This is a genomic window from Roseovarius sp. B-10 (assembly GCF_056859295.1).
This window is the reverse complement of sequence record NZ_JBSXOE010000035.1, coordinates 108,780-164,879: the sequence shown is the minus strand read 5'-3', so window position 1 is coordinate 164,879 and position 56,100 is coordinate 108,780. Positions and strand designations below refer to the sequence as shown.

General features: G+C 64.5%; 59 protein-coding genes and 2 pseudogenes (2 of these 61 running past the window's edge). 41 read left to right on the top strand and 20 right to left on the bottom strand.

Translation table 11 applies throughout. The annotated features are described in order from the left end of the window. The 9 genes and pseudogenes from urtB to AC13D8_RS12915 form a co-directional block, all read left to right on the top strand. On the top strand, positions 1-544 hold the 3' portion of the coding sequence (urtB, locus tag AC13D8_RS12955; RefSeq protein ID WP_482969170.1) for an urea ABC transporter permease subunit UrtB. It extends 326 nt beyond the left edge of the window; the window shows 544 of its 870 coding nt (coding positions 327-870); its start codon lies beyond the left edge, outside the window; its stop codon occupies positions 542-544. Between the two features lie 10 nt (positions 545-554). Continuing rightward, a complete protein-coding gene (gene urtC / locus AC13D8_RS12950; RefSeq protein WP_482969169.1) occupies positions 555-1,667 on the top strand; it encodes an urea ABC transporter permease subunit UrtC in 1,113 nt (370 codons plus the stop codon). After that, on the top strand, positions 1,571-2,398 hold the full coding sequence (locus AC13D8_RS12945) for an ATP-binding cassette domain-containing protein (RefSeq protein WP_482969168.1): 828 nt from the start codon (positions 1,571-1,573) through the stop codon (positions 2,396-2,398). Before urtC ends, AC13D8_RS12945 begins: the two co-directional genes overlap by 97 nt. 2 nt (positions 2,399-2,400) lie before the next feature. After that, the gene (gene urtE, locus AC13D8_RS12940; RefSeq protein ID WP_129433889.1) at positions 2,401-3,102 is read left to right on the top strand and encodes an urea ABC transporter ATP-binding subunit UrtE; all 702 of its coding nucleotides are present in this window, start codon (positions 2,401-2,403) and stop codon (positions 3,100-3,102) included. Positions 3,103-3,147: 45 nt separating this feature from the next. Beyond that, positions 3,148-4,191, top strand: a complete 1,044-nt coding sequence (locus AC13D8_RS12935) for an aliphatic amidase (RefSeq protein WP_482969167.1) — start codon at positions 3,148-3,150, stop codon at positions 4,189-4,191. A gap of 73 nt (positions 4,192-4,264) precedes the next feature. Next, positions 4,265-5,386, top strand: a complete 1,122-nt coding sequence (locus AC13D8_RS12930; RefSeq protein ID WP_482969166.1) for an AAA family ATPase — start codon at positions 4,265-4,267, stop codon at positions 5,384-5,386. 16 nt (positions 5,387-5,402) lie between these two features. Next, entirely contained in the window at positions 5,403-6,584 is a 1,182-nt protein-coding gene (locus AC13D8_RS12925) for a transporter substrate-binding domain-containing protein (RefSeq protein WP_129433885.1), read from the top strand. Beyond that, a complete protein-coding gene (locus AC13D8_RS12920) occupies positions 6,577-7,176 on the top strand; it encodes an ANTAR domain-containing response regulator (RefSeq protein WP_241691159.1) in 600 nt (199 codons plus the stop codon). The genes AC13D8_RS12925 and AC13D8_RS12920 overlap by 8 nt, the downstream gene beginning before the upstream one ends. Positions 7,177-7,233: 57 nt before the next feature. Continuing rightward, positions 7,234-7,329 (top strand): annotated as a pseudogene (locus tag AC13D8_RS12915) (IS481 family transposase); the annotation flags it as partial. Between the two features lie 47 nt (positions 7,330-7,376). Here the strand turns inward: AC13D8_RS12915 and AC13D8_RS12910 are convergent. The 3 genes from AC13D8_RS12910 to AC13D8_RS12900 form a co-directional block, all read right to left on the bottom strand. Further along, positions 7,377-7,874, bottom strand: coding sequence for a hypothetical protein (locus AC13D8_RS12910; protein WP_482969233.1), 498 nt, complete (start codon positions 7,872-7,874; stop codon positions 7,377-7,379). Positions 7,875-8,010: 136 nt separating this feature from the next. Next, positions 8,011-8,712 (bottom strand): response regulator, encoded by a 702-nt coding sequence (locus AC13D8_RS12905; protein WP_482969165.1) that lies wholly within the window; start codon positions 8,710-8,712, stop codon positions 8,011-8,013. Then, positions 8,709-9,206, bottom strand: coding sequence for a MarR family winged helix-turn-helix transcriptional regulator (locus AC13D8_RS12900; RefSeq protein WP_482969164.1), 498 nt, complete (start codon positions 9,204-9,206; stop codon positions 8,709-8,711). The genes AC13D8_RS12905 and AC13D8_RS12900 overlap by 4 nt, the downstream gene beginning before the upstream one ends. A 162-nt stretch (positions 9,207-9,368) precedes the next feature. Here AC13D8_RS12900 and AC13D8_RS12895 point away from each other — a divergent pair, with 162 nt between their 5' ends. Continuing rightward, on the top strand, positions 9,369-10,235 hold the full coding sequence (locus AC13D8_RS12895) for a branched-chain amino acid aminotransferase (RefSeq protein ID WP_104017216.1): 867 nt from the start codon (positions 9,369-9,371) through the stop codon (positions 10,233-10,235). Positions 10,236-10,289: 54 nt separating this feature from the next. Here the strand turns inward: AC13D8_RS12895 and AC13D8_RS12890 are convergent, their stop codons facing one another. Both AC13D8_RS12890 and AC13D8_RS12885 read right to left on the bottom strand, forming a co-directional pair. Further along, the gene (locus AC13D8_RS12890) at positions 10,290-11,045 is read right to left on the bottom strand and encodes a class II aldolase and adducin N-terminal domain-containing protein (RefSeq protein WP_482969163.1); all 756 of its coding nucleotides are present in this window, start codon (positions 11,043-11,045) and stop codon (positions 10,290-10,292) included. Further along, on the bottom strand, positions 11,042-11,485 hold the full coding sequence (locus tag AC13D8_RS12885; protein WP_482969162.1) for a VOC family protein: 444 nt from the start codon (positions 11,483-11,485) through the stop codon (positions 11,042-11,044). The genes AC13D8_RS12890 and AC13D8_RS12885 overlap by 4 nt, the downstream gene beginning before the upstream one ends. Positions 11,486-11,569: 84 nt before the next feature. Here AC13D8_RS12885 and AC13D8_RS12880 point away from each other — a divergent pair, with 84 nt between their 5' ends. From AC13D8_RS12880 to rpmD, 13 genes are all read left to right on the top strand, one after another. Continuing rightward, entirely contained in the window at positions 11,570-13,054 is a 1,485-nt protein-coding gene (locus AC13D8_RS12880) for an AMP nucleosidase (protein WP_482969161.1), read from the top strand. Positions 13,055-13,189: 135 nt separating this feature from the next. Beyond that, entirely contained in the window at positions 13,190-13,477 is a 288-nt protein-coding gene (locus AC13D8_RS12875; protein ID WP_104017212.1) for an HU family DNA-binding protein, read from the top strand. 214 nt (positions 13,478-13,691) lie between these two features. Next, positions 13,692-13,904, top strand: a complete 213-nt coding sequence (gene rpmC, locus AC13D8_RS12870) for a 50S ribosomal protein L29 (RefSeq protein WP_482969160.1) — start codon at positions 13,692-13,694, stop codon at positions 13,902-13,904. A 4-nt stretch (positions 13,905-13,908) separates the two neighbouring features. After that, entirely contained in the window at positions 13,909-14,139 is a 231-nt protein-coding gene (gene rpsQ / locus AC13D8_RS12865; protein WP_104017211.1) for a 30S ribosomal protein S17, read from the top strand. Positions 14,140-14,215: 76 nt separating this feature from the next. Next, on the top strand, positions 14,216-14,584 hold the full coding sequence (gene rplN, locus AC13D8_RS12860) for a 50S ribosomal protein L14 (protein WP_104017210.1): 369 nt from the start codon (positions 14,216-14,218) through the stop codon (positions 14,582-14,584). Position 14,585: 1 nt separating this feature from the next. Beyond that, on the top strand, positions 14,586-14,897 hold the full coding sequence (rplX, locus tag AC13D8_RS12855) for a 50S ribosomal protein L24 (protein ID WP_129434271.1): 312 nt from the start codon (positions 14,586-14,588) through the stop codon (positions 14,895-14,897). Further along, a complete protein-coding gene (gene rplE / locus AC13D8_RS12850) occupies positions 14,890-15,453 on the top strand; it encodes a 50S ribosomal protein L5 (RefSeq protein WP_104017208.1) in 564 nt (187 codons plus the stop codon). Before rplX ends, rplE begins: the two co-directional genes overlap by 8 nt. A gap of 19 nt (positions 15,454-15,472) precedes the next feature. Beyond that, positions 15,473-15,778 (top strand): 30S ribosomal protein S14, encoded by a 306-nt coding sequence (gene rpsN, locus AC13D8_RS12845; protein WP_104017207.1) that lies wholly within the window; start codon positions 15,473-15,475, stop codon positions 15,776-15,778. Positions 15,779-15,791: 13 nt separating this feature from the next. After that, on the top strand, positions 15,792-16,184 hold the full coding sequence (rpsH, locus tag AC13D8_RS12840) for a 30S ribosomal protein S8 (RefSeq protein WP_482969159.1): 393 nt from the start codon (positions 15,792-15,794) through the stop codon (positions 16,182-16,184). A gap of 13 nt (positions 16,185-16,197) precedes the next feature. Then, positions 16,198-16,731: a 50S ribosomal protein L6 gene (rplF, locus tag AC13D8_RS12835; RefSeq protein ID WP_104017205.1), complete on the top strand. Its 534-nt coding sequence runs from the start codon at positions 16,198-16,200 to the stop codon at positions 16,729-16,731. 12 nt (positions 16,732-16,743) lie between these two features. Beyond that, the gene (gene rplR, locus AC13D8_RS12830) at positions 16,744-17,103 is read left to right on the top strand and encodes a 50S ribosomal protein L18 (RefSeq protein ID WP_129434275.1); all 360 of its coding nucleotides are present in this window, start codon (positions 16,744-16,746) and stop codon (positions 17,101-17,103) included. Positions 17,104-17,116: 13 nt separating this feature from the next. Then, a complete protein-coding gene (gene rpsE, locus AC13D8_RS12825; protein WP_104017203.1) occupies positions 17,117-17,683 on the top strand; it encodes a 30S ribosomal protein S5 in 567 nt (188 codons plus the stop codon). A 12-nt stretch (positions 17,684-17,695) separates the two neighbouring features. Next, entirely contained in the window at positions 17,696-17,884 is a 189-nt protein-coding gene (gene rpmD, locus AC13D8_RS12820) for a 50S ribosomal protein L30 (protein WP_129434277.1), read from the top strand. A gap of 584 nt (positions 17,885-18,468) precedes the next feature. Here rpmD and AC13D8_RS12815 read toward each other — a convergent pair. Further along, a complete protein-coding gene (locus AC13D8_RS12815; RefSeq protein ID WP_482969158.1) occupies positions 18,469-19,194 on the bottom strand; it encodes a vWA domain-containing protein in 726 nt (241 codons plus the stop codon). Positions 19,195-19,299: 105 nt separating this feature from the next. Here AC13D8_RS12815 and AC13D8_RS12810 point away from each other — a divergent pair, with 105 nt between their 5' ends. From AC13D8_RS12810 to AC13D8_RS12745, 14 genes are all read left to right on the top strand, one after another. After that, positions 19,300-19,938 carry a DsbA family protein gene (locus AC13D8_RS12810; RefSeq protein WP_482969157.1) on the top strand — a complete coding sequence of 213 codons (639 nt, stop codon included), beginning with the start codon at positions 19,300-19,302 and terminating at the stop codon, positions 19,936-19,938. A 143-nt stretch (positions 19,939-20,081) separates the two neighbouring features. After that, positions 20,082-20,555, top strand: coding sequence for a 50S ribosomal protein L15 (gene rplO, locus AC13D8_RS12805; RefSeq protein WP_482969156.1), 474 nt, complete (start codon positions 20,082-20,084; stop codon positions 20,553-20,555). Between the two features lie 110 nt (positions 20,556-20,665). Continuing rightward, complete coding sequence (secY, locus tag AC13D8_RS12800) at positions 20,666-22,030, top strand: preprotein translocase subunit SecY (RefSeq protein ID WP_129434285.1); 1,365 nt, start codon at positions 20,666-20,668, stop codon at positions 22,028-22,030. Further along, complete coding sequence (locus tag AC13D8_RS12795; protein ID WP_482969155.1) at positions 22,027-22,605, top strand: adenylate kinase; 579 nt, start codon at positions 22,027-22,029, stop codon at positions 22,603-22,605. Before secY ends, AC13D8_RS12795 begins: the two co-directional genes overlap by 4 nt. A gap of 196 nt (positions 22,606-22,801) precedes the next feature. Beyond that, complete coding sequence (gene rpsM, locus AC13D8_RS12790; protein ID WP_104017195.1) at positions 22,802-23,170, top strand: 30S ribosomal protein S13; 369 nt, start codon at positions 22,802-22,804, stop codon at positions 23,168-23,170. 15 nt (positions 23,171-23,185) lie between these two features. Further along, the gene (rpsK, locus tag AC13D8_RS12785) at positions 23,186-23,575 is read left to right on the top strand and encodes a 30S ribosomal protein S11 (protein ID WP_104017194.1); all 390 of its coding nucleotides are present in this window, start codon (positions 23,186-23,188) and stop codon (positions 23,573-23,575) included. Between the two features lie 112 nt (positions 23,576-23,687). Continuing rightward, on the top strand, positions 23,688-24,704 hold the full coding sequence (locus tag AC13D8_RS12780) for a DNA-directed RNA polymerase subunit alpha (protein WP_482969154.1): 1,017 nt from the start codon (positions 23,688-23,690) through the stop codon (positions 24,702-24,704). A 145-nt stretch (positions 24,705-24,849) separates the two neighbouring features. After that, positions 24,850-25,269, top strand: a complete 420-nt coding sequence (rplQ, locus tag AC13D8_RS12775) for a 50S ribosomal protein L17 (protein ID WP_482969153.1) — start codon at positions 24,850-24,852, stop codon at positions 25,267-25,269. Positions 25,270-25,435: 166 nt separating this feature from the next. Then, entirely contained in the window at positions 25,436-26,812 is a 1,377-nt protein-coding gene (locus tag AC13D8_RS12770; RefSeq protein ID WP_482969152.1) for a trypsin-like peptidase domain-containing protein, read from the top strand. 2 nt (positions 26,813-26,814) lie between these two features. Beyond that, positions 26,815-28,125: a replication-associated recombination protein A gene (locus AC13D8_RS12765; protein ID WP_482969151.1), complete on the top strand. Its 1,311-nt coding sequence runs from the start codon at positions 26,815-26,817 to the stop codon at positions 28,123-28,125. 216 nt (positions 28,126-28,341) lie between these two features. Further along, positions 28,342-29,952: an ABC transporter substrate-binding protein gene (locus tag AC13D8_RS12760; RefSeq protein ID WP_129434293.1), complete on the top strand. Its 1,611-nt coding sequence runs from the start codon at positions 28,342-28,344 to the stop codon at positions 29,950-29,952. A gap of 162 nt (positions 29,953-30,114) precedes the next feature. Next, positions 30,115-31,071: an ABC transporter permease gene (locus AC13D8_RS12755; protein ID WP_129434295.1), complete on the top strand. Its 957-nt coding sequence runs from the start codon at positions 30,115-30,117 to the stop codon at positions 31,069-31,071. 12 nt (positions 31,072-31,083) lie between these two features. Continuing rightward, a complete protein-coding gene (locus tag AC13D8_RS12750; RefSeq protein ID WP_482969150.1) occupies positions 31,084-32,322 on the top strand; it encodes an ABC transporter permease in 1,239 nt (412 codons plus the stop codon). Between the two features lie 4 nt (positions 32,323-32,326). Further along, entirely contained in the window at positions 32,327-34,021 is a 1,695-nt protein-coding gene (locus AC13D8_RS12745) for an ABC transporter ATP-binding protein (RefSeq protein ID WP_482969149.1), read from the top strand. A gap of 419 nt (positions 34,022-34,440) precedes the next feature. Here the strand turns inward: AC13D8_RS12745 and carB are convergent, their stop codons facing one another. Both carB and AC13D8_RS12735 read right to left on the bottom strand, forming a co-directional pair. Continuing rightward, complete coding sequence (gene carB / locus AC13D8_RS12740; RefSeq protein WP_482969148.1) at positions 34,441-37,767, bottom strand: carbamoyl-phosphate synthase large subunit; 3,327 nt, start codon at positions 37,765-37,767, stop codon at positions 34,441-34,443. A gap of 110 nt (positions 37,768-37,877) precedes the next feature. Continuing rightward, positions 37,878-38,393, bottom strand: a complete 516-nt coding sequence (locus tag AC13D8_RS12735) for a hypothetical protein (protein WP_482969147.1) — start codon at positions 38,391-38,393, stop codon at positions 37,878-37,880. Between the two features lie 167 nt (positions 38,394-38,560). On the opposite strand from AC13D8_RS12735, the gene AC13D8_RS12730 reads away from it, so the two are divergent. Further along, on the top strand, positions 38,561-39,685 hold the full coding sequence (locus tag AC13D8_RS12730) for an aminodeoxychorismate synthase component I (protein ID WP_482969146.1): 1,125 nt from the start codon (positions 38,561-38,563) through the stop codon (positions 39,683-39,685). 4 nt (positions 39,686-39,689) lie between these two features. Here the strand turns inward: AC13D8_RS12730 and AC13D8_RS12725 are convergent, their stop codons facing one another. After that, complete coding sequence (locus tag AC13D8_RS12725) at positions 39,690-40,922, bottom strand: class I SAM-dependent methyltransferase (protein WP_482969145.1); 1,233 nt, start codon at positions 40,920-40,922, stop codon at positions 39,690-39,692. 234 nt (positions 40,923-41,156) lie between these two features. Between AC13D8_RS12725 and aspS the strand changes: the two genes are divergently transcribed. After that, the gene (gene aspS, locus AC13D8_RS12720) at positions 41,157-42,938 is read left to right on the top strand and encodes an aspartate--tRNA ligase (RefSeq protein WP_482969144.1); all 1,782 of its coding nucleotides are present in this window, start codon (positions 41,157-41,159) and stop codon (positions 42,936-42,938) included. Between the two features lie 10 nt (positions 42,939-42,948). Next, positions 42,949-43,671, top strand: coding sequence for a GNAT family N-acetyltransferase (locus AC13D8_RS12715; protein ID WP_482969143.1), 723 nt, complete (start codon positions 42,949-42,951; stop codon positions 43,669-43,671). A 105-nt stretch (positions 43,672-43,776) separates the two neighbouring features. Here the strand turns inward: AC13D8_RS12715 and AC13D8_RS12710 are convergent. The 11 genes and pseudogenes from AC13D8_RS12710 to AC13D8_RS12660 form a co-directional block, all read right to left on the bottom strand. Continuing rightward, positions 43,777-44,090, bottom strand: a pseudogene (locus tag AC13D8_RS12710) (MT-A70 family methyltransferase). Between the two features lie 158 nt (positions 44,091-44,248). Continuing rightward, a complete protein-coding gene (locus tag AC13D8_RS12705; RefSeq protein ID WP_482969142.1) occupies positions 44,249-44,569 on the bottom strand; it encodes a hypothetical protein in 321 nt (106 codons plus the stop codon). A 63-nt stretch (positions 44,570-44,632) separates the two neighbouring features. Continuing rightward, the gene (locus tag AC13D8_RS12700; protein ID WP_482969141.1) at positions 44,633-45,667 is read right to left on the bottom strand and encodes a sodium:calcium antiporter; all 1,035 of its coding nucleotides are present in this window, start codon (positions 45,665-45,667) and stop codon (positions 44,633-44,635) included. 80 nt (positions 45,668-45,747) lie between these two features. Beyond that, entirely contained in the window at positions 45,748-46,575 is an 828-nt protein-coding gene (gene dapD, locus AC13D8_RS12695; RefSeq protein WP_482969140.1) for a 2,3,4,5-tetrahydropyridine-2,6-dicarboxylate N-succinyltransferase, read from the bottom strand. Between the two features lie 94 nt (positions 46,576-46,669). After that, positions 46,670-49,117, bottom strand: a complete 2,448-nt coding sequence (locus AC13D8_RS12690) for a GcvT family protein (RefSeq protein ID WP_482969139.1) — start codon at positions 49,115-49,117, stop codon at positions 46,670-46,672. Between the two features lie 56 nt (positions 49,118-49,173). Next, a complete protein-coding gene (locus AC13D8_RS12685) occupies positions 49,174-50,070 on the bottom strand; it encodes a homocysteine S-methyltransferase family protein (protein WP_482969138.1) in 897 nt (298 codons plus the stop codon). Further along, a complete protein-coding gene (locus AC13D8_RS12680) occupies positions 50,067-51,131 on the bottom strand; it encodes a zinc-binding dehydrogenase (RefSeq protein WP_482969230.1) in 1,065 nt (354 codons plus the stop codon). The genes AC13D8_RS12685 and AC13D8_RS12680 overlap by 4 nt, the downstream gene beginning before the upstream one ends. A gap of 2 nt (positions 51,132-51,133) precedes the next feature. Further along, entirely contained in the window at positions 51,134-53,584 is a 2,451-nt protein-coding gene (locus tag AC13D8_RS12675; protein WP_482969137.1) for a GcvT family protein, read from the bottom strand. 12 nt (positions 53,585-53,596) lie between these two features. Next, positions 53,597-53,968, bottom strand: a complete 372-nt coding sequence (locus AC13D8_RS12670; protein ID WP_206018376.1) for a GFA family protein — start codon at positions 53,966-53,968, stop codon at positions 53,597-53,599. After that, positions 53,968-54,588, bottom strand: a complete 621-nt coding sequence (locus tag AC13D8_RS12665; RefSeq protein ID WP_482969136.1) for a LysE family translocator — start codon at positions 54,586-54,588, stop codon at positions 53,968-53,970. Before AC13D8_RS12665 ends, AC13D8_RS12670 begins: the two co-directional genes overlap by 1 nt. Before the next feature lie 9 nt (positions 54,589-54,597). Beyond that, positions 54,598-55,170, bottom strand: coding sequence for a helix-turn-helix domain-containing protein (locus AC13D8_RS12660; RefSeq protein ID WP_104019617.1), 573 nt, complete (start codon positions 55,168-55,170; stop codon positions 54,598-54,600). A gap of 190 nt (positions 55,171-55,360) precedes the next feature. On the opposite strand from AC13D8_RS12660, the gene rnr reads away from it, so the two are divergent. Then, positions 55,361-56,100 carry the beginning of a ribonuclease R gene (gene rnr, locus AC13D8_RS12655; RefSeq protein WP_482969135.1) on the top strand. Its footprint extends 1,516 nt past the window's final position, so the window shows 740 of its 2,256 coding nt (coding positions 1-740); its start codon is at positions 55,361-55,363; the stop codon falls past the right edge of the window.

The window sequence follows — 56,100 nt, the reverse complement described above, 5'->3', positions numbered from 1 at the left end:
GCGATTGTCCGTTGGCGCGGAATCGCGCTTCGTGAAAGGCCCGGAACTTCTCAGTGGCAACATTGAGATCGGCGGGCTCGTGATGTCGAACTACCGCATATTCGTGATCTTGTTTTCGCTGGCCGTTCTGGCCGCGTCATGGGCACTCATGACGCGCACCGAATTTGGCATGAAACTTCGTGCCGTTATTCAGAACCGGCAGATATCCGAATGCTATGGCATAGAAGCAAAGCATATCTATTCGGTCACGTTTGCCTATGGTGCGGGCCTTGCCGGAGTAGCCGGTGCATTAATCACGCCTCTCTTCAGCACCATTCCCACCATGGGAACGGGCCTTGTCGTCGATGCGTTCCTCGTCGTGATCGTTGGTGGGCTTGGCAGCTTGCTGGGTGCCGCCAGCGCGGCGGTGCTGATCGGTGAGGCGACGGCGCTCTTCTCAATGCTGTTCAATGACACCCTTGGTCGTATCGCAGTGCTGGCTGGAATCATCGTTCTGATCAGGTTCCGTCCGCGCGGTCTCTTCCCTTCAAACACGCGCCGCTGAGGAGAACAACATGACGACGAGATTATTCTACGACCTTGTGGCGTTGGTGATATTTGCACTGGTGATCGTGCTGGGAGTGCCCGCACTGATGGGTTTCGACGGGTTCGAGCTCAACACGTTTGCCCGGTATCTCGCGCTTGGCATCGCGTCTCTTGCGCTGGCGCTATCGTGGGGTGGCGCCGGACTGCTCAATCTTGGCCAGGCGGCGACGTTCGGCATGGGCTCTTATGCCATGGCCATGCATCTCAAACTCAAGGCGAGTGGCGACGGGCTTCCCGACTTCATGGGTTGGAACAATGTCCCAGAGCTTCCGCTGATCTGGGTCCCCTTTCACTCACTCGGCTTTACCCTGTTGGCCGGGCTCCTGGTGCCGGCATTCGTAGGCGGACTGATCGCAATGTTCATGTTCCGCGCGCGAATTGCCGGCGTCTTTGTCGCGATCATCACCTTGGCTTTTCTCGTGGCCTTCCAATTGGTTGTGATCGAGGAACAGGGCATCACTGGCGGCCAGAATGGCCTGACAGGACTGGCCCCGCTCAATGTGCTGGGCTGGAGCGTCGATACCTATGGCGTCGGCTTCTACTATCTGGTCGCAGGCTGTCTGGTCACAGCGATCACAATCGGGCTCTACCTCACGCACAGCAAGTTCGGGCTGATCCTGCGTGCGATACGCGAGGATGCTGACCGAACCCGGTTCCTGGGCTACAACGTGGCCAATTTCCAGACAGTCATCTTCTGTATCTCGGCGGCGCTCGCGGGCTGGGCGGGCATGCTTTACACGCTGGTGCTGGAATTCGCGTCCCCGACTTACATGAGCGTCTCGTTCAGCTTGGCCATCGTGATCTGGTGTGCCGTCGGCGGACGGGACTCCGTTCTCGCTGCTGCGATCGGTGCAATCTTGGTGAATCTCCTCGAAGGGCGTCTGTCGGACATCTTTGTCGAAGGATGGAACCTGATGCTCGGCGTTATCTTCGTTTTCGTGGTGATGTTCATGCCGCGCGGCCTGAACGGGTTGGTTGGGGATGCATGGCGGTTCATCGGCGGTCGACTCCAGAAAGAACGAACCATTTCGACGAGGCCGCATTTGCAGCCCGAACCGGTCAAGTCCGGACAGGAGAACTGATCATGTCTCAACTGCAGGTAAACGATTTGCATGTCGATTTCGGCGGGCTAAGGGCAGTTGATGGTCTCAGCTTCAGCGTGGCCGAAGGCGAAATCCTCTGTCTTCTCGGTCCGAATGGCGCGGGCAAGTCGACCACACTCGACCTCATCTGCGGGAAGACCCAACCAACCGGCGGCTCGATCCGCTTCGAGGGAACCGAAATATCGCACTTGCTGGAATTCCGGCGCGCGCGTTTGGGTATCGGACGCAAGTTTCAGGTGCCTTCCGTCTACAAGGAATTGACGGTGGCCGAAAACCTGTCGGTGGCCCGCTCGCGCCGACCCGGAATATTGCACGCCCTCACGCGTTTCGCCCTGTCGGACGGGCACGCCGCGGCACCGATCCTCGAGCGCATCGGGCTCGAGGCCAAGGCCAATGAGTTGGCCGGCAACCTGTCACACGGTGAAACACAATGGCTCGAAATCGCCATGCTCATCGCGCAGGACAGCCGCCTGATCCTCATGGATGAACCCACCGCCGGCATGACCATCGAGGAAACTGGGCGCACAGCCGAGATATTCCGATCTCTCAGTGAGTCGCACACGCTTATCGTTGTCGAGCATGACATGTCGTTCGTCCGCACCGTCGCGGATCGCATCGTCGTCATGAACCGCGGATCGATGTTGGCCGAGGGCTCGATTGAAGAGATCGAGACCAACGAAGACGTCAAAACAGCGTATCTGGGGCATTGATCATGGAAACCATGCGAGCAAAGGACCTTTACTCCTTCTATGGCAAGAGCCCGGTTATCCAGGGTATCTCCTTCGATCTGAACCCGGGCGAGTTTCTCGCAATTCTGGGCCGTAACGGTGTCGGCAAGACCACGTTGCTCAAATCGATCATGGGTCTCACCCATCGCTGCGATGGCGGACTTGTGTTCGGAGAGAACGACTTGCTCGGCCTCAGCACGTCGCAACGGGCGCAACTCGGTATTGCCTACATTCCACAGGGCCGTGAGATCATCCCGAGCTTCACGGTGCGGGAGAATATCCTGATGGGCACGTTCGCTCGCCCCGACGGCAGGCGCGATATTCCCGAGCATCTCTTTGAAATGTTCCCGATACTTGATGAGTTCATTAGTCGCAAAGGCGGAGACCTTTCCGGCGGACAGCAGCAGCAACTGGCAATCGCGCGGGCGCTCGCTATGGATCCCAAGATACTCATTCTCGACGAGCCGACCGAAGGCATCCAGCCCAACATCGTCAAACAGATCGAAGAAGCCATCATTCGACTGAACAAGGAACGCGGTCTCGGCATCATCCTCGTGGAGCAAAACGTGCCGTTTGCGCGCCGCGCCTCCGACCGCTTTCTGGTGCTCGACAAGGGCCGCGTGGTCCTGAGCGGGCACAGCACGGATCTCACCGACTCCGTCGTGGAGAAGCACCTGACCTTCTGAGGGTCGGGCAAGCAGCAACGAAGCACCTGAAGGAAAGGACAAGACATGAGACACGGTGACATCTCCAGCAGCGACAACACGGTTGGCGTTGCGGTCGTCAACTACAAGATGCCCCGGATGCATACCAAGGCCGAAGTTCTGGAAAACGCACAGAATATCGCTGACATGGTCGTCGGTATGAAGCAGGGGCTTCCCGGGATGGATCTGGTGATCTTCCCCGAATACAGCACTCAAGGGATCATGTATGATCCTGACGAGATGATGGAGACTGCGGCCACGATTCCTGGTGAGGAAACCGAAATCTTTGCTGCCGCCTGCCGCAAGGCCAACACATGGGGCGTCTTTTCAATCACCGGCGAACGCCACGAAGAGCACCCCAAGAAGACGCCCTACAACACTCTCATCCTCATGAACAACAAGGGTGAGATTGTGCAGAAATATCGCAAGGTTCTGCCATGGAACCCGATCGAGGGCTGGTATCCGGGCAGTGAAACCTTTGTCTGCGAAGGGCCCAAGGGCATCAAGGTCAGCTTGATCATCTGTGATGATGGAAACTATCCCGAGATCTGGCGGGACTGCGCCATGAAAGGGGCCGAGCTGATCGTTCGATGCCAAGGCTACATGTATCCCGCGAAAGAGCAGCAGGTGATCATGGCCAAGGCGATGGCCTGGGCAAACAACAGCTACGTGGCTGTCGCGAATGCCGCGGGTTTCGATGGTGTCTATTCCTACTTCGGACATTCGGCAATCATTGGCTTCGATGGTCGCACGCTGGGCGAATGCGGTGAAGAAGACATGGGAATTCAATACGCGCAGCTGTCGATCCCCGAGATCCGCGACGCTCGTGCCAACGATCAGTCGCAGAACCACCTCTTCAAGCTGCTTCACCGCGGATACACCGGCGTCCATGCTTCGGGCGACGGCGACAAGGGCGTGGCAGAATGCCCGTTCGAGTTCTACCGCAACTGGGTGAACGATGCGGAAAAAACCCGCGAGCATGTCGAGTCCCTGACCCGCTCGACCATTGGCGTGGCCTGCTGCCCGGTTGGCAGCCTGCCCACCGGCGCGAAAGAGAAAGAAGCGGATTGACCCTGCGCGGTCCGACCTTTGGGAACGGCGCCACGTTGCGCCGTTCCTCTCCCCTTGAGCCGATGGAGCGACGATGCCGTTTCTGACCGACCGACTGCATGATACCGCACGCCAGCAGAAGCTCGGTGCCGCCTTGGCGGACGAGAATGCGCGCATGACCGTGGCCGAAAGCGTCAGGAAGCCCGAGACCGGTTTGATTTCCCGTTTCACATTCGACCTCGGCCTGGTCGAGGCGGAATTGCGGGCCGCCATCATCGGTCAGGACGAGAGCATCAAAGAGCTGCTCGATATCCTCAAGGTGGTCCGGGCTGATATCGGCGATCCACGCAAGCCTCTGGCAACCGTCTTGTTCTGCGGTCCGACCGGCGTGGGCAAGACGGAAACCGTGCGAACGCTTGCGCGCGCACTCTACGGTGATGCCGATGCGTTCTGTCGCATCGATATGAACACGCTCGCCCAGGAGCATTACGCGGCGGCCCTTACGGGCGCGCCTCCAGGCTATGTCGGGTCCAAGGAAGGCACCACCATTCTCGATCAGGAAAAGATCGAAGGCACCCGCAATCTTCCGGGGCTTGTGCTGTTCGATGAATTGGAAAAGGCCAGCAACGAGGTCGTTCTGGCGCTCATGAACGTTTTTGACAACGGTCTGCTGACCGTGGCGTCGGGTGAAAAAACATATTCCTTCAGGAATGCCCTGGTCTTCATGTCCTCCAATCTCGGGGCACGCGAACTGATGGCTTTGGACGAACGCGGCGGAGGGATACTGAGAAGGTTGCGTTCATTCGGGAAAAGCCGACGTGCGCAGGCACATGACATCGTCATGAAATGTCTCCTTGAGCGATTTCCACCGGAACTGGTCAACCGGATCGATCATGTCGATACTTTCAACTGGATTTCGCGCGACAAGGTCCCTGCGCTTGTCGATGTTGAGCTGACAAGACTCAACCGCCGCCTTCGCAAACATGATCTTTCTCTCGGCATCAGCACAACGCTGAGGGATTTTCTTTCTTCCGAAGGTTATGATAAACGGTTTGGCGCGCGCGGCTTGCGGCGGGCGATGCGTCGGCATCTGGAGTTCCCACTGGCTGGCTTTCTTCTGGACAGGCCTGTTCCGTCTATCGGTGGATCGAAACAAATGACAACACATATCCTCGCCGACCGCAAAGATGGGACGGTGCAATTTGAATACTCCTGAACAGAGGTGCCACTTCGTGACAAGGAATGGAAGCTGGAAGATCGGACTGCTTTTTTCAACATCGGGTGTGACCTCGATAATAGAGCAGTCGCAGCTCAATGGGGCATTGCTTGCGATTGACGAAATAAATGCAATGGGTGGTATTAAAGGGTCGCCTCTCGAGCCGGTGAGCTATGATCCGGGTTCGATCGTGCCGCGTTATGGTGAGTTGGCCGAGCGTCTGATCATCGAAGACAAGGTAAACGTCATCTTCGGCTGTTACATGTCCTCCTCTCGCAAAGAGGTTCTACCCGTGGTCGAGAGGCGCAATGCGCTCTTCTTTTATCCGACCCTGTACGAGGGGTTCGAATATTCCCCGAACGTGATCTACGGCGGTGCATGTCCCAACCAGAACAGCGTGCCGCTCGCAAACTACCTGATGAGCGCCTTCGGCAAGCGCATATTCTTCGTAGGCTCTGACTATATCTACCCGTATGAATCCAATCGCGTCATGCGCAATGTCCTGCGGCAAGGAGGCGGCGAGGTGGTTGGCGAACGCTATTTTGACCTGCATACCTGTTCCGATGGCTTCGATGACGTGATCAAGGACATAATGGATGTCCGCCCAGATGCGATCTTTTCCACCATCGTCGGACAATCGTGCATCGAGTTCTACCGCTCCTACCACGCAGCTGGCGGTGATGGTCGTGTCTGCCCCATCGCCAGCCTCACGACGAACGAAGGTGAGATCAACGCGATCGGCGCACGCGCATCGGTGGGTCATATCACCGCTGCTCCTTACTTTCGTTCGATTAGTTCTGTGGCGAACCGCCGTTTCCTGAAAGCCTATGAACAGAAGTTTGGTTCGACTATTGATGTTACGAGTTGCTGCGAAGCGGCTTACAGTCAGGTCCATCTTTTTGCGGCGGCCTTGGAGGAGACAGGAGAAATGGATACAGACTGTCTGCGCGAGGCGTTGCTCGGTGCCTCCTTCGACGCGCCACAGGGCCAGATCAAGATTGACCCGGACAACAACCACACATACCTCCAATCGCGTATCGCAACGGTCAATGAGGACGGTGAATTCGTGATTGATCTCAAGGTTCGGCGCGCAATAAAGCCCGACCCTTACCTTGTCTTCCCGGCAATACATGACTGGAGCTTCCACACCCAGAAGGTGTCCGTCGGCGGCGGGCGAGGTGGCGGACGTCATGCATGACCTGATCCGCGACCTGCGAGATCAGAATGTCCTGCTGATCCACCCACGAGACCGGAGTGCGGACGAGCTTCTGCAACAGGTCAACCGGATCGGGTGCGGGTTTGATCACATGTGGCCTGTGCCAAGAGACCTGCCAGATAAATTCGACATGGTCCTCATTGACGTGACCGATCAATCGGCGACCAAGCTGAAGGGCTTTCTGGAAAAGCGCGAAAAACCCGTAACGATCATTGCGATTATCGGGTATGAAAATCCCTCGGTTTTGAATGTCATTCTCGAGATTGGCGCGCATGCCGTCCTCATGAAACCGGTCCGCGCAGCGGGTGTTCTCAGTAGTATGCTCATGGCTCGGCGTTATCAGTCCGAACAGGAACGTTTCTCCAAGGACATGGCGAAGCTCCGGGAAAAACTGGATAATGTGCAAAAGGTAAATGACGCAAAGTTCATTCTGATGAGACATCGCGGGATTGCCGAGCGCGAGGCTTATGATATCATTCGCAAGCAGGCAATGACTAAGCGGACTACAACAACCGAAATAGCACAATCAATTATTAATGCTGAAAGTATTCTGAGCAACCTGGGTGATAGTTAAGTGTTCAATCCCACGGTTTGATGGTGCGATCCTTTCGCAGGCATGGAAGGAAGCATTATGGGACAAGTTCGTCACGGGAGCGCCACGACCACGCACACCGTCAAAGCTGCAATACAGCGATCGCAGGCTTCGCTCGCGGAGTTGAGCCGGGAGTGGCGCGGAGCGCGACGTGGGCGGCGCCCCTCTTTCCACCGCGGCGTTCAGGGGGCGTCGGCGATCTCGCCGGTGAGGGTGAAGAGCCGCTTCGGTCCGCCCGCTGGCTCGATCTTGAGCGCACCGACGCCGCGCTTGCCCGCGAACTGCCCGGTGCCGCTCACCAATTCCCAAAATCCGTTATCGTGCAACACCGGTTTCTCCACGCCTTTCATGAACACCGCGCGCACGGTGAACTTGACGATCGCCACGTCACCGTTCGGCGCTGTGAAGCGCAGGTAACCCTGGGGGTCGCCTGCGTTGGGCGGGTTGATGTCGTGCCAGCCGAACTCCGTGACATCGGCCCCGCCGAGCACGCCCTCTCCTTCCGAGACACCCTCGCGGCGCACGGCGAGCACGAAATGCTTGCTGCCGTCGCCCATCTCGAAGCGCATCTGCTCTTGCGGATCTAGAACGGTCGTCACCGAGACCGGCGCGGCCAGTGCAGTGCCGGCCAGAAGCGCGAGGCTGGTCGCCGTGGCGGTGAAAATTCTGGTCAATCGCATGTCGGATCACTCCTGTTGAAAATAGCGTGACCCCACCGGGGCCGTTCCCAGAAGGCGGGCTTGCGCGCCGAATCTCAACCGCAAACAGCGGATCGGCTCGTCACATTTGCGTGTGTGAATGTATTGCCCGTGACCGTCAGTCGGGGCTGAGCATGTAGCCCTCGCCGCGCACCGTCTGCAAGTAGCGCGGCTGTTTTGGATCGCTTTCGATCTTGCGGCGCAGGCGGGTGATCTGCACATCGACCGCGCGCTCCTGTGCCTGCCCGTTGTCGCGCCCCAGCTCCTCCACGAGCCGCGTGCGACTGATCGCCTGTCGCAGGTTCTCGGCGAAGATACGCATGAGCTGCACCTCGGTCGCCGTGAGCTTGACCGGTAGGCCCCCACGGCTCAGTTCACCGCGCTCGATATCATAGCGCGTAGGTCCCATTTGCACGATTTTGGGCTGTTTTTCCTCTGGCTCCGGCTCGGGCATCCGGCGCAGGATGGCGTTGATCCGCAGTAGCAGCTCGCGCGGCTCGAACGGCTTGGGCAGGTAGTCGTCGGCACCGGCCTCCAGCCCCTCGATGCGGTCGGTGGTTTCGCCCTTGGCTGTCAAGAGCAGGATCGGCGTGGAACTCGTTTCGCGCAGGGCGCGGGTGAGGTCCAGCCCGCTTTCGCCGGGCATCATCACGTCCATCACGATCAAGTCGAAATCAAGCCCCGCCAGCACCCGCCGCGCATGGCCAGCATCGCGCGCGACCGACACGAGAAAGCCCTGGCGTATAAGGAATTTGCGCAGCAGGTCGCGGATACGCTCGTCATCGTCCACAATAAGCAGGTGCGGAGCTGGCTCGGTCATGTGTCGGACTCCCTGATCGCGTGGTAGAGGCTGCGCAACTCGGGCTCCATCATCGCCTCAAGCACCTGCCGGAATCCGGCCACCGCTTGCGGGCCGGCGGCGCGGTAGGCGGCGCGCATGCGCGCGCGCTGTGCGTCCGAGAGCTTGCGTTCCAGCGCCGCCCCGGCCTCGGTAAGGTGCAGGTTTCGCTCGCGCCGGTCGCTGGTGCCCACGCGGCTTTCCACCAGCCCGTCCTCTATCAGCGTGCGCAATACCCGGTTGAGCGATTGCTTGGTCACGCCAAGGATGGCGAGGAGGTTGTTGACGGTGGTGCCGGGGATGCGCGCGATGAAATGCAGCGCCCGGTGATGGGCGCGGCCATAGGCCATGGTCGCAAGGATGCGGTCGGGATCGGCGGTGAAGCCGCGATAGGCGAAGAACATCGCCTCGATCCCCTGCCGCAACTGTTCGTCGGTGAGAAACAAGAGGTTCTCGCCACCCTGCATCTCTCCCATACCGGCACCCCGTTCACAAATCATCGTCCTTGAGATGACATTACGTCAGCTTTATTGACATTCCAAGATCGAATTGGTAGCGAATCGTGGAAACCGCGTAATTTTATGTCCGATGTGGTCGTAATTGGCGCAATAAATGGAAATACGGTGAAGGACTGGCTCATGGCAAGCTATGATGATCGCGACGGCAAGATCTGGATGGATGGCAAGCTCATCGATTGGCGTGACGCCAATGTGCACATCCTCAGCCACGCGTTGCATTATGCAAGCTCGGTTTTCGAAGGCGAGCGTTGTTACAGTGGCAAGGTATTCAAGAGCCGGGCGCACTCCGAGCGGCTGCTGAAATCGGGCGAGCTGATGGACATGCCGATCCCCTACAGCGTGGACGAGATCGAGGCCGCCAAGCGCGCGGTGCTCGACGCCAACGGGCTGAGCGATGCCTATGTGCGGGTGCTGGCGTTTCGCGGCGCGGGCGAGGACATGGGCGTAGCGGCCGCGCGCAACCCGATCCGCATGGCGGTCACCGCCTGGGAATGGGGCAGCTATTACGGCGACGCCAAGACCAGGGGCGCCAAGCTCGACATCGCCAAGTGGAAGCGCCCGAGCCCCGAGACCATCCCCGTCGCGGCCAAGGCGGCCGGCCTCTACATGATCTGCACCATGTCCAAACACGCCGCCGAGGCCAAGGGGTGCTCAGACGCTATGTTCCTTGATTATCGCGGATACGTGGCCGAGGCGACGGGGGCCAACATCTTCTTCGTCAAGGATGGCGAGGTGCACACGCCACTGCCCGACGCGATTCTCAACGGGCTGACGCGGCAGACCGTGATCGGCCTCTTGAAGGACCGGCAGATCAAGGTGCACGAGCGCCACATCATGCCAGAGGAACTGGAAGGGTTCGAACAGTGCTGGCTCACCGGGTCGGCCGCCGAGGTCACGCCGGTGGGGCAGATCGGCGATTACAGCTTCGAGGTGGGCGCGATGACCCGCGACATCGCGGAAGCCTACGAGGCGCTGGTGCGCGCCTGACGCAGGTAGCCGCGTCCCGCAGGCGTGGCGCCGGCCTCTCCGGCGCCCGCCCGCTCAGGCCGCGTAATCCGATCCTTCTGCGTCGAGGATGGCCTTCAACTCGTCGAGGTGACGCTCGGCCTGTTCGGGATATTCCTCGAGCTCGCGCGCGGTCTTTTCCGCCACGGCGTCCGAGAGCACCCGAAGCGGCCGCCCGGTCTGGAGCGCGCGGATGTAGGTCTCGGCGGCGCGCTCGAAATAATAGAGGCGGTTGAACGTCTCGGCCACCGTGTCGCCGATCACCATGACGCCGTGATTGCCCATCACCAGCACCTTGTGCCGCGGATCGCGCAAAAGCCGTGCGCAGCGCGCGCCCTCGTCTTCGAACGCCAGCCCGCCATAGGCCTCGTCCACCACATGGCGGTTGTAGAAGGTGGCGCAGTTCTGGTCGATGGGCTGCAGGCGGCTGTCCTCGAGGCAGGCGAGCACGGTGGCGTGGATCGAATGCACGTGCATGGCGCAGCGCGCGTGGCCGCAATGCCGATGCAGCCCGCCATGCAGCCCCCAGGCCGTCGGGTCGGGCGCGCCCGGCTTGTCCATGGTGTCGGGGTCCGTGGCGTCCACCTCGATCAGGTCGCTGGCGCGGATGCGGGCGAAATGCATCTGGTTGGGGTTCATCAGGAACCGCGTGCCGTCCTCGTTGATGGCGAGGCTGAAATGGTTGGCCACCGCCTCGTGCATCCCCAGCCGCGCGGTCCAGCGAAAGGCAGCGGCGAGGTCCACGCGCGCCTGCCAGTGCTCCATGTTGGGCTTGAGTTCGGTTACGCTCATATGTCTTTCCTTTCGTCATCGGTCAGGGGGCGCGAGGCCGCCCACGCATAGCCGTTCTCGCACAGGATGCAGGTCTCGCGCAGTCCGTGCGGCTTGTTGGCGGGGGCCTGCAGGACGTGCCCGCCCGCGCCCTCCGCCCGCGCGGCGGCGCGATCGGGGTCGCTGTCGAACAGGTGCAGCGACGCCCCCGCGCCGCGTGGCGGGCTCTCGGGCACGAGGCCGAGCAGGGGGTGTGCCCCGTAGGTGTGATCGGCGTGAAGCTGGATCAGATGGCCGTGGTATTCCATGATCGCAAAATCCTCGCTCAGCCGGTGCGGCACCATGCCGAACACCTCCGCGAGAAAGGCCGCCTCTGCGGACACATCGCGCACCAGCAGGTTGAGGCCAAAGCCCCGCAGGCTTGCCCCGAACTGTGCCGGGCTGACGGTCTCAAGATTCATGCGCATGCTCCTTTGGGGCGCAGCTTGATCGCGGCCCCCGCCCGTGTCAACGTGGCGCGCACATCCCCGCGACAGGACGCAGCCATGCCCCCCGCCGACCCGGATATTCCGCTCCTGCCACCCGATTTGCCCGGGCCAGAGGCATTTACTTGCGCGCGCGCGGCGGTCGATCGGCTGTGCCTGCTCTACGAGCGTGGAACGCAGTTCCTGTGCGATGCATTCGCTGGCGCGATCACCGGCAAGATCCCGCCGCGGCGTGTCCGCGCGCTTTACCCCGAAATCCGGCTGACCACGACCACCTTCGCCACCATCGACAGCCGGCTGAGCTTTGGTCACGTCTCCTATCCCGGCACCTATGCCACCACTATCACCCGGCCCGACCTCTTTCGCGCCTATCTTGAGCAGCAGATCGGCCTGCTTCTGGACAATCACGGCGTGCCGGTCACCATCGGGCTATCGGAGACACCGATGCCCGTGCATTTCGCGGTGGCGGGCGAGGCGGCGCTCGACGTGCCGCAGGAGGGGGCGGCGGCGTTCACCTTGCGCGACGTGTTCGACGTGCCCGACCTCGCGACCACCAATGACGACATCGTAAACGGCACCTGGCAGCCGGTCCCCGATGGCACCCGCCCGCTCGCGCCATTCACCGCGCAGCGGGTGGATTACTCGCTGGCGCGGCTGGCGCATTACACTGCCACCGATCCGGGGCATTTCCAGAACTACGTGCTGTTCACTAACTATCAGTTCTACGTGGCCGAGTTCGAGGCCTTCGCGCGGCAGGCGCTCGGCACGCCCGAGAGCGGCTATACTGCCTTCGTGGTGCCCGGCAACGCCACGATCACCGGCCCCGATGCCAATCTGCCCGCGTCCGACCGGCTGCCGCAGATGCCTGCCTATCACCTCAAGCGCGCCGATGGCGCTGGGATCACGCTCGTCAATATCGGTGTGGGGCCGTCCAACGCCAAGACCGCGACCGACCACATCGCCGTGCTGCGCCCCCATGCCTGGGTGATGGTGGGCCATTGCGCGGGGCTGAGGAATTCGCAGTCGCTGGGCGATTTCGTGCTGGCCCATGCCTACCTGCGCGAGGATCGCGTGCTCGACGCCGACCTGCCCGCCTGGGTGCCGATACCGGCGCTGGCCGAGATCCAGATCGCCTTGCAGGAGGCGGTGGCCGCCGAAACCCAACTCGACGGGTTCGATCTCAAGCGGGTGATGCGCACCGGCACCGTGGCCAGCGTTGACAACCGCAACTGGGAATTGCGCGAGCATGCGGGCCCGGTGCAGCGGCTCTCGCAGTCGCGCGCCATCGCACTCGACATGGAGAGCGCGACGGTCGCCGCCAACGGCTTTCGCTTCCGTGTGCCTTATGGCACGCTTCTGTGCGTCTCCGACAAGCCGCTTCAGGGCGAGCTGAAACTGCCCGGCATGGCCTCGGATTTCTACCGGTCACAGGTCTCGCGCCACCTGATGATCGGGATTCGCGCGATGGAATCGCTGCGGCGAATGCCGCTCGAACGCATCCACAGCCGCAAATTGCGCTCGTTCGAGGAGACAGCGTTCCTCTGACTGAGCGAAAATCGGCACAAAATGCGGGAAAAACCCTTGCTTTTGCCCCCTAGTCGTTGTGTTTGACCACATCATGGCGTTTAATCGCGCCACCGAGGCCCCAGAGACGGGCAGTGATACGAAGGAGACCGAACAATGGCGAAGCCGATGACCAAGACCCAGCTCGTTGCCGCACTGGCCGAGGAGATGGGCAGCGACAAGAAATCTGCCGGTGCCGCGCTCGACGCGGTGGTGGCCGTCGTCACCCGCGAAGTGTCGAATGGTGGCGCCGTGCCGCTGCCGGGCGTGGGCAAGATCTACTGCCGCGAGCGCCCCGAACGCATGGTGCGCAACCCCGCTACCGGCGAGCAGATGCGCAAGCCTGCCGACCGCCAGGTCAAGATGACCTTTGCCAAGGCGCTCAAGGACAGCGTCAACGGCTGACCGCTGCCAGGCCGCCCGGTGTTCCGGGCGGCCCCTTTGGTCCGGGTTGGCAATTCTTCCCTTGCCCTCCGTGACCGCCTCCCTTATAGAGCCGCAATCCGCGCCCCGGCCCAGGCTGGGGATTCGTGCGTGATGAAATCCATCCACCGGGTTTCGGGTGACCCTGAGACGCTTGTCAGGGGCTCGCCGGTGTTTTGAGAAGGAAGTTATGGCGATGAATGCCAGCGATCTGCGTGACAAGACCCCGGACCAGCTCCGGGACGAGCTTGTCCGGCTCAAGAAAGAACAGTTCAACCTGCGGTTCCAGGCGGCCACCGGCCAGCTTGAGAACGCCGCGCAGATGCGTCGCGCCCGCCGCGACGCCGCGCGCGTGAAAACGATCCTCAACGAGAAGGCCCGCGGTGCGGCCGCCGAGCAGGGAGCCTGAGACCATGCCCAAACGAATCCTGCAAGGCACCGTCACTTCGGACGCCAACGCCCAGACCGTCACCGTTTCGGTCGAGCGCCGTTTCAAGCACCCGGTCCTGCAAAAGACCATCCGCAAGTCCAAGAAGTACCGGGCGCATGACGAGAACAACACCTTCAAGAAAGGTGACGCGGTTCGCATCATCGAGTGCGCGCCGAAATCCAAGTCGAAACGCTGGGAGGTGCTGGAGGCCTGAACCTTCGCACCATCCGGTTTGATCGAAACCCTGGGGGAAAGAGCCAGAACAGCCCCCACAGGTCGGGAGAAACCACATGATCCAGATGCAGACCAATCTGGATGTCGCTGACAACTCCGGCGCACGCCGGGTGCAGTGCATCAAGGTCCTGGGTGGGTCCAAGCGCAAGTATGCGTCCGTGGGCGACATCATCGTCGTCTCGGTAAAGGAAGCCATCCCACGCGGCCGCGTGAAAAAGGGCGACGTGCGCAAGGCCGTCGTCGTGCGCACCGCCAAGGAGGTCCGTCGCGAGGACGGCACCGCCATCCGCTTTGACCGCAACGCCGCGGTGATCCTCAACAACGCAGGCGAGCCCGTCGGCACCCGTATCTTCGGGCCGGTCGTGCGCGAGCTGCGGTCCAAGAACTTCATGAAGATCATCTCGCTCGCCCCGGAGGTGCTGTAAGATGGCTGCGAAACTGAAGAAGGGCGACAAGGTCGTCGTGCTCGCCGGTAAGGACAAGGGCCAGACCGGCACCATCCTCAGCGTCGATCCCAAGGCCGGCAAGGCCGTGGTCGAGGGCGTGAACATGGCGATCCGCCACACCCGCCAGAGCCAGCAGACGCAGGGCGGACGCATCCCCAAGGCGATGCCGATCGATCTCAGCAACCTCGCCATGCTCGACAAGAACGGCAAGGCCACCCGCGTCGGTTTCCGGACCGAGGGCGACAAGAAGGTGCGCTACGCCAAGACCACGGGGGACGCGATCGATGCTTGATACCGCAACCTATACCCCGCGCCTGCGCACGCAGTTCCGCGACACGATCAAGCCCGCTCTGAAGGAAGAGTTCGGCTATACCAACGACTTGATGATCCCGCGTCTTGACAAGATCGTGCTCAATATCGGCTGCGGCGCCGAGGCGGTGAGGGACTCCAAGAAGGCCAAGTCGGCGCAGGAAGACCTGTCCGCCATCGCAGGCCAGAAGGCGGTCACCACCACGGCACGCAATTCCATCGCCGGCTTCCGTCTGCGCGAGGGGATGCCGATCGGTGCCAAGGTCACGCTGCGCGGCGACCGGATGTATGACTTCCTCGATCGTCTCATCACCGTGGCCATGCCCCGCATCCGCGACTTCCGCGGCGTCTCGGGCAAGTCCTTCGACGGTCACGGCAATTATGCGATGGGCATCAAGGAACACATCGTCTTTCCCGAAATCAACTTCGACAAGGTCGACGAAGTCTGGGGGATGGATATCATCATCACAACCACGGCGAAGACCGACGCTGAAGCCAAGGCGCTGTTGAAGCTTTTCAACATGCCCTTCAACAGCTGAGCCGGGGGAGGATCAAGACATGGCCAAGAAAGCAATGATCGAGCGCGAGAAGAAGCGCCAGAAGTTGGTGGATCGTTACGCAAAGAAGCGTGCCGCGCTCAAGGAGATCATCAACGATCAGGACAAGCCGATGGAAGAGCGTTTCCGCGCCTCCCTCAAGCTCGCGCAACTGCCGCGCAACAGCTCGGCCACGCGCCTGCACAACCGCTGTCAGCTTACGGGGCGTCCGCACGCCTATTACCGCAAGCTGAAAATCAGCCGGATCGCGCTGCGCGACCTGGGCTCCGCCGGGCAACTGCCCGGCGTGGTGAAATCGAGCTGGTAAGGAGACCCGTGTGATGAACGATCCTATCGGCGATATGCTCACCCGTATCCGCAACGCGCAGATGCGCGGCAAATCCACCGTGCGCACGCCCGCCTCGAAGATGCGCGTTCGCGTGCTCGACGTGCTGGCCTCCGAGGGCTATATTCGCGGCTACGATAGCGCGACCGGTGCCACGGGCCACCCGGAGCTGGAAATCAGCCTCAAGTACTACGAGGGCACCCCGGTCATCCACGAGATGAAGCGGGTCTCCAAGCCCGGCCGCCGCGTCTATATGGGCGTCAAGGACATCCCGCAGGTCCGTCAGGGTCTCGGCGTGTCGATTGTCTCCACCCCCAAGGGTGTGATGTCGGATGCAGCCGCGCGCGCAGCCAATGTTGGCGGCGAAGTGCTCTGCACGGTATTTTGAGGGAGGCCCGGACATGTCTCGTATCGGCAAGCAACCCGTGGCCCTGCCCGATGGCGTCACCGCCACGCTCTCGGGCCAGACCATCGAAATCAAGGGTCCCAAGGACGCCAAGACCTTCACCGCGACCGACGATGTGACCATCACTATCGAAGATGGCACCATCACGGTCACGCCGCGCGGCAAGTCCAAGCGCGCGCGCCAGCAATGGGGCATGACCCGCACGGTCATCGCCAACATGGTGCACGGCGCCAAGGAGAATTTCCGCCAGGAGCTGGAAATCCGCGGGGTCGGTTACCGGGCAGCGGTGCAGGGCAACGTGCTCAGGCTCAACCTCGGCTACAGCCATGACGTGGATTTCCCGATCCCCGACGGCGTGACCGTTACGGCGCCCAAGCAGACCGAACTGGTGGTTGAGGGCACCGACAAGCAGCTCGTCGGACAAGTCGCGGCCAATATCCGCGACTGGCGGCGCCCCGAGCCCTACAAGGGCAAGGGCATCCGCTACAAGGGCGAGTATATCTTCCAGAAGGAAGGCAAGAAGAAGTAAGGAACGCGACAGATGGCAAACAGCAAGAGAAAACTGTTCCAGAAACGCCGCCTGCGCGTTCGGAGCAAACTTCGCAAGGTGAATGCGGGGCGCGTGCGCCTCTCGGTGCACCGGTCGAACAAGAATATCAGCGTGCAGCTCATCGACGATGTGCAGGGCGTGACGCTGGCGGCGGCCTCGACCTTGGAAAAGGACCTGGGCTTCGTGGGCAAATGCACTGTCGAGGCGGCGGCCAAGGTCGGCGAGGCGGTTGCCGAGCGGGCAAAGAAGGCCGGGGTGACCGAGGCGTATTTCGATCGCGGCGGCTTCATCTATCATGGCCGCGTCAAGGCGCTGGCCGATGCCGCGCGCGACGCCGGGCTGAAGATCTGAGGAGACGAGAGATATGGCAAGAGATGACAACCGCCGAGACCGTCGCGACCGCGACGAAGCTCCGGAATTCGCCGACCGTCTCGTCGCGATCAACCGCGTCAGCAAGACGGTGAAGGGCGGCAAGCGCTTCGGGTTCGCGGCGCTCGTCGTCGTCGGTGACCAGAAGGGGCGCGTAGGCTTTGGCAAGGGCAAGGCCAAGGAGGTCCCGGAGGCGATCCGAAAGGCCACCGAGGCCGCCAAGCGTGGCATGATGCGCGTTCCTCTGCGCGAGGGCCGCACCCTGCACCACGATATCGAGGGACGTCACGGCGCGGGCAAGGTGGTGATGCGCACCGCCCCGCACGGCACCGGCATCATCGCCGGCGGCCCGATGCGCGCCGTGTTCGAGATGCTGGGTGTTCAGGACGTGGTCGCCAAGTCGAACGGCTCGCAGAACCCCTACAACATGATCCGCGCCACGCTTGATGGCCTGCGCAAGCAGACCAGCCCGCGCATGGTCGCCCAGCGCCGTGGCAAGAAGGTTGCCGACATCCTGAAACGGGGTGACGAGGCACCGGCCGCCGAGCCGGCAGAAGCGTAAGGAGACCTGAGCATGGCAAAGACCATCGTCGTCAAGCAGATCGGCTCGCCGATCCGCCGCCCCGAGAAACAGCGCCAGACCCTGATCGGTCTGGGCCTGAACAAGATGCACAAGACCCGCGAGCTTGAAGACACGCCCGCGGTGCGCGGCATGATCGCCAAGATCCCGCATATGGTGCAGATCGTCGAGGAAAAGGGCTGAGCACCGTTTTCCTGCTAGGAAAACGTCCCGGAAACGTTTGAAGTTTCCCGTGTCCTAGAATGAACGCCCCGGCTAGTGATGGCCGGGGCGTTTTGCTTTAACCATAACGCGCGCATTATGTATTATGAATTATTACCGCGAGAGTGTTTTCTCGCGACAGTCTTACCAGCGGCCCGCACATTGATTCGTCACAAATGCTTCCGAAACGCCATCTGCTCTACAAACGGGGTCCATTATCATTCCCGGGCAATCAGGGACATTCTCAGTGACAATGGTATGGCTTTTTGCCCGCATGACAGCATTGGCCGGGAGGGGAACTCTTCCTGCACCCACCTCCATGCGCGATGGATTGTTCCCATGTTTGACGCTCCAGCCCTATCTGCCCAGCTACGGCCGCGATGGTCGGCGTGGATGCAACGAACGGAAGAAGGAGGGTGACAAAGAAAATGTATTTCATAATGAGTCCTCTGGTGAAAGAAGCCGTTAACCGATCGTTAACATTCGTTAAGATAAGCGTTCTGGGTGACCCCCACAACTGAAACGAGAACGCGAACTTTAATGATCGTTGGGGCTATCTTAGCGTCTTATGTCTTTGTTCTAATCAGGATCGTTTGCTCGCCACGTCGCATTCCCACCACCACACACCCCAGCGTCACCCGCAGCGCGTCGGTCAGTTCGTCCACCGTCTCGGTGGACACGAACAGCCCGCCGGTGGCATCGGGCAGGCATTTTGCCACCGTCTGCCCATCCAGCGCCTTTGCCTCGGGGCTGTTCCACGAAAACGGGTCATAGACCACGCGAAAGCCGATGACGTGCACGGTCAGCCCCGGCGCGGTCTCTGCCAGCCGCGCGCCCAATGCGCAGGGTGTGCCGCCGCAGGTCTCGTTGCCGTCGGTCACCAGCACCACGATCCCCTCGCCGCTCAGCACGTCCGCCGCCGCCGCGACCGAGGCCGCGAGCGGCGTGAGGCCACCGGGGGCGAGTCCCTCTATCTCCGCCACCACCGCGGGGCCTGCATCGGCCCGGGGGCCAAAGCGCAGGTCGATCCCCGAACAGGCATTACTCCCGCCCGGCCCGTAGGTCAGCAGCCCCACCCGCCGGTAGGGCGCGATATCCGGCATCGCCGCGCGCACCGCGCGGCGCGCGTCCTCGATCCTCGTGGGCGCAGTCAGGTCATGGCCCACCTCACCCATCGAGCCCGACCCATCGAAGACCAGCATCGCGTCGCGCGCGCAGCCCGCCGCCGCCTGCGGCGCGGGGCCGGGCAGCGCGGTCAGGCTCAGGGCAAGGCAAAGGGGCAGGGCGCGCATGGGCAGGTTCCGTGACAGGCTCTTCGCAGCGTAACGCGCCCGCGCCCGGTGTCCACAAAAAGGGTTTCGATGGTACCGCGCGAGCCAAGCGGCTAGGCTCGCCCCATGCAGACCATCGAATATTTCTATTCGGCACACTCGGCCTTTGCCTGGCTCGGCTCGGCGTGCCTGTCGGAAATCTGTGCCCGCCACGGCGCGCGGCTCTTGCACAAGCCCATCGAGTTGTCCCCGGTGGTGGAGGCCGCGGGCGGCCAGCCCTTCTCCGGGCGCACACAGGCGCATGTGGATTACTTCTTTGGCCGCGATATAGAGCATTGGGCCGAGTATCGCGGCGTTGCCGTGATCCACTGCCGCCCCACCCATCACGACGCACCGCTCGCCCTGCCCAACGGCGCGATCATCGCGGCGCAGGATGCGGGGCAGGGGGCCGATGCGCTGGCCCACGCGATTCTCGGCGCGCATTGGCGCGACGATGCCGATATCTCGGACCCGGCCACGCTCGCGCCGCTGATCGCGGGATGCGGCCTGGATGCCGACGCCATACTCGCCGCCGCGCGCGCCGCGCCGGTGCAGGCGCTGCACCGCGCCAACACCGAAGAGGCGATCGCGCGCCACGTCTTCGGCTCGCCCACCTATGTCGTCGGCGGCGATCCGTTCTACGGGCAGGACCGGCTCGCATTGGTGGAACGCGCGCTCACCCGGCCCTTTGCCCCAAGCACATGGCGCAACCCGCCCGTGGGCTGACAGACGGGCGGGCAACTCGGCCCTTGATCCCCGCGCGACCTGCGTCTATACGCGCCCGGTGGCCCGAGGGCCCTCATCAACCAGCAAAGCCGTGTTCGGCCGCTCCCGTCGCTGGGGGCCGCATCCGGCAAGGAGAAGCGACAATGAAACTGCACGAACTTCGTGACAACGACGGCGCGACCAAGCGCAAGAAACGCATCGGCCGCGGCCCCGGCTCTGGCATGGGCAAGATGGGCGGACGCGGCATCAAGGGCCAGAAATCCCGCTCTGGCGTGGCGATCAAGGGCTACGAGGGCGGCCAGATGCCGCTCTATCAGCGCCTGCCCAAGCGCGGCTTCACCAAGCCGAACCGCAAATCCTACGCGGTGGTCAACCTTGGCCTGATCCAGAAATTCGTCGAGGCCGGCAAGATCGACGCCGCCCAGCCGATCACCGAGGACGTGCTCGTGGCCTCGGGCCTCGTGCGGCGCAAGCTCGACGGCATTCGTGTGCTGGCCAAGGGCGAGGTAAGCGCCAAGCTCGACCTGCAAGTGTCCGGCGCGTCGAAATCCGCTGTCGCGGCGGTCGAGCAGGCCGGGGGCAGCCTTACGGTCACGACGGCGCAGGCCGCCGAATAAGAGGTTGTGAGCGGGCCTGCGCCCGCTTACATACGCCTCAGGTTTTCCGATGACGCCGCCTGAGCTGAAAACCGGCTTTGGCGGCGTTCGCACATGAGAGAGACCCGCGCATGGTATCTGCAGCAGAGCAAATGGCCGCCAACACAAGCTGGTCCGCGCTTGGCAAGGCCACCGATCTCCGCAACCGCATCCTGTTCACGCTCGGGCTGCTGATCGTCTATCGCCTCGGCACCTTCATTCCCGTCCCCGGCATCGACGGCGCCGCGCTTCGTGAATTCATGGAGGGGGCGCAGGCCACCATCGGCGGGATGCTGTCGATGTTCACCGGCGGCGCACTGGGGCGGATGGGCATCTTCGCGCTCGGCATCATGCCCTATATCTCGGCCTCGATCATCGTGCAGCTTCTCTCGGCGATGGTGCCCACGCTTCAGCAGTTGAAGAAAGAGGGCGAGCAGGGCCGCAAGAAACTCAACCAGTACACGCGTTACGGCACGGTGGGGCTTGCGACGCTGCAAAGCTACGGCCTCGCGGTCAGCCTGCAATCGGGCGACATGGTCACCGATCCGGGCCTGTTCTTCATCGCGTCGTGCATGATCACGCTGGTCGGCGGCACCATGTTCCTGATGTGGCTGGGCGAACAGATCACCGCGCGCGGCGTGGGCAACGGCATCTCGCTCATCATCTTCGTCGGCATCATCGCCGAGGTGCCGGCGGCCCTGGCACAGTTCTTCGCCTCCGGTCGCTCGGGCGCGATCAGCCCGGCGGTCATCATCGGCGTGATGGTGATGGTGGTGGCGGTCATTGCCTTCGTGGTGTTCATGGAGCGCAGCTTGCGCAAGATCCACATCCAGTACCCGCGCCGGCAAGTGGGGATGAAGGTCTATGACGGCGGCTCGTCGCACCTGCCGGTCAAGGTCAACCCGGCGGGCGTGATCCCGGCGATCTTCGCCTCCTCGCTGTTGCTTCTGCCTGCCACGGTGGGGACGTTCTCGGGTAATGCCACCAGCCCGGTGATGTCCACGATCCTTGCCTATTTCGGCCCGGGACAGCCGCTCTATCTGGTGTTCTTCACCGCGATGATCGTGTTCTTCACGTATTTCTACACGTTCAACGTGGCGTTCAAGCCCGATGACGTGGCCGAGAACCTCAAGAACCAGAACGGGTTCGTGCCCGGCATCCGCCCGGGCAAGCGCACCGAGCAATTCATCGAATACGTCCTCAACCGCATCCTCGTGCTGGGGTCGGCCTATCTCGTGGCGGTCATGCTCCTGCCGGAAATCCTGCGCAGCCAGTTCGCGATCCCGTTCTATTTCGGTGGCACGTCGGTGCTGATTGTGGTCTCGGTCACGATGGACACAATCCAGCAGGTGCAATCGCATCTCCTGGCCCATCAATACGAGGGGCTGATCGAGAAATCGCAACTGAGCGGCAAGGGCCGCAAGAAGGGACGCCGCAAGGGAGGGACCCGCCGATGAACATCATTCTTCTGGGGCCGCCGGGCGCGGGCAAGGGCACGCAGGCGCAGATGCTTGTCGAGAGCCGCGACATGATCCAGCTCTCCACCGGCGACATGCTGCGCGAGGCCAAGGACAGCGGCTCCGAGATGGGTCGGATCGTGGCCGACGTGATGGCGCGTGGCGACCTCGTGACCGACGAGATCGTGATCGGTCTCATCCGCGAGAAACTGCAGGGCGACAAGCGCGGCGGGTTCATCTTCGACGGCTTTCCGCGCACGCTGGCGCAGGCAGACGCGCTTGCCGACCTGCTCGACGAGCAGGGCGAGACGCTCGACGCCGTGGTCGAGATGCAGGTCGATGACGATACGCTGGTCAAGCGCATCGTCGGCCGCGCCGCCGAGGCGGCGGCGGCAGGGCAACCCGTGCGCGCCGACGACAACGAGGAGAGCGTCCGCCACCGGTTGATGGAGTACTACAAGAAAACCGCGCCGCTCATCGGCTATTACCACGCCAAGGGCAAGCTTGCGCCGGTCGATGGCATGGGCAGCATGGACGAGGTCAAGGCGGCTATCGCGGCGACGCTCGACAAATAACCGGACGGGGGCTTGACGCCCCCTTCATTTCCCCATAACCAGCCCTATCTCTCAAGCGAGAGCGATTCCCGCCGGGGGCGGCCCGGTGGTATCGACATCCCGAATTCAGCTGCGGCCCGGAGCGGTAAACGCCTCGGGCCTGCGTTGTGAAAAAAGGTTCTGGAGCTACGGAACCGCAACGAAAAGGAAAAGACACTTGGCACGTATCGCCGGCGTTAACATCCCGACATCGAAACGGGTGCCCGTCGCCCTCACCTACATCACCGGAATCGGCCCCTCCTCGGCACGGGCCATCTGCGAGGCCACCGGCATCGACCAGGCCCGCCGCGTCAACGAGCTCTCGGACGCCGAGGCATTGGCCCTGCGCGAGCATATCGACGCCAACTTCACCGTCGAGGGCGACCTGCGCCGCGAAACGCAGATGAACATCAAGCGCCTGATGGACCTCGGCTGCTATCGCGGCCTGCGCCACCGCCGCAACCTGCCGGTCCGTGGCCAGCGCACCCATACCAACGCCCGCACCCGCAAGGGCCCGGCGAAACCCATCGCCGGCAAGAAGAAATAAGGGAGGGCAGCAGATATGGCACGCGATACCAAACGCACGAAAAAGAAGGCCTCCAAGAACATCGCCACAGGCGTGGCGCATGTGAACTCGTCCTTCAACAACACCAAGATCCTGATCTCAGACGTGCAGGGCAATGCCATCGCATGGTCGTCGGCTGGCACCATGGGTTTCAAGGGCTCGCGCAAGTCGACCCCCTATGCCGCGCAGCTTGCCGCCGAAGACGCGGGCAAGAAGGCGCAGGAACACGGGATGCGCACGCTCGAGGTCGAGGTTCAGGGCCCCGGATCGGGCCGCGAATCGGCGCTGCGCGCGCTCGCGGCAGTGGGGTTCAATATTACCTCGATCCGCGATGTGACGCCGATCGCGCACAACGGCTGCCGCCCGCCGAAGCGTCGCCGCGTCTGATCGGATCGTTTACCAAGCGGGCCGCGCCATCCGCGCGGCCCGCCACGTCATTTTAAAACCTCGGGCGTCGCGGCCCACCGGACATGGGGCGGCGACAGGAATGGAGGGATGCATGATCCACAAGAATTGGGCCGAGCTGGTCAAGCCGACACAGCTCGAGATCAAGCCGGGCAACGATCCGCTGCGCCAGGCGGTTGTCGTGGCCGAGCCTCTCGAGCGCGGCTTCGGCCTCACGCTCGGCAACGCGCTGCGGCGCGTGCTGCTCTCGTCGCTCCAGGGCGCGGCCATCACTGCGGTGCAGATGGACAACGTGCTGCACGAGTTCTCCAGCGTGCCGGGTGTGCGCGAGGATGTCACCGACATCGTGCTCAACCTCAAGGGCGTGGCCATCCGCATGGAGGTCGAAGGACCCAAGCGGTTGACCGTCAACGCCAAGGGGCCGGGTATCGTCACCGCCGGTGACATCTCCGACAGCGCCGGCATCGAGATCCTCAACCGGGAACATGTCATCTGCCACCTCGACGAGGGGGCGGAATTCTACATGGAACTGACGGTGAATACCGGCAAGGGCTATGTCGCCGCCGACAAGAACAAGCCCGAGGACGCGCCCATCGGCCTGATCCCGATCGACGCGATCTATTCGCCGATCACCAAGGTCAGCTACGAGGTGCAGCCCACCCGCGAGGGGCAGGTGCTGGATTACGACAAGCTGACCATGAAGATCGAGACCGACGGCGCCATCACCCCCGAGGATGCCGTCGCATATGCCGCGCGTATCATCCAGGATCAGCTGTCGATCTTCGTCAACTTCGACGAGCCGGAATCGGCAGGGCGCCAGGACGACGAGGACGGGCTGGAATTCAATCCGCTCCTGCTCAAGAAGGTGGACGAACTCGAACTCAGCGTGCGGTCGGCCAACTGCCTCAAGAACGACAACATCGTCTATATCGGCGATCTCATCCAGAAGACCGAGGCCGAGATGCTGCGCACGCCGAACTTCGGCCGCAAGTCGCTCAACGAGATCAAGGAAGTGCTCTCGGGCATGGGGCTGCACCTCGGCATGGATGTCGAGGACTGGCCGCCGGACGATATCGAGGACCTCGCCAAGAAATTCGAGGACGCCTTTTGAGATAAGGGGACGGAAACTTGAAAAGTTTCCGTTCCGATTTCTTTTCAGGAAATCGGTTTCCCCGACAACCGGGCAATCCTGCCCCAAGGAGAGCGGCTGACACGCATCAGACCGCCGGACAAAGCAAAACACGAAGGAGAACGACATGCGTCACGCAAGAGGATACCGCCGCCTAAACCGCACCCACGAGCACCGCAAGGCGCTGTGGGCGAACATGGCCGGCTCGCTCATCGAACATGAGCAGATCAAGACCACCCTGCCCAAGGCCAAGGAACTGCGCCGGATCGTGGAAAAGCTTGTCACGCTGGGTAAGCGCGGCGATCTGCACGCCCGCCGCCAGGCCGCGGCGCAGCTCAAGCAGGAGGCCCACGTCGCCAAGCTGTTCGACGTGATCGGACCCCGCTACAAGGACCGGCAGGGCGGCTATGTGCGCGTGCTCAAGGCCGGGTTCCGCTATGGCGACATGGCGCCGATGGCGATCATCGAATTCGTCGAGCGCGACGTCGATGCCAAGGGCGCCACCGACCGCGCCCGCGTCGCCGCCGAGGAAGCCGAAGAAGAATAAGCCAGGCCAACCAGTTGGCAAGGCCCTGACCCCCGCCCTCACCGGCGGGGGTTTTGCGTCTGTGGGTTTGGCTATTCGGACCAGGAAAGAGCGCGAGGCTTGCATTGCCAGCCCCCGCCCCGCATATCTCGGGGCGTCCGGTTAATCACGAGAAAGGCCGCTCTTCGTGTTCCGAAGCCTCTGTCTTGTCTTGACCCTGCTCGCCGCGCCTGCCGTCGCCGATATGCGCGTGCCGGGCAGCGCGACCGAGATCGCCACGGGCTTTGTCCCGGTGGTGAAACAGGCCGCCCCGGCTGTGGTCAACATCTATGCCAGCCGCGTCGTCGAACGCCGCCGCAGCCCGTTCATGGGCGATCCGTTCTTCGAGCGGTTCTTCCGCGAATTCGGCCCCGCCCGCCCGCGCGTGCAGAATTCGCTCGGCTCCGGCGTGATTCTGTCCGAAGACGGGATCGTGGTGTCGAACTACCACGTCGTGGGCGAGGCGACGGATATCCGCGTGGTCCTCAACGACCGGCGCGAATACGCGGCCCGCGTGCTTCTGGGCGACGAGGAGGCGGACGTCGCGATCCTCCAGATCGAGGATGCGCCAAAGCTGCCCGCCCTGCGCCTGCGCGACAGCGACAGTGTCGCGGTGGGCGAGCTTGTGCTGGCCATCGGCAACCCGTTCGGCGTGGGCCAGACGGTCAGTAGCGGCATCGTGTCGGGACTGGCGCGGTCGGGCACGGCGATGGGCTCGTCGCGGGGCTATTTCATTCAGACCGACGCGCCAATCAATCCCGGCAATTCTGGTGGCGCGCTGGTGGACGTGAATGGCCAACTCATCGGCATCAACACCGCGATCCTGTCGCGGTCGGGCGGGTCGAACGGCATCGGATTTGCCATCCCCGCTGATCTCGTGGCGCAGTTCGTGGCACAGGCACGGGCGGGTAACGAGAGCTTCGAGAGGCCCTGGGCCGGGCTTTCGGGGCAGATCGTGACCCCTGACATGGCCGAGGGGCTTGGCCTCGACCGGCCGCGCGGGCTGGTGATCTCGCAGGTGCATCCGCAGAGCGTATTCGCCGGGTGGCTTGCCCCCGGAGATGTGGTCGTCGCCGTCGATGGAGAACCCGTCAACAGCCCCGCCGAGATGGTCTATCGCCTGTCGCTCGCGGGCATCGGGGCCGAGGCCAACGTCACCCGCGTGCGAGAGGGCGCAACCTCGGAGATCGCGGTGACGCTCACCGCCGTGCCCGAGACCCCGCCGCGCGACCGGCGCGTGACAGGGCGCGCGGCGGCACTGCCCGGCGTGGCGCTCGTGACCATCAACCCAGCCGTCATCGAGGAATTCCGCCTGCCGCTCGGGGCGACAGGCGTGCTGATCGAGGAGCCCGGCCCCTATGGCGCGCGCGCCGGGCTGCGGGCGGGTGACATCCTGCGCGAGATAGGCGGGCAACCGATCCCCGACAGCGCCACCGCCGCCGCCGCGTTGCGTGCCGTGGACCGGGTTCTGGTGCTGGGCATCGTGCGCGACGGGCGCCGCCTGTCGCTGCGGCTGCGGCTCTGAGCGTGGCGGACCTGTTCGATACCGCGCCCGGGGAAGAGCCCCCCGCCACCGCGCCGCGCCCGCTGGCCGACCGGCTGCGCCCGCGCGCGCTGTCAGAGGTGATCGGGCAGGCGGCGATCCTCGGCCCCGATGGCGCGCTTGGCGCGATGCTGGCGGCGGGCAGCCTCGGCTCGCTCGTGCTGTGGGGGCCGCCGGGCGTGGGCAAGACCACCATCGCGCGGCTGCTGGCGGACGAGACCGATCTGCATTTCGTGCAGATCAGCGCCATTTTCAGCGGCGTGCCCGAGCTGCGCCGCGTGTTCGACGAGGCGCGCCGCCGCCGTTCGCAGGGGCAGGGCACGCTGCTTTTCGTGGACGAGATCCACCGCTTCAACCGCGCGCAGCAGGATGCGTTCCTGCCGCATATGGAGGACGGCACGATCCTTCTGGTGGGGGCAACCACGGAAAATCCGTCCTTCGAGCTCAACGCCGCACTTCTAAGCCGCGCGCAGGTGCTGGTGCTCGAGCGGCTCGACCTCGCCGATCTCGAGCTTCTGGCGCAGCGCGCCGAGCAGGAAATGGGCCGCGCCTTGCCGCTCGATGGTCCGGCGCGCGAAAACCTGCTGGAGATGGCCGATGGCGATGGTCGCGCGCTTCTCAACCTGATCGAGCAGGTGGCGGCGTGGCGCGTCGAGGGCAAGCTCGATACCACGGCGCTGACCGGACGGCTGATGAAGCGCGCGGCGCAATACGACAAATCGGGCGACGCACATTACAACCTCATATCGGCACTGCACAAATCGGTGCGCGGCTCGGACCCGGATGCCGCGCTCTACTGGCTTGCGCGGATGCTCGCGGGGGGCGAGGACCCGCGTTACCTGGCGCGACGCATCACGCGGATGGCGATCGAGGATATCGGCCTCGCCGACAGCCACGCGCAGACCGTCTGCCTCCACGCCTGGGAGATATACGAGCGCCTCGGCAGCCCCGAGGGGGAACTGGCACTGGCGCAGGCCGTGATCTACCTCGCGCTCGCGCCGAAATCGAACGCGGGCTATGCCGCCTACAAGGCGGCCCTGCGGGATGCGAAGAAGACCGGCAGCGAGCCGCCCCCCAAGCATATCCTGAATGCGCCCACCTCCCTGATGAAGGAGCAGGGTTACGGCGCGGGCTACGAATACGACCACGATGCCGAGGACGGGTTCTCGGGACAGGATTATTTTCCCGAGGGCATGAAACGCCCGGTTTACTACATGCCGCCCGAGCGCGGTTTCGAGCGCGAGCTGAAAAAGCGGCTCGATTACTTCGCGCGACTGCGCACTCGGCGGGGCTGAGCGGCGCGCGATGCTGCGACGCGGCGATCCGGGTCACCTTATCTTATTGATTTGCAAAAGCTTGTTATCAACGCTGGAAACCGGGGTTATTTCGTGTTTTGATACCGACATGTCGTTTTTGAGCATCCTGACAGGGCCTCTGACAAGGAAGCTGAACCCCAAGGCCGCGCCAGCGAGTCTTGCAACGACAGATCAACCAAAAAACAGGGAAGTCTCATGACGAGGAAAACCGATCAAATCCTTATGGATCGCTTGGCGATGGCTGCCCGCGAGGGCAAGATCTCGCGCCGGTCCTTTATGCATTATGCGGGTGTTGCGGGTGTTACCGCTACCGCGGCCACTGGTCTCTGGACCAAATCCGCCGCCGCCCAACCGCAGCGCGGCGGCACGTTCCGCTGGGGTGTGCATGACGGCAACAGCTCGGACACGCACGATCCGGGCACCTATGTGACGCGGCAGATGATCTTCCTGGCGCACACGCACCGCAGCTATCTGACCATGATCACCCCCGAGAACGGGCTCGGCCCCGATCTGGCGACGGAGTGGTCGGCCACCCCCGACGCGGCAGAGTGGACCTTCACGCTCAACGAGAATGCCACCTTCCACAGCGGCAAGAAGTGCACCGCGCAGGATGTGGTGGACAGCCTCAACCATCACCGCGGCGACGAATCGACCTCGGCGGCCAAGGCGCTGCTGACCGACGTGACCGACGTCAAGGCCGATGGCGATTACACGGTGGTCATCACGCTGTCGCGCGGCAATGCCGACCTGCCCTGGCTGATGACGGACTATCACTTTGCCATCTGCCCCTCGGACGGTAACGGCGGCATCGACTGGGCGTCCGGCGACGGCACCGGCCCCTACAAGATCGATTCGGGCGAATTCGGCATCCAGTGGGAACTGAGCCGCCACGACGGCTGGCACGGCGAGGGCGCGTATTTTGACAACGTGGCCATGATCATCCTCAACGACCCGAACGCGCGCCAGACGGCGCTGGTGACGGGCGATGTGGACGCGGTGTCGCTGATCGAGCTCAAGACCATGGCGCTGCTCGAGCGCAACCCCAACATCAAGGTGGACAACATCCCCTCGGGCGGCGCGATCACCATGCCGATGCACTGCAACACCGCGCCCTTCGATGACGTGAACGTGCGCAACGCGCTCAAGCTCTCCATCGACCGCGACGAGATCATCGAGAAGATCTCCTTCGGCGCGGCAACCAAGGCCAACGACTTCCACCTGTCGCCGGTGCAACCCTACTGGCCCGACGACATCCCGCAGCGCGAGTATGACCCGGACCAGGCGAAATCGCTGCTCAAGAAGGCGGGACAGGAGGGACTTTCGGTCAACATGTCGGTGGCCGAGAGCGTTTATACCGGTGCGGTGGACATGTGCGTGCTCTATGCCGAGCAGGCCAAGGCCTCGGGCATCAATATCAACGTGGTGCGCGAGCCCAATGACGGCTACTACTCCGATGTCTGGCTGAAAAAGCCGTTCTCGGCTGTCTCCTGGGGTGCGCGTCCGACGCCCGACGTGATGTTCACGCTGGCCTACAAATCCGACGCTGCGTGGAACGAGACCTACTGGCAGAACGAGCGGTTCAATGAACTGCTGCTTCAGGCCAAGGGCGAACTCGACGACAATCTCCGTGCCGAAATGTATCGCGAGATGTGCCTGCTGATGCGCAACGATGGCGGCACGCTGCTGCCGTTCTTCAACAACTGGGTCTACGCCCGGGGCAAGGGCGTCGAGCGCAGTGAGAACGTCGCGGCCAGCTGGTCCTGTGACGGGGCGCGCGCCGCAAGCCGCTGGTGGTTCTCCACCTGACCGGCCCTTTACGACATGGTGGCGGCCCCCGTTCGGGGGCCGCTCGCTTCGCTTTCGGCGGCAGAAAACGAGAAAAAATGTTTCGCCGCCCACGAAAAAGCCGCTAGCCTGACCGGATAACAAGCCGGCAAAGGCGCGGACGTACAACAGCAGGAGGGAAAGATGGGGGACATCCTTGGGCTTGTCGCCAAGCGGCTGGGTCTGGGACTGATCATACTACTGGTCATTTCCGTGATAATCTTCTTCATGGTCGAGCTATTGCCCGGCGATATTGCAACGGCAGTGCTGGGGCAGGGGGCAACCCCCGAGAACCTTGCCGCGCTGCGCAAGGAAATGGGTCTCGATCAACCGGCCATCGTACGTTACTTCGACTGGCTGTCGGGCGCGGTGATGTTCGACTTCGGCAATTCCATCGTGACCGGCGCGAGCGTGACCGAGACCATCGGCGAGCGGTTTGCCAACACGCTGTTCCTCGCCACATACGCCGCCGCCATCGCGGTGCCGGTGTCGATCGTGCTCGGTGTCATCGTGGCGCTGCTGCGCAACTCGATCTTCGACCGGGTGGCCAACGTGGCGACGCTCACCTCGATTTCGAGCCCCGAGTTCTTTCTGGGCTACATCCTGATTCTCTATCTCGCGGTCAACACGGGCATGTTCCCCGCCATCGCGAGCTTGCGCGAGGGCATGGATTTCGGCGAGTTGCTGCACCGAACCTTCCTGCCGGCGCTCACGCTGGTGCTGGTAGTGACGGCGCACATGATGCGCATGACACGCGCCTCGATCATCAACCTGCTGTCGTCTCCCTATATCGAGATGGCCCGCCTCAAGGGCACGCCGCCCTGGAAGGTGATCGTCAAACACGCCCTGCCGAATGCCTGGGCGCCGATCATCAACGTGGTGGCCCTGAACCTCGCCTACCTCATCACCGGCGTGGTCCTGGTCGAGGTGGTGTTCGTCTATCCCGGCATCGGACAGGCGCTGGTGGACGCGGTCTCCAAGCGTGACTTCCCGGTGGTTCAGGCCTGCTGCCTGATCTTCGCCGCGACCTTCATCCTGCTCAACCTGGCAGCCGATGTGGGCGCGATCCTCACCAATCCGCGTCTGCGGCATCCGAAATAAGGGGGCAGGGACATGAGTGTTTTCGTCATAATCTACTACACCCTGCTGCTCGGCGCATCCTGCCTGGCGGCGTATTACAACAAGCGGTCGGCCTTCCTTCTGCTGTTCTCGCTCACGCTCGTCTCGTTCGTGCTCGGCATCATCGGTGGTGTTCCGGCGCTCAAGTTCGTGGCGGTCTCGGCGGGTCTGCTGGCGATGGCCGCGATGGTGGCCTACGGGTTCCGCGAGTTTCTAGTCGCGATCTCCTCGGTCAACATGGCCAAGGAGTTGCGCACCGCACCGCTGACCGCGGGCTTCGGGATGTTCGTGATCTTCACCTACGCGGTGGCGGGCATCTTCGCCCCCATCATCGCGCCCTTCGGCGAGGCCGAGGTGATCACGTCGGCCTTTGCGCCTGCGGATGAGAACATGCTGCTCGGCGCCGACCAGTTGGGTCGCGACATGTTCAGCCGCATCATCTTCGGCGCGCGTAACACCGTGGCGCTGGCGCTTGCGGGCACGGTCCTCGCGTTCTTCCTCGGCGCGCTCGCGGGGCTTCTGGCGGCGACGACGGGGGGCTATTTTGATCAGTTCCTCGGGCGGATGTCGGACGTCATCATGTCGATCCCGTCGCTCATCTTCGCGCTGCTGATGCTGTCAATCTTCGGCGGTGACCTGGCCAACAACACGACGAGCTTCTGGCTTCTCGTGGGCTTTGCGGCGGTTGTCGGGGTGCTGATGGTCGCGGCGATCTCGGAGAGCAGCATCATCGGCTGGCTCATCGGTCTCGCCGTCATGGCGGGCTTTGCCACGGTGTTCGCGGGCTTCATGCTGACCATCTTTAACCCCTCCGAGGTAATCCTCGTTCTGGTCGTCGCGGTGATCTACAGCCCGCGCGTCTTCCGCCTTACCCGGGCGGTCGCGGGCAACGTGGTCGTCATGGACTATATCGAGGCGGCCAAGCTGCGCGGCGAACGCAAGTGGTATCTCATCCGGCGGGAAATCCTGCCCAATTCCACGGCGCCTCTGGTGGCGGAATTCGGGCTGGAATTCTGCTTCGTGTTCCTGCTCATCGCCGGTCTCTCGTTCCTCGGCCTCGGCATTCAGCCGCCGACCGCGGACTGGGGCTCGATGGTGCGCGAGAACGCGACACTGATCTCGTTTGGCGAGCTGACCCCGCTCATTCCGGCTGCGGCGATCGCGCTTCTGACCGTCGCCGTAAATTTCGTGGTGGACTGGATGCTCTACCGCTCCTCTGGCCTGAAGGTGTGAACCGATGACCAAGAAGAAAGACGTTCTGCTGAAAATCCGCGATCTCAAGATCGAGGGCTATTCCGATGAGACATGGGTGCCCATCATCAAAGGGGTAGATCTCACTCTTCACCGCGGCGAAGTGATGGGTCTCATTGGCGAGTCGGGGGCCGGCAAGTCGACCATCGGCGCGGCCTGCATGGGCTATGCCCGTGACGGCACGCGCATCGTCGATAGCACCATCGAGTTCGACGGGATGGAGCTGACCACCGCGAGCGAGTCCGACAAGCGCGCGCTCCGGGGCTCGCGCATCGCCTACGTCGCGCAATCCGCGGCGGCCTCGTTCAACCCGTCGCACAAGCTCATCGACCAGCATACCGAGGCCCCCCTGCAATACCGTCTGAAAAAGCGGATGGAGGCGCAGGAAGACGCGATGGAGCTTTACGAAAAGCTCCGGCTGCCCAACCCGCAGGAGATCGGCTTTCGCTACCCGCACCAGGTCTCTGGCGGGCAGTTGCAGCGCGCGATGACCGCGATGGCCATGTCCTGCCGCCCCGATCTCATCATCTTCGACGAGCCGACCACGGCGCTCGACGTGACCACACAGATCGAGGTGCTTTCAGCCATTCGCGACATCGTGGACGAGTTCAACACTGCGGCGATCTATATCACCCACGATCTCGCGGTGGTGGCGCAGATGGCCGACACGATCAAGGTGCTGCTCAAGGGCGAAGAGGTCGAAGAGGCGCCCACCCGCGAGATGCTCGAAAACCCGCAGGAGGACTATACCAAGTCGCTCTGGGCGGTGCGCGGCTTCAAGAGCCCGCAGCGCAGGCGGCCCACCGACGGCACGCCGCCGCTCATCTCGGTCAGGAACGTGGATGCCTCCTATACCAGTGGCGACAAGGTGCTCGACGATGTGAGTTTCGATATCTACGAGGGTATGACCGTCGCGGTCGTGGGCGAATCGGGCTCGGGCAAGTCCACCACCGCGCGGGTCATCACCGGGCTCTTGCCACCCTCCAAGGGCGAGGTGCTGTTCAAGGGCGAGCCGTTCCCGCCGGACTATCGCAACCGCACCAAGGACCAGTTGCGTCAGTGCCAGATGATCTACCAGATGGCCGACACCGCGCTCAATCCCAAGGTCCGCATCTCAGAGATCATCGGGCGTCCGGCGGCGTTCTATTCCGGCCTCAAGGGGGCGGCGCTCAAGAACCGGGTCGATGAACTCCTCGACCTGATCGAGCTTGAACCGGCGCAGTACTACAACCGCTACCCGCCGGAATTGTCGGGCGGTCAGAAACAGCGCATCGGCATTGCCCGCGCGCTCGCGGCCGAGCCAACCTTCATCGTCTGCGACGAGGTGACATCGGCGCTCGATCAGCTCGTGGCCGAGGGCATCCTACGGCTTCTGGACCGGCTCCAGAACGAGCTGAACCTCGCCTACATGTTCATCACCCACGATCTCGCCACCGTGCGCTCGATCGCCGACGAGGTGGTGGTGATGCAGCACGGCAGGGTGGTCGAGCAGGGGCCCAAGGACGAGATGTTCACGCCCCCGCACCATCCCTATACCGACCTGCTGCTCAGCTCGGTGCCCGAGATGGACCCCGACTGGCTCACCACGCTGCTCGAAGAGCGCGGGGTGGACAACGTGGGCGATGCGGCATCCGCCAAGATCGACCCGAACGACCCCAAGGTCACGGGCGCGTCGGCCTGACATGGATAAAGGCCGCGAACGGGCGATCCCGTTCGCGGCGCAATCCTGCGAGGTACTATCGTCTGATGCGGTTCAGAGAACCGCCATGGCCGAGAGCACAAAGGTGCCCACGATCGCGCCATAGACGATCAGAACGGCCTGCCAGGAGGCAGAGTGCATACGCAGTTCGCGGTTCAGCTCGTCGCGGGTCATGTCTTGCCTCCTTGGCGTTAGAGTGGATCGTGCAAGCGGTGCGTCGCTTACACCGGCCAAATAGGGATAAATCCTGGCGGCGCAATGACGATTGCGACGAAAATCCATGCATTCGCGGAATGTCCCCCCGGCGTTTTCGGCATACCGGGCAAAATCGAAGGGATATGGCGCGAAAGCGACTTGGAAGACGGGCAGGTCGTATCGCGAAAAGGTCAGCGCCCGCCCTCTCAGCGCCCGCCCGTGCCCTGCAATGCCATCACCTCCAGCACTCCCTCCTGCCGCGCGCGAATCGCCTGCGCCGCCGCGTGCGATCCGGCGAGCGTGGTGAAATACGGGATCTTGTCATAGAGAGCGACCGAGCGGATTTCCCGGCTGTCCTCGACCGCCTGCGCCCCCTCGGTAGTGTTCATCACCAGCGCGATTTCGCCGTCCTTGAGCAGGTCCACGATGTTGGGCCGGCCCTCGTAGACCTTGTTGACCACCTCGCAATCGAGCCCTGACCCGGTCAGGAACTCTGCCGTGCCGCGCGTGGCCACGAGCGTAAATCCCAAGTCGGTCATGACCTGCGCCGTTTCAACAAGCTGCGGGGTCTTGTCGCTGTCCTTGATCGACACGAACACCCGCCCGCTCTCGGGCAGGTGCACGCCCGCCCCCATCTGTGCCTTGAGAAAGGCGCGCGGGAACGACACGTCCCAACCCATCACCTCGCCGGTCGAGCGCATTTCCGGCCCGAGGATGGTATCGACCCCCGGAAAGCGCGCGAAGGGAAGCACCGCTTCCTTGACCGAGAACCACGGCATGTCCGGGTCCGCCAGTGTCATCTGGTCGGCCATCGGCAGGCTGCCGGGCGTCGCGCCATCGGGGTAGGGGCCGCGCACCGGGAAGGCGTCCATCGGCTCGCCCGCCATCAGCCGCGCGGCGATGGCCGCGATGGCGCTGTCGGTGGCCTTGGCGACAAAGGGCACGGTGCGGCTTGCGCGCGGGTTCACCTCGATCAGGTAGATATCCTTGCCCTTGACCGCGAATTGCACGTTCATCAGCCCCACCACGTGCAGCGCGCGCGCCAGCGCCTCGGTCTGGCGCTTGATCTCGGCGATGATCTCGGGTTCCAGCGAGTAAGGCGGCAGCGAGCAGGCTGAGTCGCCCGAATGCACGCCCGCCTCCTCGATATGCTGCATGATGCCCGCGACATGCACGGATTTGCCATCGCAGAGCGCATCCACGTCGCATTCGATCGCCCCCGACAGATAACCGTCGAGCAGCACCGGGCTGTCGCCCGAGACGACCACCGCCTCGGCGATGTAGCGTTCCAGGTGGGCCATGTCGCGGACGATCTCCATCGCGCGCCCACCCAGCACATAGGAGGGCCGGATCACGAGCGGAAAGCCGATGCTCTCGGCGATCTCCAGCGCCTGCGCGTCGGTGCTTGCGATGCCGTTCTGCGGCTGCTTGAGGCCCAGCCGGATCACCAGGTCCTGGAACCGCTCGCGATCCTCTGCCAGATCGATCGCGTCGGGCGTGGTGCCGAGGATCGGGATGCCCTCGGCCTCCAGCCCGCGCGCGAGCTTCAGCGGCGTCTGCCCGCCGAACTGCACGATCACCCCGTGCAGCGTGCCGTTCTCCTGCTCGACGCGCAGGATTTCCATCACGTGCTCAAACGTCAGCGGCTCGAAATACAGCCGGTCAGAGGTGTCGTAATCGGTGCTGACCGTCTCGGGGTTGCAGTTGATCATGATCGTCTCATAGCCCGCGTCCGAGAGCGCGAAACACGCATGACAGCAGCAATAGTCGAACTCGATCCCCTGGCCGATCCGGTTCGGACCGCCGCCGAGGATGACGACCTTTTTCGCATCCGAGGGGCGCGCCTCGCATTCCACCTCGCCCATCATCGGGGCCTCGTAGGTGGAATACATGTAGGGCGTCTGCGCCTCGAACTCGGCGGCGCAGGTATCGATCCGCTTGAACACCGCGTGAACGCCCAGATTGACGCGCGCGCGGCGCACCTGAGCCTCGTCGCGGCCCGTCAGCGCGGCCAGCCGCGCATCGGTAAAGCCCATCATCTTCAGGCGGCGCAGGCCGTCCTCGGTCATCGGCAGACCGTCGCGGCGCACGCGCTCCTCGGCTTCCACGATTTCGCGGATGCGGGCGAGGAACCAGGGATCAAAGGCGGTAGCGGCGTGGATCTCGTCATCCGTCAGGCCGTGCCGCATCGCCTGCGCGATGGTGCGCATCCGGTCGGGCGTGGCCACCGACAGCGCGCGGGTGATCGCCGCCTTGTCGGGCGCGCCGTCCGGTCCGAGGTCGGCCAGACCCGGTATCTCGACCTCGTCAAAGCCCGACAGCCCCGTCTCCATCGAGGCGAGCGCCTTTTGCAGGCTCTCGTGGATCGTCCGGCCAATCGCCATCGCCTCGCCCACCGATTTCATCGCGGTGGTGAGGTGGGGCTGGCTGCCAGGGAATTTCTCAAAGGCAAAGCGCGGGATTTTCGTCACGACATAGTCGATGGACGGCTCGAAACTGGCAGGCGTCACCTTGGTGATGTCATTGTCCAACTCATCGAGCGTATAGCCCACCGCCAGCTTTGCCGCGATCTTGGCAATCGGAAAACCGGTGGCCTTGGAGGCCAGCGCCGAGGAGCGGCTCACGCGCGGGTTCATCTCGATCACCACCATGCGCCCGTCCTCGGGGTTGACCGCCCATTGCACGTTCGAACCGCCGGTCTCCACCCCGATCTCGCGCAGCACGGCGATGCTGCCGTTGCGCATGATCTGGTATTCCTTGTCCGTCAGCGTCAGCGCCGGCGCCACGGTGATCGAATCGCCCGTGTGCACGCCCATCGGATCGACGTTTTCGATGGAACAGACGATGATCGCGTTGTCCGCCTTGTCGCGGACCACCTCCATCTCGTATTCCTTCCAGCCCAGCAGGCTCTCGTCGATCAGGATCTGGCTGACCGGCGAGGCATCGAGGCCCGACTTGCAGTAATGGATGTAATCGTCGCGGTTATAGGCCACGCCGCCGCCGGTGCCGCCCAGCGTGTAGGCGGGGCGGATGATCGCGGGCAGGCCCACGAAATCTATTGCCGCCATGCACTCGTCCATGTTGTTGGCGATGGTGGCTTTCGGGTTTTCGATCCCCAGCCGGTCCATCGCCTCGCGAAAGAGCTTGCGATCCTCCGCCATCTCGATGGCGGCGCGGTTGGCGCCGATCAGTTCCACGCCGAATTTCTCCAGCACGCCCATATCGGCCACGGCGAGCGCGGTGTTTAGCCCGGTCTGCCCGCCCATCGTCGGCAAGAGCGCGTCGGGCCGCTCCTTCTCGATGATGCGGGCGACCACCTCTGGCGTGATCGGTTCGATATAGGTGGCATCGGCGAGGCCGGGATCGGTCATGATCGTCGCTGGGTTGGAATTCACGAGGATGACGCGATAACCCTCCTCGCGCAGCGCCTTGCAGGCCTGCGCCCCGGAATAGTCGAATTCGCAGGCCTGTCCGATGATGATGGGCCCCGCGCCGATAATCATGATGGACGAGATATCGGTTCTTTTCGGCATGTCGGTCCCCGGGCAGCTTTGGTGGCTGCGCGCGGTCTCTGCCCGCGCGCAAATTGGTGGGGTTATATCCATCACCCGCCCGTGTGCAAGGGGCATCACCGGCACGCGGGTCAGGACGCGGGGGCGTGGCCCGGCGCATCGTCGAGGATCACCCGGTCAAGCGCACCCATGCCCCGCCCGTCGCGCTGCGGATAGAGGATCAGCCGGTCGATCACCCGCCCTTTCAGCGCCCCGGCGGCAAAGGTGACAAACCTTGCCCCACGCGCGGCAAACCGCTCGTGCGCCACGAGCTGCGGCCCGAGATACCCCTCGGCCACCACCTCCGGCACGCCGCTCTCGGCCTGCCAGTCGAGCGAGACGAAGGTGAAAGGCCCATCGCGCAGGATAGCGATGGCCCCGCGTCCGCCCATCGCGCCCTCGATCTCGTTCGGCCCGTCACTGCCGTCGCCGGACTTGCCGGGGCCGGAAATCATCGCGTCACGGGTAAAGATGCGGTATCCGTCCTCGGCGATCTCGGGCGGCGCCACGCCTTCCGGCACCCCCTCGAAGCCGATCGACACCGGCCCAGCCGACGCCATCGCAGCCCACAGGCACAGCGCCCCGGCCCCCGCGACTCGCTTCGTCATGGCAAACGCCTCGCCTGAATGTTTCCTTACCACGACGCTCGCCCGCCGTACCCCCGCCTGTCAAGCGCGCGGGGGCCTTGCGCAAAACCACCGCGAGGCGGCGCTTTTGTGGGTGTCATTCGCCGCCTCACGCCCTAATTTCGGTCCATCAGCGCAAGGGGTGCATGGTGCAGATTCGTTTCGATCACGGGCTAGCGGACGGGCCCTGCGTCTTTGCGCAGGCCGACCGGCTGATCGTGGCGTACGCGCCGGACGAGGTGCCCGCCGCGCTCGCCGCGCTCGACGAGGCGCGCGCCGACGGGTACTGGCTCGCGGGATTTGCCAGCTACGAACTTGGCTACGCGCTCGAGCCGCGGCTCGCGCCGCTCATGCCCGCCCACCGCCGCCTGCCGCTCCTGCAATTCGGGGCCTATACCGCGCCGCAGGCGGCCGGGCCGCTCGATTCCGGCCCGGCGCGGCTTGGCGCGGTCCGCCCCGATTGGGATGCGCGCCGCTACGCCCGCGCCTTCGACACGGTCCACGGGCTCATCGGCGCGGGTGATATTTACCAGGCCAATCTTACCTTCCCGCTAAATTTGGAGGCTTCGGGCACGCCGCAGGCGCTTTATGCCGCGCTCCGCGCGGTGCAGCCGGTGCGTTTCGGCGCGCTGATCGAGGCCGAGGGCCTGCCCGCGATCCTGTCGCGCTCGCCGGAACTGTTCTTCCGCACCGATGCCGAGAGCACCATCGAGACGCGCCCGATGAAGGGCACCCAGCCGCGTAGCGATGATCCCGCCGAGGACGCGCGCCGCCGCTACTTCCTGCAATCGGACGAAAAGAACCGTGCCGAGAACCTGATGATCGTGGACTTGCTGCGCAACGATATCTCCCGCGTGAGCGTGCCGGGATCGGTGCGCGTGCCCGCGCTCTTCTCGGTAGAGACCTTCGAGACCGTGCACCAGATGACCTCGCTCGTCGCCGCCGACCTCGCCCCCGGCACCACGCTCTCGGACATCCTGCGCGCGCTGTTCCCTTGCGGCTCGATCACCGGCGCCCCCAAGATCCGCGCAATGGAAATCCTCGCCGATCTGGAACCGGCCCCGCGCGACATCTACTGCGGCACCATCGGGTGGGCCGCCCCTGACGGCCGCAGTGAGTTCAACGTCGCCATCCGCACTCTGATGGTGGAGGGGGGGCACGCCCGGCTCGGCGTGGGCGGCGGCGTCGTCTACGACAGCACGGCCGACGGCGAATACGAAGAGGCGCTGTGGAAGGCGCGCTTTGCCCGCGCCCTCGCCCCGGTGCCGGTCTGATACCTCAGGCCGCCGCGCCGCGCCCCTCGCTGTCGGCCTCTTCGCGATAGAGATAGTCGCGCGTCAGCGGCACCGCGTCTTGCTTCGGCGTCATCTGGAACTGGAACACCACCTGGTTGTTGAGCCGAAAGGTCAGCTCGCTGGCGATGAGATAGTAGCGCCACATGCGGCAGAACCGCTCGTCATAGAGCGCGCGGACGCGGTCGATATTGGCCTCGAACCGCTTGCGCCATTCCTTCAGTGTCTCGGCATAATGCAGGCGCCACACCTCCACGTCGGTGGTCACGAGGCCCTGCCGCTCCACCGCCGCCATCGCCTCGGACATGGCCGGGCAATAGCCGCCGGGAAAGATGTATTTCAGTATCCACGGGCTCGTTGTCCCCGGCGGCCCCGCGCGCCCGATCGTGTGGATGAGCGCGATCCCCTCCGGTTTCAATAGCCGGGTCACGGAGCTGAAAAAGGCGTCGTATTGCGGCACGCCCACGTGCTCGAACATGCCGATCGACACGATTCGGTCGAACTCTCCCTGCACGTCGCGGTAATCCATCAACTCGAACCGCACCTTGTCCGACAGCCCGGCCTTGGCGGCGCGGGCATTGGCCATTTCGTGCTGTTCCCGCGACAGCGTGACCCCCACGACCTCTGCCCCGAAATTGCGCGCCAGCGTGATTCCCATGCTACCCCAGCCACAGCCGATATCCAGCACCCTCATCCCCGGCTCGATCAAGAGCTTGCGCGCGATATGCTGTTTCTTGGCTGCCTGCGCCTCTTCCAGCGTCATGTCCGGGCGGGCAAAATAGGCGCAGGAGTAATTGCGGTCCTCGTCGAGAAAGAGATCGTAGAGTTCGCCCGACAGGTCGTAATGATGCGCCACGTTGGCGCGCGACCGCGCCACCGGGTTGGACTGATCAAACCGCCGCTTGAGCCGGCGCAACGCCTCCAGCGGGCGGCGGAACCACGGCTGCCCCTGCGCCGCGATGTTCTGGATCGCGAGGCTCAGGAAGCCATAGACGTCGTCATCCTCGATGGTGATCGTGCCGTCCATATAGCCCTCGCCCACACCCATGTCGGGTGACAGCACGATCCGCCGCGGTAAGGCCGGATGATGCAGCACCACCGCGCATTCCCGCCCGTTTCCCGGCCCGTAGCTGCGTGTCGTGCCGTCAGGGAACGTCACACGCAGCCGTCCTTGGCGGAACAGATGAGTCAATAGATGATCGAGGGTCTTGCTCCACATCGCACACCTCCAGTCCCGTGCCATCCCCGGCACCGCGCATCGGCGTCTCGATCCGGCCTGCCGTGCCCGGCCCTGCCGGATGCCAGCCCCAAGCGTCGGTATTCTATTGGTTTCAGGCGGTCTGTAAAGCATTCGGCCCACCCCCGGCCTTGACTTTGCCGCCCCGCCCATGTGTATCGGCGCGGACCCGACACAGAACGCCATCAGCGGCCCGCGCGGCCCCGGAGACCCCAAATGCATAGCTATCGCAGCCATACCTGCGCCGATCTGAGAAAATCCCATGTCGGAGAGACCGTCCGCCTTGCCGGTTGGGTCCACCGCATCCGCGATCACGGCGGCGTGCTGTTCATCGACCTGCGCGATCACTATGGCGTGACGCAGGTGTTGTGCGACCCCGACAGCCCGGTCTTCGACGCGGTCGAAGGCTTGCGCGCGGAATACTGCATCCGCATCGACGGCAATGTGAAGGCCCGCGACGCGAGCCTCGTGAACGCGAAAATCCCCACCGGCGAGATCGAGGTCTATATCCGCGACCTCGAGGTTCTCGGCAGTGCGGACGAATTGCCCCTGCAGGTCTTCGGCGATCAGGAATACCCCGAGGAGACGCGCCTGCGCTATCGCTATCTCGACCTGCGCCGCGAGGCGATGCAGCACAACATGGTGCTGCGCTCGGACGTGGTGTCCTCGATCCGGCGGCGCATGTGGGATCGCGGCTTCCGCGAGTTCCAGACGCCGATCATAACGGCGAGCAGCCCCGAGGGCGCGCGCGACTTCCTCGTGCCCTCGCGCCTGCACCCCGGTCGCTTCTACGCGCTGCCGCAGGCGCCGCAGCAGTTCAAGCAGCTCATCATGGTCTCGGGTTTCGACAAGTATTTCCAGATCGCGCCCTGCTTTCGCGACGAGGACCCCCGCGCCGACCGCTCGCCCACCGATTTCTACCAGCTCGACATGGAAATGTCCTTTGTCGAGCAGCAGGACGTGTTCGACACCGTCGCGCCGGTGATCGCCGGCGTGTTCGAGGAATTCGGCGAGGGTGCGCGCGTGGATGCGCCCGAGACATGGCCGCAAATTCCCTTCGCCGAGGCGATGCTCAAATACGGCTCCGACAAGCCCGACCTGCGCAACCCGATTGAAATGCAGGACGTGTCCGAGCATTTCCGCGGCTCGGGCTTCGCCATCTTCGCGAAACTCCTCGAACAGGACGGCACCCAGATCCGTGCCATCCCCGCCCCCACCGGCGGCAGCCGCAAGTTCTGCGACCGCATGAACGCCTTTGCCCAGAAAGAGGGGCTGCCGGGGATGGGGTATATCTTCTGGCGCGATCAGGGCGATGGTCTCGAAGCCGCAGGCCCCCTTGCCAAGAACATCGGCCCCGAGCGGACCGAGGCGATCCGCCAGCAGCTTGGCCTTGGCGTCGGCGACGCCGCATTCTTCATGGGCGGCAAGCCGCAGGCGTTCGAGCGGGTCGCCGCCCGCGCCCGCGACGTGATCGGCGAGGAATTGGGCCTGACCGAGCAGGACCGCTTCGCCTTTGCCTGGATCGTCGATTTCCCGATGTACGAGGCGGATGAAGAGACCGGAAAGGTCGATTTCTCGCACAACCCCTTCTCGATGCCCCAGGGCGGGCGCGAGGCCCTCGACGGCGACCCGCTTCAGGTGCTTGGCTATCAATACGATCTCGCCTGCAACGGCTACGAGATCGTCTCCGGCGCCATCCGCAACCACCGCCCCGAGACCATGTTCAAGGCGTTCGCACTTGCAGGCTACTCTGAATCGGAGGTCCGCAACCGCTTCGGCGGGATGGTCAACGCGTTCCAGTTCGGCGCGCCCCCCCACGGTGGCTGTGCTGCCGGGATCGACCGCATGGTGATGCTGCTCGCGGGCACCTCCAACATCCGCGAGGTCATCATGTTCCCGATGACCCAGCGCGCCGAGGATCTGATGATGAACGCCCCCAGTGAGCCGACCCCGGATCAGCTCATGGAACTCGGGCTCAGGGTCATCCCGCAGGAGTGAGGCGTCAGCCATGTCGGACAGCCGCCCCCTCGGTCCTCAACTGTTGGATTGGCGGCCGCCGCCCGCACCCGATGGCACGCCGCTGACCGGGCGCTACGCGCGGCTCGACCGGCTCGATGCGGACCGGCACGCGGTCGATCTGCACCGCGCGATGAGCGCCGATCCCACGCTCTGGGATTACATGCCCTACGGCCCGTTCTCCTCGGCCTCGCAATACCACCGGTGGGCGCGCGAGGCGGCGGCGGCGGACGATCCGCTGTTCTACGCGATCACCGATCTGGATGCCGGGCAGGTGGGCGGTGTCGCCAGCTATCTGCGGATCAAGCCGGAGGCGGGCAGCATCGAGGTCGGCCATATCAACCTCGCCCCGACGTTGCAGCGCACCCGCGCCGCGACCGAGGCGCTCTACCTGATGATGGATTGGGCCTTCGGCGCAGGCTATCGCCGGTTCGAATGGAAATGCGATGCCCTCAACATGGCCTCGCGCCGCGCGGCGCAACGCCTGGGGCTAAGCTATGAGGGCACCTTCCGGCAGGCCACCGTGGTCAAGGGCCGCAACCGCGACACCTCGTGGTTCGCAGCGATCGACGCGGAATGGCCCGCGCTGAAAGAGGCGTTCGGCTTCTGGCTCGACCCGGCGAATTTCGACGACGCGGGACAGCAGAGAGAGCGTCTCGGCACGCTCACACGCCTCGTGCGCGCGGCCTCGGACCCGGCTCAGGGTGGCGACTGACAACCTCCCCAAGCGCGCCGGTCAGGTTGCCGCGCGTGTCGTCAGCCGCGTCTCGATCCGCTCATGGTTCGATTGATCGTGATCTGCTCCCCTTTGAGTCCGCGTTTATAAGTTGGCTCTGTTCAGGGTTTCGTCCTCTTCTGACCGTTGGTGATACTCCCGCGGGGTGAGTCCGTCGACGTTCGAATGCGGGCGATGTTGGATTTGTAGTCGAACCCCCACGCGCGCAGCACCTCCAGCCCCTCGGGCAGAAGGGCGTTGGGCACCCACAGGTAGCAATGTGCCGCGTCGGTCAGATACTCGGCCACCGGCAGCGCGCAAATCTCGCCCAGCGTCATGGTGGGATAGCGCGACAGGCGCTTGTGCTCCGGCGCGACCTTTCCGGTGCGGTTGGTGAATCGCCACGGCGGGTCGGCCATGACGCAGCCGAAGCGGTCTTGCCCCAGGAAACGGCGTAGGTCTTGTGTGGCGGGATGCTCCATAGCCGACATCTTGATGGACTCCCCCCGTACTGTCATGGTGAACAAGACTAGAACATAGCCCTTAACAGACCGTCAAGACAAGCCCGGCATCGGCCTCAGTCGTGAAACGGCGTCACCTGTGCCACGATCACGGCGTTCTCGTCGCGGGCGCGGGCCATGAGCGCGCGCTCCTCTGCGCCGATCTCGTGGCCTTCGGCCTCGCGCTCCTCGCATGTGCCGTGGCCGGTCACGTCCAGCGGGGCCATCCCCGCCTGTTTGAGGATCGCCACCGTCTCGCGCACCGCTTCGGTCTCGTCCACGCCCGAGGCATAGACCATCAGCGCCGCGCCGGTGGCCTCCTCGGGCAACCCGTCGCCCGCCTTGCGCCCGACCTCGACGACGAGGGTATAGACCTGTTGTGTCGTGTCCCTGCTCATCCGCGCGACATGCGCCGACGCCCGCCGCATGTCAAGCCGTGCCCGGTCCCTTACCGCCCGGTCTCAGCCCTGGGCAATCACCTGCACCGTGACCGCCCCGATATAGATCGCGAAGAGCAGGACGCTCTCGACCCCGATCCGCGCCGGCCCGTGTTTCTGCCGCAGGATCAGGCCCGCCAGCAGGACCGAGGTCATCAGCAGGCCGACCGCGATCCAGAACACGTCCGCCGCCTGCATCGCGTGATAGATCGAGCCTTCGCGATAGGCGATGTCCGACAGTACCAGGAACAGCACGTCGAAGGTGTTGCCGCCGATGATTCCGCCCACGGCAAGTTGCAGCGCGCCGCGCCGGATCGCCGTTAACGTCGTGACAAGCTCGGGCATCGAGGTGACGACCGCCGTGATCAGCGCCCCCACGAGGCTGGAGCCAAGCTGGTAGCGCCCGATAAGCTCTGCCCCGACCTGGCTGATGACCCATCCCCCGGCCCCCATCAGGCAGACGAGCCCGCCGAAGACCAGCAGCAGGCCCATCACCGGGCGGTGGCGTTCGGCCTCGTCCTCGGGCACGTCGTGGCGCGTCTGGCTGGTCTGCGTCGGTCGCCACATCGGCGTTTCACGGATGCGCGCGCCCACGCGCACCGAGGTCACGTAGACCAGGAACAGCACGACCGAGACCGGGTGAAGCCCGACGACCGTCACCTCCGGCCCGGCCATCGCCGCCAGAGGCAGGCTCAGCATCCCGATCAGCACCACGCACTGGAACAGGTTGGCCGGTTCGGCCACCGCGTGTTCGAGGTTGCTGCGCCGGTAGAGCACATCGGCGATGGCAAGAAACAGGGTCTGTGCCGCGATGCCGCCGATGGCGTTGGAGATGGCAAAGCTCGCATCCCCCGCGCTCGCCGCGGTGACCGACACCACCGTGCCCGACAGCGACGTGGCCGCGCCGAGCAGCGTGGCACCGATGATCGCCTCGCCCAGCCGGGTCCGGTCGGCGATCATGTCGGCCAGCCCGGTCGCCCGCAACGAGCAAACGATGACCACCCCGGCGGCCCCGGCAAACAGCGCCATCAGTAGCTCGAAGGACAGCGCCGGGATCATCTGCGTGCCCCGGCGCGCGGGGAAGGATCGCGATCCGCGCTCATGGCCTCAGACTTGTGCCGTGGGGCCGGGGTGTCAACTCAGTCGCGCAGCAGCTCGTTGATCGCGGTCTTGGAACGCGTCTGCGCGTCCACCCGCTTCACGATCACCGCGCAATAGAGGTTGACCCCGCCCTTGGACGGAATCGACCCCGAGACCACGACCGAGTAGGGCGGCACCTCGCCGATGAACACCTCGCCGGTCTCGCGGTCCACGATCTTGGTGGACTTGCCGATGAACACGCCCATTCCCAGCACCGAACCCTCGCGCACGATACAGCCCTCGACCACCTCGGACCGCGCACCGATGAAACAGTTGTCCTCGATGATCGTCGGCCCCGCCTGCATCGGTTCCAGCACGCCGCCGATGCCGACGCCGCCCGACAGGTGCACGCCTTTGCCGATCTGCGCGCAGCTGCCCACGGTCGCCCAGGTGTCCACCATCGTACCCTCGTCCACATAGGCACCGAGATTGACGAAGGAGGGCATCAGCACCACGCCGGGCGCGATATAGGCGGATTTGCGCACCACGCAGTTCGGGACCGCGCGGAAACCGGCGGCGCGCCATTCGGCCTCGCCCCAGCCCTTGAACTTGTTGTCGACCTTGTCCCACCAGCCGCCGCCCTGCGCGCCGCCCGGATGGATTTCCATGTCCTTGATGCGAAAGCCCAGAAGCACCGCCTTCTTGGCCCATTGGTTGACGTGCCAGGTACCGTCCTCGTGACGTTCGGCCACCCGCAGGCGGCCCGAATCAAGCGCGTCGAGCGTGGCCTCGATGGCCTCGCGGGTCTCGCCGCCGGTGGCGGGCGTGATCGTGTCGCGCGCCTCCCAGGCGGCTTCGATGGCGGTTTCAAGTGCGGCGTTGGACATCTGCGTTTCCCCAGGGTCAGTTCTCGCGTTGTCCTCGCCTATAGGGGCAGACGGCGACAGGATCAATGCGACCGACCGCGGCGCGTGCGCGACCTCAGCCGCGCATCCGCTCGGATTTCGGGTCATACATGGGCCGCAGGCTCGCCTCGGCGCGCACGCGCGTACCCGCCACGTCGATCTCGTAGCTTGACGCCAGCACCTGCTCCGCGCTCTCGCCCGCGCAAGGCACATATCCCATGCCGATGGCGCCGCCGAGGTGGTGGCCATAGGCACCGGAACTCAGGTAGCCCACGATCTCGCCATCCCGCAGCAGCGGCTCGTTGTGATAGAGCATCGGCGCCGGGTCGGTCAGCCGGAATTGCAGCATCCGCCGCTCCAGCCCCGCCTCGCGCTTGGCGAGCACGGCCTCGCGCCCGATGAAGTCGGGCTTGGCGGTCTTCACCGCGAATCCCAGGCCCGCCTCCAGCACGTGATCCTCGCAGGTGATGTCATGCCCGAAATGGCGAAACGCCTTCTCGATCCGACAGCTATCCATCGCGTGCAGACCACACAGCCGCAGCCCATGATCCGCGCCCGCCTCGCTCAGCACCTCGAAGACATGGCCCGCCATGTCGGCACTCACGTAGATTTCCCAGCCAAGCTCGCCGACGTAAGACACGCGATGCGCCCGCGCCAGCCCCATGCCGATCTCGATCTGCCGCGCCCATCCAAAGGGATGCGCCTCGTTCGACATGTCATCGGGTGACACCGCGCGCATCAGGTCGCGCGCCTTCGGCCCCATCACCGCCAGCACGCCCTCGGCGGCGGTGACGTCCGTTATCACCACCATCCGCCCCCCCAGATGCCGACGCAGCCAGGTTTCATCGGCCAGCCGCGTGGCGGCAGGGGTGACCACCAGATAGGCGGTCTCCGATAGCCGTGTCACGGTCACATCGGCCTCGATCCCGCCCCGCGGGTTGAGGAATTGCGTATAGACGATACGCCCCACCGGCACCGACATATCCGCCCCGCAGACATGGTTGAGAAACGCCTCCGCCTCCGGCCCTTCCACCCGCAGCTTGCCAAAGCTCGACATGTCGTAGAGGCCCACGCCCTCGCGGATGGCCCGATGCTCGGCGGCGGCATTGTCGAACCAGTTCTGGCGGCCCCAGGAATAGGCATAGGCACGCTCCTGCCCCTCGCGGGCGAACCAGTTGGCGCGCTCCCATCCCGTCGCCTCGCCCATCACCGCGCCATGCGCCAGCAATTGCGTGTGAAACGGTGTGCGCCGCACGCCACGCGCGGTAGCCTTCTGCCGGTAGGGGTAGTGATCGGCATAGAGCAGGCCGAGCGTCTCTTTCGACCGCTCATAGAGGTACTGCCGGTTGCCCTGAAACGGCTGCATCCGCGCGATATCCACGTCGCCCAGGTCAAATGGCTTCTCGCCATCCTCCATCCATTGCGACAGCGCATGCCCCGCACCGCCCGCCGATTGGATGCCGATGGAGTTGAACCCGGCGGCCACCCAAACATTGTCCATCTCGGGGCACAGCCCCAGGTGATAGGCATCATCGGGGGTAAAGCTTTCTGGACCGTTAAAGAACGTGTGAATCCCCGCCTCGGCCAGCATCGGCATCCGGTTGACGGCCGCCTCGAGGATCGGCTCGAAATGGTCGAAATCCTCCGGCAACTGATCGAACTCGAAACTCTCGGGAATGCCCGCCATCCCCCACGGCTTGGCATTGGGCTCAAACGCCCCGAGCATCATCTTGCCCGCATCCTCCTTGTAATAGGCGCATTCATCCGGCACCCGCAGGACCGGAAGCCGCGACAGACCCGCGATCGGCTCGGATACGATATAGAAATGCTCGCAGGCATGCAGCGGCACGTTCGTTCCGGCCATCCGCCCCACCTCGCGGCCCCACATCCCCGCGCAATTGACGATCATGTCGCAGGCGATATGGCCGCTGCTACCATCCTCGCCTTGCCAGTCCACGCCGGTCACGCGGCGGCCCTGCCGCGCGATGCCCGTCGCCTTCACCCGCTCGGCCACCCTCGCGCCGCGGTTGCGCGCCCCCTTGGCCAGCGCCAGCGCGATATTGGCCGGGTCGGCCTGTCCATCGGTCGGCAGCCACACGCCCCCGGTCACGCCGTCGAGGTTGATATGCGGGTAACGGTCCTTGATCTCGGCGGGGCTCAGCTCCTCAACCGGCACGCCAAAGGCGCGGGCCATCGCGGCGCTGCGCATCAATTCCTCGCGGCGGTCAGCGGTCAGCGCCGCCGAGATCGACCCCCCCTGCCGAAAGCCGGTGGCGATGCCCGTCTCGGCCTCCAGCCCGGTATAAAGCTCCGCCGAATAGCGCGCGAGGCGCGTCATGTTGGCGGTGGCCCTGAGCTGCCCGATTAGCCCCGCCGCGTGCCATGTGGTCCCGGAGGTCAGTTGCTTTCTCTCCAGCAGCACCACGTCGCTCCAGCCCAGCTTGGTCAGGTGATACGCGACGGAACAGCCCACTACGCCGCCGCCGATGATGACCACGCGGGCCTGCGTTGGAAGATCGGTCATGATTCACCTCGTGTCATGGTTGGGCCGGAGTATTTCCGGCAAGAAGAAACAGCGGGTCAGACGATGCCATGGCCTGCCTCGCGGATACGTCGCGCCAGCTCGGCGATATGGGCCGGGCCGATCTCGCAGCAGCCGCCGACGATGGTGGCACCCTGCGCGATCCAGCCCATCGCCGCCTCGGCATGGACGGCGGGGCTGAGGTCGGTGCGTTGCTCAAGTGCGTCGACCGTGGGCGCGGCGCCGAGAAAGCCGTCGCTGATCCGGGTAAAGCCATTGGCATAGGCCCCGAAGGGCAGGCCAAACGCCGCGATTTCGCCCAGCCCCTGCGTGATCGCCTCGGGCGGCGAGCAGTTGAGCAGGATCGCATCGGGCGGCATCTCGGCGATAAGCGGGGCCAGCGCCCCAAGCGGCTCGCCCGAGCGCAGGCGGGTGCCGTCGTCGTCCATCACCGACACGGCGAGCCAGACGGGCAGGGCGGTCTTGCGCGCGGCCATCAGCGCGCCGCGCGCCTGATCGACGGAAGCCATGGTTTCCAGCAACAGCAGGTCGACACCGGGCGCAAGCGCCGCCACCGGCTCGGCATAGATGCGCGCGGCTTCCTCGGCAGGGGGGCAGAGGTCGGGGCGATAGGATTGCACCAGCGGCCCGAGCGCCCCGGCCACGCGGCCATATCCGTGTGCGTCGCGCGCGGCACGGGCGGCGGTTACGGCGGTCCCGGCAAGGCGGGCCACCTGATCCTCCAGCCCCACCCGCGCCAGCCGGTCGCGCAGCACCGCGTAGGTGTTGGTGGTGGCCACCGTGGCCCCGGCGGCGAAATAGGCGTCATGCACCTCCCGCACGAGGTCGCCGTGGTCAATCATCACCTGCGTGGACCACAGCGGCGTTGCCCGGTCGCCGGAGCGTTTCACAAGCTCCTGCCCGATGGAGCCGTCAAGCAACGTGATTGCAGTCATGTAGCGGTCTCCTGTGGCAGCAGGACCAGCTTGCCGGCATCGGCCTTGGCCTGGAAATCCTCCTGCGCGCGGGCGATGTCGCGCAGTGGATAGGTGGCTTTGATGCGCGGACGAACCTCGCCTTTGCGCACCATATCCATCAGCCGGGCAAAGACGTAGCTAGACTGGTAGGTGCAGCCGTGGATCGTGATATCGCGCAGGTAGATGCGGCGCAGATCGGCGCTGACCATCGGCCCGGCGATGGCACCCGCCACCGCGTAGTGCCCGCCCGGGCGCAGTGCGTCGATGAACGCGGGGAAGGCGGGGCCGCCCACGAGGTCGATCACCGCGTGGAAGCGGTCTTCGGGCAGCGGGGCGTCGCGCGCGATCACCTCGACCGCGCCTTCTTCCTTCACGATCTCCGCTTTGGCGGGGGCAGCGATGCCGGTCACCCGCGCGCCCATTGCGGCCGCCAGTTGCACCGCCGCCAACCCGACATTGCCCGAGGCCCCGGTGATCAAAACCTCCTGTCCCGCCGCCACGCCCGCCCGGTCGAGCAGGCCGAGCGCGGTGCCGAAGGCGCAGGGGATGGCGGCGATTTCCACGTCCGAGAGCGGTGCGTCGCTCACGTCATGCAGGTCGTCGGCCCTCATCAGGCAATACTCGGCAAAGGCCCCGTCGATCTCCGAGCCGAGGGCGACGAAGCCCACCGGGTTGTCCGGCGTCGGGCGGGGGATGTTGATGGGGCAGGTGACGCGCGCGCCGAGCGCCGGGGTGGTGACGCCCGCGCCCTGCGCCACCACCTCGCCGCACAGGTCGCCGCCTTGTATCAGCGGAAAGCGCAGCGCCCCCGACCAGCCCCCGGCCTCGACACCCTCGCCGGTCTCGCCGGTGGCCCCCGTCACCTCCGCCGCGTACCAGCCCTCGCGCGTGTTGATATCGGTGTTGTTCACCCCCGCCGCCAGCACCCGGACCAGCACCTCGCCCGGTCCGGGTCGCGGCACGGGGATATCCTCGCGCCAGTCCAGCGCCCCGGGCCCGCCGTGGCGGGTAAGGTACACGCCGCGCATGGTGGCGGGCAGGGTCACGCGCGCAGCCTCTCGTTCTCCGGATCCCACAGCGGCGCGTCGGGCAGCACCACCGCCGGGCACCGCTCGCCGTAGATTTCAACCTCCAGCTTTGTGCCCGGAACCGCGAGGTCCGCCCGCAGCATGGCGAGCGCCACCGACGCCCCGACCCGGTAGCCCCAGGCCCCGGATGTGGTCTCACCCACGATCTCGCCCCCGTGCCAGATCGTCGACATGTAGGGCGCGTCCGCCGCCCCCGCCTCGACGATCAGCGGTGCAAACCGTTTCGTCACCCCGCGCTGCTTCTCGGCCAGAAGCGCCGCCTTGCCGGGAAACTCCTGCGGCTTGTCGAGCTTGACGAACCGATCCAGCCCGCCCTCCAGCATCGAGTAATCGGTCGAGAGGTCCCCTTTCCACGCGCGATACCCCTTCTCGATGCGCAAGGAGTTCAGCGCCCACATGCCAAAGGGTTTTGCTCCCGCGTCGACGACCGCCTCGTAGATTGCCGGGATATCGGCGTTTTCCGCATGGATTTCCCAGCCGAGTTCGCCGGCGAAAGAGACCCGCAGCAGCGCGGCCCATCGCCCCGCCACCTCCGCCTCCTGAAAGCTGAGCCAGGGCAGGGACAGGTCGGCGTTGGTGAGGGGGCTGAGCACGTCCCGCGATTTCGGTCCGGTGACGATCAGGGTCGACATCCGGTCGGTCCAGTCCTCCAACGTGAAACCGGCCTCCTCGGGCATGTGCCGCTCCAGCCATTCGCGGTCATGCCATTGCGCAGACGCGGCGGTGACCAGCACGAACAGGTCCTCGGCCTCGCGCGTCACCGACATCTCTGTGACGATGCGCCCCCGGTCGTCGGTGAAATACACGAGCCCCACGCGCCCCACCTTGGGCAAGGCCCCCGTGACCAGCCCGCGAAGCCAGTCATCGGCCCCCGGCCCCTGCACCTTGAACCGCGAGAAACCGGGCAGGTCGAGCACGCCGCAATGGTCTCTCACCGCCTCGCATTCTTGCCGGATGCGCGGCTCCCACGGCCCCGCGCGGTCCCAGGTCTGCGTGGCCTCTTCCGACGTGTCGTCGCCTGGCTGCGCAAACCAGTTGGCGCGCTCCCAGCCGTTATAGTCGCCCATCTGACCGCCCATTTCCTTGATCCGGTCATGCACGGGGCTGAGCTTGCGGTCGGGTGCAGCCGGCCAGCGGTGCCAGGGGAAATGCATGGCGTATTCGTGGCCATAGACCTCCATCCCCTTCGCCACGCAATACGCGTGATCGGTGTAATCGGTGTAGCGGCGCGGGTCGCACGACCACATGTCCCACTCGGGCGCGCCTTCCGTCACCCATTCGGCCAGCACCTTGCCCGCGCCACCGCCCTGCGCGATGCCAAAGGTAAAGACGCAAGCCTCGAACGCATTGGGCACCCCCGGCATGGGGCCAAGCAGCGGCATCCCGTCCGGCGCATAGGGGATCGGCCCGTTGATGATCTTGCTGATCCCCGAGGTGCCCAAGAGCGGCACCCGCGCCATCGCGTCGGTCACGATCTCCTCGATCCGGTCGATATCCTCCTGCCAGAGCTGAAAGCTGAAATCGTCGGGCATGGGATCGCTCGGGTCGGCCCAATGGGCGCGACAGCGTGGCTCGTAAGGCCCGAGGTTAAAACCGTGCTTTTCCTGCCGCAGGTAGTAGGAGACATCGACATCCCGCAACAGCGGCAGCTTGCGGCCCTGCTCCTGCGACCACGCCTCGATCTCGGGGATTTCCTCGGACAGAAGGTATTGATGGCTCATCACCATCATCGGCACGGTCCGCCCGCCATAGGGCTTGAACCATTCGCCGACACGCTGCGCATAATAGCCCGCGGCGTTCACCACGATCTCGCAGCGGATCTCGCCCTTCTCCGTCTCGACGATCCATTCGCCGTTCTCGCGCCGCACGCCGGTAGCGGGGCAGAAACGCAGCACGCGCGCGCCCATCTCCCGCGCCCCCTTGGCCAGCGCCTGCGTCAGTTGCGCGGGGTCGATATCGCCGTCGTTGGGGTCATAGAGCGCGCCGTGCAAGTCATGCGTCTCGATGAAGGGATAGCGCGCCTTGATCTCACCCACCCCGAGGATTTCGAGGTCCATCCCCTGGTGCTTGCCCATCCCCTTGGCGCGCTCGAATTCCTGCATCCGCTCGCGCGAATGCGCCAGCCGGATAGAGCCCGTCTGGTGATAGTTCATCGGATAGTCGACCTCGGCCCCGAGCCGCGCGTAAAGCTCGGTCGAGTAGCGCTGCATGTTCATCACCGACCAGCTCGTGGAAAAGGTGGGCACGTTGCCCGCCGCGTGCCAGGTGCTTCCGGCGGTCAGTTCGTTGCGCTCCAGCAGGACGCTGTCGGTCCAGCCCGCGCGGGCCAGGTGATAGAGGCAGGACGCCCCCACGGCGCCCCCGCCGATGATGACCGCGCGTGCGGTCGTTGGAATCTCAGCCATGTCTCCCCTCGCTCACTCTTTCTGCGGCAACCCGTCCGCGATGTCGTAATAGTCACCCTTGTCGGCGACAAAGATATGCTTCTCCAGCCTCACGCCGGTCGGCTCGTCCAGCGCACCAAGCGCGAAACTCATCGTGTCCTCACCGTGCGCCTTCCAGAACAGGAACGATCCGCAGCGCGGGCAAAAGCCGCGTTTCGCGGTGGTGCTCGCCTCGTACCATGTGACCCGGCCGGTGATTGCGATGTCGTGCTCCGGCGCGTAAGCCGAGGCCCAGAGGTGCCCCGATTGATTGCGGCATTGTCCGCAATGGCACACGCTTGGCCCCTCCGGCGCCGCGTTCACGGTAAATGTGACGTCCCCGCACAGACACGATCCCTTGTGCATCATATCCTCCCCGGTGTTGCGGCGCTGCCCAGGGCCACGCCATAGAGCACGAAAGCGGCGGCCATCCCCCGCCGCAGCCAGACATTGAACACGGCTCCCAAAGCCGCCCGCCCCAGCCCCGCGCCAAGCGCGGTAAAGCCGGTATAGCTGAGCGCCGTGATGGTCAGCGCGGTGGGGAAAATCACCCACATCTGATCCCAGATCGGCACGCCCGGCTGCACGAATTGTGAAAACGCGGCGAGATAGCCCGCCACGCTCTTGGGATTGATCGTGGCCACCATGAAGGCCCGCCAGAACACCGACCCGCCGCTTTGCGTGCCGGTCTCGATGGGCCGTCGCGCCCGCATCCAGCCGCGTATGCCGAGCCAGATGAGCACACCCGCACCGGCGAGTTTCGCGGCCTCGAACGCCACCGGCGACGCGGCGATCAAGGCGGTGATCCCCGCCGCCGACAGGGTTAGGAACAGAGTTGCCTGTGTCAGGATCGCCGCCACCGCCCAGAGGCCGCGGCGGAACCCGACATGCATGCCGGTCTGGATGCAGTTGATATGATTCGGCCCCGGCGTGGTGACGAACACCACCCAGAAGAGGGCAAAGACGGTCCAGGCCTCCCAGCTCATCCCGCGCCCTCAATAGACCGGCGGGGCGATCACCCAGATCGCCACGCAGGGGGTGTCATAGGGGTTGGCCCAGGAATATGGCTCACCGCGAAAGCGAAAGCTGTCGCCGGGGCCGAGGGTGAACCGCCGTCCACCGATGCTCAGGTCGAGTCGGCCAGAGACGATATAGCCCACCTCCTGCGTGGGCCGCTGTGCCGCGCGCTGCATTTTCGATGCAGGCTCGAAGGTCGAGTGGATGACCTCGAAATCGTCGGTCAGGTCGGGCGATAGCAACTCCTCGATCAGGCCCTCCTCGCCCGACCCCATCGGTCGCCGCGCGCCCGCGCGCACCACGTATCCCTGCTCTTCGGCGGGGGCGCTGGCATGACCGAACAGCAGCGACATCGGCACGCCCAGCACCTCGGCCACCTGCCGCAGGTCGCTGATCGACGGCTCCGACAGGTCGCGCTCGACCTGAGACAGCCAGCCCACCGACCGCCCCAGCCGCCCGGCCAGCGCCGCGAGCGTCATGCCCCGCGCCTTGCGCAGCGCGCGCAAGTCGGCGCCGAGGGTGCGCGTCTCGCTCGGGTCCTGTTGCAGCATCGGCGGCATGCTCCCTGTGAAGATTCTCGGTTCCCCCGATCCTGCGCGGGGAAAATGAAAATTCCAAGGATTTTTTCACGCACGATGGATGAGGCCGACGCGATACCGACGAAATACCGACAGAATACCGACACGGTTTCAGCCGCTTTTCGCGGATGACGCGCCCGGCGCGCCGTGCTACGTGCAGGCCATGAGCCAACTGCCCTCCAAGGCGGAAATCCTGCAATGGATTTCCGACAACCCGACCCTCACCTCCAAGCGCGATATCGCCAAGGCCTTTGGTATCAAGGGGGCTGCGCGGATCGACCTCAAGCGCGTCCTGCGCGAGCTAGAGGCCGAAGGACACTTGGAAAAACGCAAGAAGACCTACCGCGACCCCGAGCGCCTGCCGCCCGTCACGGTGCTGCAAATCAATGCGCTGACGCCCGATGGCGAACTGCTCGCCCGGCCACTGGAATGGCACGGCGAGGGGGTGGAGCCGGTGGTGCTGGTGCTGCCCCGCGCCGCCGACCCGGCGCTGGGCGAGGGCGACCGCATTCTCGCCCGCGTGCATGACGTGCGCGCCGAAGCGCACCATTACGAGGCCCGCCTCATCCGCCGTATCGGGGCCAACCCACGGAAAGTACTTGGGATTTTTCGCAAGAGCGAAGAGGGCGGCCGGATCGTTCCCATCGACAAGGGCGTGGGAAAGGAATGGCTCGTCGCACGCGACGCCACCGGCGGCGCGCAGGATGGCGAGCTGGTCGAGGCCGAGCAGGCCGGGCCGCCGGGGCGCATGGGATTGCCGCGCGCGCGGGTGCTCGACCGGCTGGGCGATCCCTCGGCACCCAAGGCCGTGTCGCTGATCGCCATCCATCAGCACGGCATCCCGGACGAATTTCCCGACGAGGTGATCGCCGAGGCCGATGCGATGAAACCCGCCGGCCTCAA

Excerpts from the sequence above, each read along its gene's own strand:
- urtC (WP_482969169.1), top strand. The coding sequence starts at position 555 with ATGACGACGAGATTATTCTACGACCTTGTGGCGTTGGTGATATTTGCA.
- AC13D8_RS12945 (WP_482969168.1), top strand. The coding sequence starts at position 1,571 with ATGGCGGTTCATCGGCGGTCGACTCCAGAAAGAACGAACCATTTCGAC.
- urtE (WP_129433889.1), top strand. The coding sequence starts at position 2,401 with ATGGAAACCATGCGAGCAAAGGACCTTTACTCCTTCTATGGCAAGAGC.
- AC13D8_RS12935 (WP_482969167.1), top strand. The coding sequence starts at position 3,148 with ATGAGACACGGTGACATCTCCAGCAGCGACAACACGGTTGGCGTTGCG.
- AC13D8_RS12930 (WP_482969166.1), top strand. The coding sequence starts at position 4,265 with ATGCCGTTTCTGACCGACCGACTGCATGATACCGCACGCCAGCAGAAG.
- AC13D8_RS12920 (WP_241691159.1), top strand. The coding sequence starts at position 6,577 with ATGCATGACCTGATCCGCGACCTGCGAGATCAGAATGTCCTGCTGATC.
- AC13D8_RS12910 (WP_482969233.1), bottom strand. The coding sequence starts at position 7,874 with ATGCGATTGACCAGAATTTTCACCGCCACGGCGACCAGCCTCGCGCTT.
- AC13D8_RS12905 (WP_482969165.1), bottom strand. The coding sequence starts at position 8,712 with ATGACCGAGCCAGCTCCGCACCTGCTTATTGTGGACGATGACGAGCGT.
- AC13D8_RS12900 (WP_482969164.1), bottom strand. The coding sequence starts at position 9,206 with ATGGGAGAGATGCAGGGTGGCGAGAACCTCTTGTTTCTCACCGACGAA.
- AC13D8_RS12895 (WP_104017216.1), top strand. The coding sequence starts at position 9,369 with ATGGCAAGCTATGATGATCGCGACGGCAAGATCTGGATGGATGGCAAG.
- AC13D8_RS12890 (WP_482969163.1), bottom strand. The coding sequence starts at position 11,045 with ATGAGCGTAACCGAACTCAAGCCCAACATGGAGCACTGGCAGGCGCGC.
- AC13D8_RS12885 (WP_482969162.1), bottom strand. The coding sequence starts at position 11,485 with ATGAATCTTGAGACCGTCAGCCCGGCACAGTTCGGGGCAAGCCTGCGG.
- AC13D8_RS12880 (WP_482969161.1), top strand. The coding sequence starts at position 11,570 with ATGCCCCCCGCCGACCCGGATATTCCGCTCCTGCCACCCGATTTGCCC.
- AC13D8_RS12875 (WP_104017212.1), top strand. The coding sequence starts at position 13,190 with ATGGCGAAGCCGATGACCAAGACCCAGCTCGTTGCCGCACTGGCCGAG.
- rpmC (WP_482969160.1), top strand. The coding sequence starts at position 13,692 with ATGAATGCCAGCGATCTGCGTGACAAGACCCCGGACCAGCTCCGGGAC.
- rpsQ (WP_104017211.1), top strand. The coding sequence starts at position 13,909 with ATGCCCAAACGAATCCTGCAAGGCACCGTCACTTCGGACGCCAACGCC.
- rplN (WP_104017210.1), top strand. The coding sequence starts at position 14,216 with ATGATCCAGATGCAGACCAATCTGGATGTCGCTGACAACTCCGGCGCA.
- rplX (WP_129434271.1), top strand. The coding sequence starts at position 14,586 with ATGGCTGCGAAACTGAAGAAGGGCGACAAGGTCGTCGTGCTCGCCGGT.
- rplE (WP_104017208.1), top strand. The coding sequence starts at position 14,890 with ATGCTTGATACCGCAACCTATACCCCGCGCCTGCGCACGCAGTTCCGC.
- rpsN (WP_104017207.1), top strand. The coding sequence starts at position 15,473 with ATGGCCAAGAAAGCAATGATCGAGCGCGAGAAGAAGCGCCAGAAGTTG.
- rpsH (WP_482969159.1), top strand. The coding sequence starts at position 15,792 with ATGAACGATCCTATCGGCGATATGCTCACCCGTATCCGCAACGCGCAG.
- rplF (WP_104017205.1), top strand. The coding sequence starts at position 16,198 with ATGTCTCGTATCGGCAAGCAACCCGTGGCCCTGCCCGATGGCGTCACC.
- rplR (WP_129434275.1), top strand. The coding sequence starts at position 16,744 with ATGGCAAACAGCAAGAGAAAACTGTTCCAGAAACGCCGCCTGCGCGTT.
- rpsE (WP_104017203.1), top strand. The coding sequence starts at position 17,117 with ATGGCAAGAGATGACAACCGCCGAGACCGTCGCGACCGCGACGAAGCT.
- rpmD (WP_129434277.1), top strand. The coding sequence starts at position 17,696 with ATGGCAAAGACCATCGTCGTCAAGCAGATCGGCTCGCCGATCCGCCGC.
- AC13D8_RS12815 (WP_482969158.1), bottom strand. The coding sequence starts at position 19,194 with ATGCGCGCCCTGCCCCTTTGCCTTGCCCTGAGCCTGACCGCGCTGCCC.
- AC13D8_RS12810 (WP_482969157.1), top strand. The coding sequence starts at position 19,300 with ATGCAGACCATCGAATATTTCTATTCGGCACACTCGGCCTTTGCCTGG.
- rplO (WP_482969156.1), top strand. The coding sequence starts at position 20,082 with ATGAAACTGCACGAACTTCGTGACAACGACGGCGCGACCAAGCGCAAG.
- secY (WP_129434285.1), top strand. The coding sequence starts at position 20,666 with ATGGTATCTGCAGCAGAGCAAATGGCCGCCAACACAAGCTGGTCCGCG.
- AC13D8_RS12795 (WP_482969155.1), top strand. The coding sequence starts at position 22,027 with ATGAACATCATTCTTCTGGGGCCGCCGGGCGCGGGCAAGGGCACGCAG.
- rpsK (WP_104017194.1), top strand. The coding sequence starts at position 23,186 with ATGGCACGCGATACCAAACGCACGAAAAAGAAGGCCTCCAAGAACATC.
- AC13D8_RS12780 (WP_482969154.1), top strand. The coding sequence starts at position 23,688 with ATGATCCACAAGAATTGGGCCGAGCTGGTCAAGCCGACACAGCTCGAG.
- rplQ (WP_482969153.1), top strand. The coding sequence starts at position 24,850 with ATGCGTCACGCAAGAGGATACCGCCGCCTAAACCGCACCCACGAGCAC.
- AC13D8_RS12760 (WP_129434293.1), top strand. The coding sequence starts at position 28,342 with ATGACGAGGAAAACCGATCAAATCCTTATGGATCGCTTGGCGATGGCT.
- AC13D8_RS12755 (WP_129434295.1), top strand. The coding sequence starts at position 30,115 with ATGGGGGACATCCTTGGGCTTGTCGCCAAGCGGCTGGGTCTGGGACTG.
- AC13D8_RS12750 (WP_482969150.1), top strand. The coding sequence starts at position 31,084 with ATGAGTGTTTTCGTCATAATCTACTACACCCTGCTGCTCGGCGCATCC.
- AC13D8_RS12745 (WP_482969149.1), top strand. The coding sequence starts at position 32,327 with ATGACCAAGAAGAAAGACGTTCTGCTGAAAATCCGCGATCTCAAGATC.
- carB (WP_482969148.1), bottom strand. The coding sequence starts at position 37,767 with ATGCCGAAAAGAACCGATATCTCGTCCATCATGATTATCGGCGCGGGG.
- AC13D8_RS12735 (WP_482969147.1), bottom strand. The coding sequence starts at position 38,393 with ATGACGAAGCGAGTCGCGGGGGCCGGGGCGCTGTGCCTGTGGGCTGCG.
- AC13D8_RS12725 (WP_482969145.1), bottom strand. The coding sequence starts at position 40,922 with ATGTGGAGCAAGACCCTCGATCATCTATTGACTCATCTGTTCCGCCAA.
- aspS (WP_482969144.1), top strand. The coding sequence starts at position 41,157 with ATGCATAGCTATCGCAGCCATACCTGCGCCGATCTGAGAAAATCCCAT.
- AC13D8_RS12715 (WP_482969143.1), top strand. The coding sequence starts at position 42,949 with ATGTCGGACAGCCGCCCCCTCGGTCCTCAACTGTTGGATTGGCGGCCG.
- AC13D8_RS12705 (WP_482969142.1), bottom strand. The coding sequence starts at position 44,569 with ATGAGCAGGGACACGACACAACAGGTCTATACCCTCGTCGTCGAGGTC.
- AC13D8_RS12700 (WP_482969141.1), bottom strand. The coding sequence starts at position 45,667 with ATGATCCCGGCGCTGTCCTTCGAGCTACTGATGGCGCTGTTTGCCGGG.
- dapD (WP_482969140.1), bottom strand. The coding sequence starts at position 46,575 with ATGTCCAACGCCGCACTTGAAACCGCCATCGAAGCCGCCTGGGAGGCG.
- AC13D8_RS12690 (WP_482969139.1), bottom strand. The coding sequence starts at position 49,117 with ATGACCGATCTTCCAACGCAGGCCCGCGTGGTCATCATCGGCGGCGGC.
- AC13D8_RS12685 (WP_482969138.1), bottom strand. The coding sequence starts at position 50,070 with ATGACTGCAATCACGTTGCTTGACGGCTCCATCGGGCAGGAGCTTGTG.
- AC13D8_RS12675 (WP_482969137.1), bottom strand. The coding sequence starts at position 53,584 with ATGGCTGAGATTCCAACGACCGCACGCGCGGTCATCATCGGCGGGGGC.
- AC13D8_RS12670 (WP_206018376.1), bottom strand. The coding sequence starts at position 53,968 with ATGCACAAGGGATCGTGTCTGTGCGGGGACGTCACATTTACCGTGAAC.
- AC13D8_RS12665 (WP_482969136.1), bottom strand. The coding sequence starts at position 54,588 with ATGAGCTGGGAGGCCTGGACCGTCTTTGCCCTCTTCTGGGTGGTGTTC.
- AC13D8_RS12660 (WP_104019617.1), bottom strand. The coding sequence starts at position 55,170 with ATGCTGCAACAGGACCCGAGCGAGACGCGCACCCTCGGCGCCGACTTG.